Raw genomic sequence first — 55,769 nt, 5'->3', positions numbered from 1 at the left:
CCGCCGCTCACCCTGGTCAACGTCCCCAACGTCGTCACCGCCGTCCGGACGGTCGGCTCGGTCGGGCTGGCCCTGGCCGCGCTGAGCCACCGCAGTGTGCACCTGCTCGTCGCGGCGTACCTGATCTATTGGGTCGGCGACATGCTCGACGGGGTCGCCGCCCGAGCCCTGGGGCAAGAGACGCGTACGGGCGCGGTCTTCGACATCGTGGCCGACCGGGCCTGCACGTCGGCCTGCGCTGCCGCCCTGATCGTCCTGCGGCCCGGGACCGCGCTGCCGATGGCCGTGTTCCTGATCCAGTTCATGGTGATCGACCAGCTGCTGAGCCTGATGTTCCTGCGCTGGCCGCTGCTCAGCCCGAACTATTTCGACCGCGTCGACCGGCTCGTTCACCGGTGGAACTGGTCGCCGCCGGCCAAGGCGCTGAACACGGCGGCGGTTGTCATCCTGGCCATCGCCGCGCCGGTCGCCGTGGCGGTCACGTTCGCGGCCGGGGTCGCCGTGGTGAAGGTCGTCTCGTTGGTCCGCGCGGCCCGATTGCCGGCCCGGCCGTGATCGCCGTCCTGGCGGCCGCGGCCGTCGGGCTGCTGTCGGCCTTCCTGCCGTTCACCCCGGCCGAGCCGTACGTGATCGCCGCCGTGGCCACGACCGGGACGCCGCCGGTGGCGCTCGGCGTGGCCGCCGCCATCGGTCAGACCGCCGGCAAGACCCTCATCTTCCTGACGGCCCGCGGCGCGCTCCGCACACCTTGGCTGCGGCGCCGGCTGGGCCAGGCCGGCCCGTCCCGGCCGCGCGGCCGGCTGAGGGCGGCCGGCGCGAAACTCGTCGAGGTCATGGACCGTCCCGGCCCGGCCCTGGGCGTGCTGCTGGCCAGCGGTGTCACCGGGTTCCCGCCGCTGCTGGCGGTCAGCGTCTACCTCGGCCGCACGCCCATGGGGCCGGTCACCTTCGCCGCGACGTGCCTGGTGGGTCGTACGGTCCGGTTCGTGACGCTCGCCCTGGCCCCGCACCTGATCGGTTTCTGAGCACCGCCCGCGCTCGCCGGTGTTCGACCGGTCCGTGCGGGGTACCTGCAACCTCGGCATATCGTGAAGCTGAGGGGGAGACGCTGTGACTGAGCGTCGAGTAGCCGTGGTCACCGGGGGTACGGCCGGAGTGGGCCGCGCGGTCGTGCGGGAACTGGCCGGGCACGGCTGGGATGTGGCGGTGCTGGCCCGCGGCAAGGCCGGCCTGGAGGGCGCGACCGAGGACGCCTCGCAGCTCGGGGCGCGGGCGCTGGGCATCGAGACCGACGTGGCCGACTCGGGCCAGGTGCGGGCGGCCGCGGCCCGGGTCGAGCAGGAGCTGGGGCCGATCGAGCTCTGGGTGAACGACGCGTTCTCGGGCGACCTGCGGTACTTCTGGGACATCCCGGAGGAGGAATATCGCAAGATCACCGACGTCACGTACCTGGGCCAGGTGCACGGCACGCGGGTGGCCCTCGAATACATGCGGCCCCGCGACCGCGGGGTCATCGTGCAGATCGGCAGCGCGCTCGCCTTCCGCGGCATCCCGCTGCAGTCGGCGTACTGCGGGGCCAAGCACGCGATCAAGGGCTTCACCGACAGCGTGATCGCCGAGCTCAAGCACGTCGGCAGCGCCGTCCGGGTGGCCCAGGTGCAGCTGCCGGGCGTGAACACCGTGCAGTTCGACTGGAACGCCAGCGAGTTCGACCAGCACCCGCAGCCGGTCGAGCCGATCTTCCAGCCCGAGGTGGCCGCCCGGGCCGTCCGCTTCCTGGCCGAGAACCCGCGCCGCACCATGTGGGTCGGCTTCTCGACGGCGTACACGATCCTCGGCAGCCGCCTGGCCCCCTCGTTCATGGACTGGTACCTGGCCCGCAACGTCGTCGACGGCCAGCTCAGCGACGACGGCGGCCCCCGCTACGGCAGCAACGTCTTCGAGCCCAAGGACGACGACGCCGACCACGGCGCCCACGGCATGTTCGACGACAAGGCCAAGTCGCGCGACGTGTGGTCGTGGGCCTCGATGCACCGGGTGGCCCTGGCCGGCGCGGCCGGTGCGGCCGTGCTGGGCGCCACTCTGCTGGGGCGCCGCCGCCGCTGATTCTCCCCTTATGGTGGATCGATGCCGCTCATCACGCTCGGCGTTCTGGGGCCGGTGGTGGCGCGCCGGGCCGAGGCCGAGCCCGACCTCGGCCGCCAGCTGCGGCACGTGCTGGGCCTGCTGCTGGTGCGGGCCGGCCGCCCGGTCACGCCGGACGAGTTCGACCTGCTGCTGTGGGGCGACGATCCACCGGCCCGGGCGGCCGACATCGTGCACCGGCACATCAGCAACCTGCGGCGGCTGCTCGAGCCGGACCTGCCGTACCGGGCCCAGGGGAGCTGGGTGCGGCGGACGGCGAACGGCTACCGGCTGGTGGGCGGCCCCGAGTCGGCGGATCTGCTGCGCTTCCGCGAGCTCGCCGAGCAGCCAGAGCTGGAGCACCGGCTCGCGGCGTTGCGGCTCTGGCGCGGGCGGTGCGGGGCCGGCTTGGAACTGCCGCCGGAGCTCCTGCCCGAGTTCGAGGCGGTGGACCGCGAGCGGATCACCCTGCTGTGCGCGGTGGCCGACGACGCGCTGGCGTCGGGCGAGGTTGCGAAGGTGCTGCCGCTGGTCGAGCCGCTGGCCGGGGAGTACGGGCTGGACGAGGCGCTGCAGACGCGGCTGGTCCTGCTGCTCACGGCGGCGGGCCGGCAGGCCGAGGCCATGGCCGCCTATCACGCTGTGCGCACGCGGCTGGCCGACGAGCTCGGGGTCGACCCGGGGCTGGAACTGCGGTCCGCGTACGACCGGGTGCTGCACCAGGACGTCGGGCCGGCCGCCGCGCGGCCACCGGCGCCGTCCCGGCTTCCACCGCGCAACCGCTTCTTCACCGGGCGCGCGGCCGAACTGGCCCAGCTGTCCCGGATCGCCGAGGCGGTCGGCCCGGACGCCTCGGCCACGGTGATCTGTGCCCTGGACGGCCTGCCCGGCGTCGGCAAGACCAGCCTGGTGCTGCACTGGGCGTACGAGGCGGCCGCCGCGTTCCCGGACGGCCGCCTGTTCGTCGACCTGCGCGGCTTCGACCTCGTCGATCAGCCCTTGAGCAGCGACCAGGCTTTGGTCCAGCTTCTGTCCGGGCTGGGTGTGCCCGCGCGCGAGATGCCGGACGGCACGGCCGCCCTGTCGGAGCTGTTCCGGGCCACGGTGAGCGATCGCCGGCTGCTCGTCGTGCTCGACAACGCGCGCGACGAGGAGCAGGTGCGGCCGCTGCTGCCGGCCGCACCCGGCAGCCTCGTGCTGGTGACGAGCCGCAACCGGCTCACCGGCTTGGTGGTCAGCGACGGCGCGGTGCCGTTCAGCCTGACCGTGCCGTCGTGGGCGGAGTCCCGGACGGGCATGCGGGACAGGCTGGGCGCGGACAGGGTGGCCGGCGAGGAGGCCGCGCTCGACGAGATCATCGAGCGCTGCGGCCGCCTGCCGCTGGCGATGGCCGTGGCGAGCGCCCGGGCGCTGACCAACCCGGGCTGGGCGCTGACGGAAGTGGCCGGGGAGCTGCGGGAATCGTCCTTCCTCGACGACGCCGAACCCCGCAGCGACGTACGCAATGTGTTCTCGTGGTCCTACCGCATGCTCGCCGAGGGTTCGGCCCGTCTGTTCCGGCTGCTGGCCTGGCACCCGGGCCCGGACTTCGGATGGGTCACCGCCGCGACGCTGGCCGGCCTCTCGCCGAACCGGATCCGGCCGCTGCTGCGCGAGCTGGTCCGGGCCTCGTTGCTGACCGAGATCCGGCCCGGGCGGTACGCGTTCCACGACCTGATCAAGGCCTACGCGGCCGAGCTGAGCGCGAGCACCGACACCGAGGCCGAGCGGACGGCCGCGGTGGACGCGCTGCTCGACCATCTGATGCGGGTCGGCGACCAGGCAAACCGCGTGCTCAAGCCTGCCTTCCGGGCGGGTGACGCGCCGTCGGCGACGGGCGGCGAACCGTTTCCGGACGCCCGGGCGGCGATGGCCTGGTTCGCCGGCGAGCTGGCGGTGCTCGAATCGGCGGTCGGCGTCGCCGGTCCCCGTTCGTGGCGGCTGGCCGAACTGCTCATCCCGTACTACCAGCGCCGCGGTCTGTACCAGCGGTGGCAGGCGGCGGCCGAGCGCGCGCTGAGCCAGGCGGTCATCGCCGGCGACATCGAGGGTCAGGCCGTCATGCACCGGATGCTGGCCGGCGCCGACGCGCTCGCCGGGCGCGGCCAGGACGTGATCGAGCAGGACGTCGAGCGTCTGCGCCGGGCGTCCGGCCACCTGCGGCGCAGCCTCGAGCTGTTCGAGTCGCTGAGCAGGACCGAGGCCCTGGCCGAGGTCTACCGCAACTTCGGCATGGTGGCGACGGAACTCGGCGAGCACGAGGAGGCGATCGCCCACTTCGAACGGTCGCTGGCCCTGTTCGAGGCGGCCGGCGACCGCAACGCCGTGCCGTACGTGCTGCACGGGCTCGGCTGGGTACGGGCGGAGGTCGGCGACACCGGGGCCGCGCTGGCCGACTACGCCCGCGCCGAGAGCCTCGCCCTGGAGACCGGCGCCCTGCACATGGCGGCCGGCTCGGTCGCGGCTCGCGCGGACATCGCGGGCCGCCGGGGCCGGGTCGACGAGGCGATGGACCTGTTCGCCCGGGCCGAGGAGCTGTTCCGGCGGGACGAGAACCAGGAAGGGGCGGCCTGGATCGAGGTCCACCGCGGCGACCTGCTGGCCCGGGCGGGACGCCGCGGCGAGGCGGCGGCCCACTGGGGGCGCGCCCGCGACCACCTGACCGAGCTGGGCCGGACAGCGGCCGCCGAAGCGCTCACCGAACGGCTGGGCGAGGTCACGCCCAGGGCAGCGCGGCCCGGGTAGCCCAGTAGGCCTCGGGCGTCTCGGCCTCGACCGGGTGAATGGTCGCGGGGTCGAGCCCGGCCGCGCGCAGGTTCGAGGTGAGCTGGGCCTCCGTGGCCGCGCCGGACAGGACGACGGTGGCCCAGGGCTGGTCGAGGGCGGCGGCCAGCGCCTCGGCGTCGCGGCCGGCCAGGCGACCGTTGGCCATGGCCTCCTTGACGATGACGGCCCGGCCGGACGCGTGCGCCTCGGCCAGGGCGGGGCCGGCGCTCGGTTCGAGCAGGTTCCAGGTGGCCTGGACGCTGCGGAACAGGGGCTCGCCGTCCACCTCGACCGCCAGCGCGGCCCGGATGGCCTCGGCCTGGCGAGGGCCGCTGGTGGACAGGCCGACGACCGCGCCCTGCCCGGCCAGGCGGCGGTGCAGGGTCTGGTCGGTCAGCGCGGGGCTGTCCGGCGTGACCGAGTGGATCTGGTAGAGCCCGAGGCGGTCGCCGAGCAGGGCCCGGGTCTCGGCGATCTGCCGGTCGAAGGTGGCCACGCTGTGGTCCTTGACCTCGTGCGCCTCGGCCTCGAGCTGCCAGTTCGCGGTGTACGTGTAGCCCCACTTGCTGCCGACCAGGGCGTCGTCGTGGCCCGGCAGCCAGGAGGCCAGGAACTCTTCCGAGCGGCCGTACGAGCGGGCCACGTCGAAGTAGCGCACCCCGGCCGCGTAGGCCCGGTCGAGCAGTTCGTGCGCCCGCTCCCGCATCGCCTCGACGCTGCGGTCGGCCGGCAGATCCGCCTCGCGGCCCAGATTGATGTACGCCGGCCGCCCGACCGCCGCCAGCCCCAACCCGACGCGCGCGACCCCGGTCAGCTTGTCGAAGAGTTCCATGTGACCATCCAACACCGCTCAGCCGAGCAGCCCCCGGCGGTATCCCTCGGCCACCGCCGACGCTCGGTCGCGCGCGCCGAGCCGGTCGTAGATGCGCAGCAAATACGCCTTCACGGTGGCCTCGCTGACGAACAGGGCGGCCGCCGCTTCCTTGTTGGTGGCGCCGCCCGCGACCAGTCGCAGCAGTTCGTGCTCGCGCGGCTTGAGCAATTCGGGCTCGCGCACGTGGCCGACGAGCCGCCCGGCCGCGCTGCGCGACAGCACCGTCTCGCCGCGGGCGGCCGCCCGGATGCCGTCGCGCAGCTCCTCGCGGGAGACGTCCTTGAGCAGGTAGCCGGTGGCCCCGGCGGTCATCGCGGGCACGACGTCGGCGTCGGTGTCGTACGTGCTCAGCACCAGCACCCGAGTGTGCGGCGCCGACGTCCGTAGATGCTCGATGGTGGTCACGCCGTCCATCCGCGGCATGTGCAGGTCCATGACCACCACGTCGGCCGGCCGCGACTCGAGCACGGCCAGCGCTTCGTGGCCGTCGGCGGCCTCGCCCACCACCTGGAACTCGTCGTCGCCTTCGAGCAGTTGCCGCAGGCCGTCGCGGAACATCGGATGGTCGTCGACCACCAGCACCCGGATCATCGGAGCGGCACCGCCGCCCGCACGGCCGTGCCCGCCCCTGGCCCGGTCTCGATCTCCAAGCCGCCGCCCAGAGCCCCGAGCCGTTCCCGCATGCCGGCCAGCCCAAAGCCGCGGCCCACGCCCGGCGCAGCCGCGAAGCCCACGCCCTTGCCCGTTGCCGTGAGGTCGACGCCCTCGGCCGGTGCAGCCGTGAGGCCTACCCCTTCGCCCGGTGCATCGGTGAGGCCCGCGCCTTCGCGCGGTGCATCGGTGAGGCCCGCGCCCTTGCCCGGCGCCGTGAGGTCGACGCCTTCGCCCGGTGCATCGGTGAGGCCCGCGCCTTCGCGCGGTGCAGCCGTGAAGTTCACGCCCGGTGCGGCGGTGAAGCCCGCGCCCGCGCCTGGTGCGGCGGTGAAGCCCACGCCGTCGTCGCGGATGTCCAGCACTACTTCGTCGTCCAGGTAGGACAACGTCACGTCGACGCGGGTGGCCGACGCGTGCTCGGCCACGTTGGCCAGCGCCGACTGCCCGACCCGGAACAGCGCGGCCTCGGTGTCGTCGTCGAGCGGGCGCGCCTCCGGGTCGGACGCGAACGAGCCGCGGACGCCCGTGCGGGCCGACCACGAGGTGACCAAGCCGCGCAGCGCGCCGGCCAGGCCGCTGCCGTCGAGCGAGCCCGGGCCGAGCGCCAGCACCGAGCGCCGCGCCTCGGCCAGTCCCGAGCGGGCCAGGTCGCGGGCCTGCGCGACGCGGGGATCGCTGACGCCGTCGGTCACCGCGCCTTCGAGCAGGGCGGCCGAAGCGCTCAGGTCTTGCGCGATGGTGTCGTGTATTTCGCGCGCCATCCTGGTCCTTTCTGCGCGTACACCGTCGCTTGTTGCACGTTCGATCAGTTTTTCGCGCAGTGACAGGTTCTCTTTGAGCGCGGCGCTCAAATACCACCCAGCGGCGACGAGCGGCGCGAGCAAACTGATCGAGGACGACACATCGAGCGTCCCGGACTGCGCGAAGGTGATCGAAACGGCCGACACGACCGACCAGGCGAACGCCGCGCGCGGCCCGAACAGCACGAAAGCGTGCAGCGCCAGCACCCACGAGGCGAACATCGCGTACGGCGTGAACGTCACCGCCGCCGTCATCAGCACCAGCAGGACCGGGTAGTAGATCGTCGCCCGCAACGGCCACCGCCAAGCGGTCAGCAGCAGCCAAGAAGCGGCGGCCAACGGCCAGGGCGACATAGCGACAACCGCCACCCCCAGCAGCACCACCGCGGCCAGGACGGCGGCGGGACGACCCGCTTGCGGCGGCGGCCAGCGATCCATGGTTTCCTCCCCGGCAGTCAATAGCCGATCGGTTACTTACCCATCGCCGCCGCCCACTGCCCGGCCTCGCGCGAAAAACCGAGGCTGGAGTCATGAAGAAGATCGCCTCACTCCTGCTGACCGCGGCCCTCACCGTGCCCGCCTGCGCGTCCGTGTCCGACCTGCTGATCGCCGACACCAAAGCCGGCGCCGTCGAAGGTGTGCGCGACGACGCCGTCACGCGCTACCGCGGCATCCCGTACGCCGCCCCGCCCGTCGGCGACCGGCGGTTCAGCCCACCCCAGCCGCCGGCCGCCTGGGACGGCGTCCGCTCCGCCAAGAAGTCCGGCCCGGCCTGCGCTCAGGGCCCGGCCCGCAAGGACGCCGCCGAGGACTGCCTCTACCTCGACGTCACCGCACCGCCGAAGGCCAAGGACCGCCCGGTCATGGTCTGGCTGCACGGCGGCGGCTTCTCCGAGGGCGCCGGCTTCGACTACGACCCGGCCCGCCTGGTCGCCCAGGGCGACGTCGTCGTGGTCACGGTCGAGTTCCGCCTGGGCCTGTACGGCTTCCTGACCGGCGACAACAACGGCTTCCAGGACCAGCAGGCCGCGCTGCGCTGGGTGCGCGACAACATCCGCGAGTTCGGCGGCGACCCCGGCAACGTGACCCTGTTCGGCGAGTCGGGCGGCGCGATCGGCGCCTGCGCCCAGCTCGGCGCGCCCGGCGCCCGCGGCCTGTTCCACCGGGCCATCCTGCAGAGCGGCAACTGTGACGCCGCGCTGCCCAAGAACTACACCCCGACCGGCAGCGCGCCCTTCCGCTTCTTCCGGCCGGCCGCCGAGACCGCGAAGGTGCGCGAGGCCGCGATGAAGGCCGTCGGCTGCGACGACCTCGACTGCCTGCGCCGCCAGCCGGTGGACAAGCTGCGGAAGCAGTACGACAAGTTCGGCGCGGCCACGTATGGCACACCCGCGCTGCCCGAGGACCCGGCGGTGGCCGTCGAGAAGAACCACATTCCGCTTCTGTACGGGTGGAACCAGCACGAGAGCCGGCTGGTGTCCGGCATCTTCGCGGTGGCCGGCTGGCGCATGACCGCCCAGGAGTACCCGGGCCTGATCGCCGACGCATTCGGCGCGGACGAGGCGGCCGCGATCGTGCGCGAATACCCGCCCTCCCGCTACGGCGGCGACGCGGCCGTGGCTTGGGGCGACGTGTTCACCGACACCGCGTCGTGCGGGCAGCGGCCGCTGCCGGGCTACCGCTACGAGTTCGCCGACGAGAACGCCCAGCCCTTCGTCGACCTGCCGCCCGACTTCGAGGCCGGCGCCTCGCACGCCTCCGAGCTGCCCAACCTGTTCGAGGTGGCCGGCCGCAAGCCGATCACCTCGGACCGCTACACCGACGCCCAGCGCGCCCTGGCCGACCGGATGATCGGCTACTGGACCGCCTTCGCCCGCACCGGCGACCCCAACCACGAGGGCGCCCCGGTCTGGCCCGAGGAGGGAGCGCTGCAGCTCAAGCCGAACGCCATCGAACCCGTCGACGTCGCGAAGCTGCACCGATGCGACTTCTGGAACACGCTTTAGGCGCCGGAGAGGCCTCGATGGCGGTCCAGGTCTCTCCGGCAGGAAGAACCCGCGCCCCTGCCCACCGAACCGGTGGGCGGGACGCGGGCACTGTGGGGAGGGTTCGTTCCCGTGATCGATGGTGCTCGCGGCCGATGGCGGTAGCACTCCGGGCATATGACGGTTGCGTGACGAAACCGGGGATTCGCCCCACAGCCGTGTCGAAGCGTGTCCGGCGCGGCATCATGCGGTTATGAGCGCCGTGCTGTTGATCGAGGACGACGACCGTATCCGCCTGTCGCTGGCCATGGCCCTGGAGGACGAGGGCTACCAGACCCACGCCGTGGCCACCGCCGAGGAGGGGCTGGAGATGCAGCGCCGGCAGCCGGCCGACACCGTGCTGGTCGACCTGATGCTGCCGGGCATGGACGGCTTCGAGTGCATCCGGCAGCTGCGCCGCACCGACGACGTGCCGATCGTGGTGGTCAGCGCCCGGGACGACACCCACGACATCGTGGCCGGGCTCGAGGCCGGGGCCGACGACTACGTGGTCAAGCCGGTCGCCGTCAAAGAGCTGGCGGCCCGGCTGCGGGCTCTGCGGCGGCGGGGCCGGGCGGCGGCGTCGGCCACCCCGGCCGTGACCGTGCTGACCTTCGGCGACCTCGAGATCCGGCCCGAGGCGGGCGAGGTTCGCCTGCACGGCGAGGCAGTGGCGGTCACGCGTACGGAATTCCGGTTGCTCTGCGAATTGGCCGAGCACCCGGGCCAGGTGCTCTCGCGCCAGCAGCTGCTGAGCCGGGTCTGGGAGTACGAGATCGGCGACGAGCGCCTGGTCGATGTGCACGTGGGCCGGCTCCGCCACAAGATCGAGGACAGCGCGGGCAAGCCGAAGCACCTGGTGACCGTGCGCGGTCTGGGCTACAAGCTGCAGCCGTGAGGCGAGCCGGGCTGCGGACCCGGGTCAGCGCCGCGTTCGCCGTGGGCGCTCTGGCCCTGTCGGCCGGCGTCACTTTCGTCTCGTACGAATTGATCAGCAACACCCTGTTCCGGGAGCGCGAGCGGGCGGCCGTCCGGGCCACCTACTTCGACGCCGCCGCCATCAACGGCGGCCTGGGCGGCAGCAGCCCCGACGTGGGGGAGCTGCTGCAGTCGCTCGACATCGGCGCCGACCGGTACGTGCTGTTGCAGCGCCAGGGCCAGTGGTACTCCCGCAGCGCCGGCCCGGCCGCGAGCAACGCCGTGCCCCAGCCCCTGCAAGAGATGGCCGCGAGCGGCGAGGCGGGCGCGCAGCGGATCCGCCGCGACGGGGAGGCCGCGCTGGTCGTGGCCGTGCCGGTGCAGGGCGCGGGCGTGTTCTACGAGATCGTGTCGCTGGGCGAGCTGGAACGCACGCTGCAACTGCTCGCGCTCGTGCTGACCGCCGTGGCGATCATGGTGTCGGCCGGGGGAGCGGCCGTCGGCTGGTACGTGACCCGCCATGCCCTGCGACCGCTGGCGGCGGTGGCCGAGGCGGCCAGCGGCATCGCCGAGGGCGACTTCGACACCCGGCTCGACCCCGACGCCGAACCCGACCTGGCCCGGCTGACCTCGTCGTTCAACCACATGGCGGACGAGCTCTCGCGCCGCCTGCAGCGCGACCGCCGATTCGCGGCCGACGTCAGTCACGAGCTGCGTTCCCCGCTGCAGACCCTGGCCGCCGCGGTCAGCGTGCTCAACCGGCGCCGGGACAGCCTCGACGAGCGCTCGGCGGCCGCCGTCGGGCTGATCGCCGACGAGGTCGCCCGGTTCCAGGCCCTCGTCGACGACCTGCTCGAACTGGCCCGCAGCGACCAGCCGGCCCACCTCGAGCAGGCCGACATCGGGCTGCTGGTGGGGCGGGTGCTGAGCTCGCGGAACCTGCCGGCCGACCTGATGCGGACCGAGCCCGGCACCCCGGTCGACTGGCACGTCGACCGGAGGCGGGTCGAGCAGGCGCTGGGCAACCTGCTCGACAATGCGGTCCGCTACGGCGGGGGGCCGGTGGCCGTACGGGTGGGACCCGGTTTTCTGGAAGTGGACGACGCGGGACCGGGAGTGCCGGACGAGGCCCGGGCCACCATCTTCGACCGGTTCGTCCGTGGCCCGGCGGCCAACGCGCGCGGCGGCGGCGACGGAACCGGCCTGGGACTGTCGATCGTCGCCGAGCACGCGGCGGCCCATGGCGGCAAAGCTTCCCTGACCGACCGGCCCGGTGGCGGCGCGAGGTTCCGGATAGACCTGCCTATGCGCTGAGCGCCGCGTCGACGTCCTCGTACAGGGGAAAGACCTGGTGCAGCTTCATGGTGTGCAGCACGGTCACCACATACCGCGAGGGAGCGGCCAGCGCGAGCGTGCCGCCGTGGCTCTTGGCGTCGTTGAAGGCGCGCACGAGCATGCTCAGCCCGGCCGAGTCGATGGTCGGCGCCGCGTGCAGATCGACGATGACGTGGCGATGGTCGCGGACCGCCTCGGCCAGCGACTCGCGCAGCAGCTCGACGGCGTCGGCGTCGAGGTCGCTCAGCGGCGTGACCACCGCGGTGTCGGTGGCGTCGCGTACGTCGGTCATCGAATGCCCTCCTTCTCGGGCGTACGGCGGTCGGCGGTGGTGACCACGGCGGCGACCCCGGCCCCGCCGAACAGCACCTGCAGGGCCAGTTCGGTGAGGCTGACGCCGGCGGGCAGGTCGGCGGCGATCCGTACGACGGTCGTGGCGAACACGGCCATGCCGACGCCCACCGTCGGGGGAAGCCAGAACGGCACGCGGCGGCCCGCCCTCGTGAGCAGGTGCCCGGCGACGCCCAGGGCGCCGCCGACGAGGACGGCGGTGACCAGACTGGTGACCGTCATGACTCCACAGTGACGCCCGAGGTTTGCGGAACTTTCCCGGCGATATGACAGTTCCGTGACGGAGCGGGGACGTGGGCCGGGTCCGAGGCATCATTCGGATATGCGGCGGGCCTGGATGACCATGACGGCGGCCGTCGTGCTGCTCGGCGGGTGCGGGGTCCGCGCCCAGGACGAGCCGCACGGCGTCGACCTGCCGCGGCACCCGCTGACCACGCCGGGCGCGGGCCCGGCGGTGGCGGTGGGCGAGGTGGCGCAGGTGCTCTGCCTGGTGCGCGGCGACGGGCTGGTGCAGACCGTGCGGCGTACGGCGTCCTACCCCAGCGTGCAGACGCAGCTGGACAGCCTGGTGGCCGGGCCGACGGCTCAGGAGAGGTCGGCCGGGCTGGGCACGGCGCTGACCGGGCTCGCCCTGTCCGGCCGGGTGGTGGCCGGGGCCGAGGTGACCGTCGAGTTCCCCGAGCTCGACGAGGGCAACGCCCGCAACGACGAGATCCTGGCCTACGGGCAGGTCGTGTGCACGATGACGGCGCGCGCCGACGTCGGCTCGGTGCTGTTCACCCGCGACGGGCAGGCGCTGCAGGTGCCCCGGGCCGACGGCACGCTCACCGACGGCCCGCTGCACAGCAGCGACTACGCGTCGATGCTGCAGCCCGGTTGAGCCCTCAGCGGGCCGAGGCTGTCCGGGCGCCGATCATCTGCGCCGCGGTCAGGCGGTCGACCCGGGTGCGACGCCCGGTGGGCTGGGGCAGGCGGGCGGCGGCCAGTTCGGCCGCGTCCACGGCGGGCGCCTCCTCGGCGGCCAGCGCCGGCTGGGCCAGGGCCGGGTGCCGGGCCTCCCACTCCGAGCGCACCTTGGCCGGCAGGTGCAGATGACGCCAGATGCGGCGCAGCACCCCCGGGTTGAGCAGGTCGTTGATCTCGCAGCAGTCGGCCGCCTGGCACAGCACGGTCTGGTAGGCCTGGCGCTGCTGGGCCGGGTCCTCCAGGTCGAGGATGCGGCGGCTGCGGTGCCCGGAGGCCATGTGTTTCGGCAGCTCCAGCAGGCCCACGCTGTGGCCGTGCAGATCGTCGAGGCGGTCGGGGACGCTGGGGGCCCGGTTGGTCGGACCGCGCTGCTGGCGGCCGTCCCGGGCGGCGACGTACGGCATGCAGTCAGGCTAGGCTCGCCCGGGTGCCCCGGCCGCCGGGTCGGCCGGACAGGTTGTCAGGGTGCCGACTGAGTTGAGAGTGATGCGTGGCATGTCGAATTACCCACTGAGCGATTCCTCGCTGCTGCGGCGCTTGCGTGAGGGGTCGATCGGCACGGGGGCGGTGCTCACCGGGCCGTTCGGGCCGCGCCGGGTCACGTACGCCGATCAGACCGCGTCCGGGCAGGCGCTGGACTTCGTCGAGAGCTACATCCGGGACACGGTGCTGACCGGGTACGCCAACACCCACACCGAGGCGTCGTCGACCGGCGCGGGCACGGGCGCGCTGCGCGAACAGGCCCGCGAGCTGATCCACCGCTCGGTCGGCGCGGGGCCCGGCGACGTGGTGCTGTTCTGCGGGTCGGGGTCGACCACGGCGGTCAACAAGCTGGTCGCGCTGCTCGGCCTGCGCGTGCCGGAGAACCTTGACGACACGTACGGCTGGAGTGCCCACATTCCGGCGGCCGACCGCCCGGTCGTGTTCGTCGGCCCGTACGAGCATCACTCCAACGTCCTGCCCTGGCGCGAGTCGATCGCCGATGTGATCGAAATCGGCAGCGATGGGCGGGGGAACCCTGACCTCGACGACCTCCGGCAGGCCCTGACGACGTACGCGGAAAGGCCTTTGCGGATCGGCAGCTTCAGCGCCGCCTCGAACGTGACCGGGCTGCTGACCGACGTGGCCGCGATCTCGGCCGTGCTGCGCGAGCACGGCGCGCTGTCGATCTGGGACTACGCGGCCGGCGGCCCCTACCTGCCGATCACGATGGACGACAAGGACGCGATCTTCCTGTCGCCGCACAAGTTCCCCGGCGGCCCGCAGACCCCGGGCGTCCTCGTCGTCGGCAAGCATCTGCTGGTCAACAAGGTGCCGACCGTTCCCGGCGGCGGCACGGTGGCCTTCGTGGACCCGGAAGGCCACCGCTACTTGGACGACCCGATCGCCCGCGAGGAGGGCGGCACCCCGGCCATCGTCGAGTCGATCCGCGCCGGCCTGGTCTTCGGCGTCAAAGAGGCGGTCGGCACCGAGTTGATCGCATCGCAGGAGCACGCTCTGTGGCACCGGGCGCGCGAACGCTGGGCCGGCGACGACCGCATCGAGATCCTGGGCGACCTGGAATCCACCCGGCTGCCGATCGTGTCGTTCCAGATCCGGGCGGGGGAGCGCTACCTGCACCACAACTACGTGGTGCGGCTGCTTAACGACCTGTTCGGCATCCAGGCCCGCGGCGGCTGTTCGTGCGCGGGCCCGTACGGCCACCGGCTGCTGGGCATCGGGCCCGAGCTGTCCCGCCGGTTCGAGCACGAGATCGAGGACGGCTGGGAGGGCATCAAGCCCGGCTGGTCCCGCCTGAACTTCGCCTACTTCCTCTCCGAGACGGTCGCCGACTACCTGATCGAATCGGTCGCGCTGATCGCCTCGTACGGTGATCGTCTGCTGCCCGACTACCGCTTCAGCCCGGTCACCGGCCAGTGGCGCCACCGGGACTTCTCGCCTTCGCTGCCGAACCTGTCGGATCTCGCGCTGCATCCCGACGGCGCGGTCACACAGCCTGCCGCCCCGGCTCAGCTGGGCGAGGACGTCCTGCCCGCCCAGCTGGCCGAGGCGCGCGCCCGGCTGACCGCCCGTTCCAGCCCGGTGGACGGGGCCGGCGCCAAGCTGCCGGGTCCGTTCGAGAAGCTCCGGTGGTTCCTGCTGCCGGACGAGTGCCTGGACGGCTGGGTGGGCGCCTACGGCGACGGAACTCCGCTTTAGACGGCGACGGGGACCGGCTTCCACTGCTCGGAGCCGAAGACCTCGTAGCGGATGCTGGCGTCGGGGACGCCGCGGCGGTGCAGGCCGGCCCGGATGTGCTGCATGAACGGCACCGGGCCGCACAGGTAGACCTCGGCGCCCTCGTCGAGCGGGATGAGGTCGACGTCGACCCGGCCGGTCGTCTCCTCGTACCAGGTCAGGTTGGTGAACGTGCGCAGCCGGGAGCCGTGGATGGCCGTGTCGGCGCGCAGCGGGTGCCGGTCGGGGCTGCGGTCGGCGTGGACGGCGGTGACCGGGCGGCCGGGCTGGGTGCGGGCCACGTGGTCGAGGATGGCGGCGATCGGGGTGATGCCCACGCCTGCGCTGACCAGCAACAGCGGGGCTCCGCCGTCTTTCAAGGTCAGGTTCCCGTACGGCTGACTGAGGCGCAGTGTGTCGTCGGCCTTCACGTGGCCGTGCAGCCAGCCGGAGACCACGCCGTCGGGCGAGCCGTTCGTGCCGCGGACCCGGCGGACGGTGATGCGCAGAGGGCCGCCGGTGGCCGACTGCGACAGCGAGTACTGCCGCAGCTGGCGGGTGCCGTCGGGCAGGTCGGCCGCCACCGTCACGTACTGGCCCGGCTGGAAGTGCGGGGCCGGGCCGCCGTCGGCCGGGGCGAGCAGGAACGACACCGCGTCGTGGGCCTCGTCGATCCGGTTGACCACCGTGTAGTCGCGCCACGGGTTCGTGCCGTCGACTCCGGCCTCGCCGTACAGCCGGGCCTCGCGCCCGATCAGCCGGGCCGCGAACAGCCAGTACACCTCGTCCCAGGCGGCCGCGATCGCGGGGCTGACCGCCTCGCCCAGCACCGTGCCGACCGCGCCCATCAGGTAGCGGCCGACCATCGTGTACTGCTCGGGGCGGATGCCGAGCGCGCAGTGCCGTTGCGCGATGCGCTCGACGACGTGGTCGAAGACGTGCGCCTCGGGCCCCTGACCGACGAGGTGGGCGGCGAAGGCGGCGACCGCGCCGGCGAGAGCCGACTTCTGTTCGCCGGTGGCCTGGGCGCTGCGGCTGAACAGGTTCAGCAGCTCCGGATTGTCACCGAGCATCGTGTCGTAGAAGACGCCCGAGATCGCGTCGAGGTGCTGCGCGACGACGGGAAGGGTCGCTTCGACGACTGGGACGCTTTGGTTTGAGAGCACTTCGTTCTCCTTTAGTGCCGGCCCAGACTCAGCAGGACCTGGCGGACCGGCGGCGCGGTGAGGTCGCCGATCGTGATGGGGTCCAGCGAGGCGTAGAACGCCTCCTGGGCGCGCTTGAGCGCTCCGCGCAGGCGGCAGCCCTGGCTCAGCGGGCAGCCGGGGTCGCCGCTGCAGTCGACGACCTCCGTCTCGCCCTCGAGCTCGCGGATCAGGCCGCCGACCGACGAGTCGCGGGCCACGGCGGCCAGCCGGACGCCGCCGCTGCGGCCGCGGACCGTCTCGAGCAGGCCCAGATGCTGCAGCTTCTGCACCACCTTGGCCAGGTGGTGCCGGGGGACCGCGAGCGAGGCGGCCAGCTCGTCGATGGTGAGCAGGTCGTCGCGGGCGGCCCCGAGCATGAGGACCCGGAGCCCGATGTCGGTGGAGCGGTTCAGGCGCACGAGACGACCCTAGTAAAAGAAGACTCTCGAAGTCCTCTTTTATGGGAGTGATCACAGTGGGGGTTGACAGGCGTCGATGTTAACGTTCACCATGGCTAGCCATGAAGACCTGTCTCCGCGCGGTCCTCGCTCTGCTCCTGGTGACGGCGGTCGTCGTCGTGCGGGCGCCCAGCAGCCAGGCCGCCATCTCGTTCACCAATCCGCTGGCGGCCGCGCCGTACGGGGCCGACCCGTGGATGGGCTACGACAACGGCTACTACTACCTGGCCGCCACGACCTGGAACTCGCAGATCGTCGTCAAGCGGGCCCGATCGGTTGCCGCACTGCCGGGGGCCACCGAGTCGGTGGTCTACACCGGAAGCGGCTCGACCAACTGCTGCAACGTGTGGGCGCCTTCCCTGCACAAGCTGAACGGGCCCAACGGCACCCGGTGGTATCTGTACTACAGCGCGGGGACGCCGGCCTGTTGTGACGGGCAGCGCTCGTACGTGCTCGAAAGCTCGGGCGCCGACCCGATGGGCCCGTTCACCTACAAAGGTCAGCTCAACGTGCAGGCGAACAACGGCTGGGCGATCGACGGCAGCGTGGCCACCATCGGGGGAGTGAACTACTTCTTCTACTCGTCGTGGGTCGGTGACCTGCAGAGCCTGTTCGTGACGCGCCTGACCAACCCGTGGACGGCGGCCGCGTACGGGACGAGAATTTCCTATCCCTCGTACGACTGGGAGAAGCAGGGTGGCAACACGGAGGAAGCGCCGTATGTGGTGCAGCACAACGGCATCACGTATCTGACCTTCTCGGCCAGCTCCTGCAACACGCCCGACTACAAGCTGGGCATGCTGACCCTCACCGGCAGCAACCCGCTGGCCGCCGCCTCGTGGACCAAGAAGAGCACGCCGATCTTCCAGCGCAGCGACGCCAACGGGGTGTACGGGCCGGGCGGTCAGGGCTTCTTCAACTCGCCCGACGGCGCCGAGACGTGGCTGGTCTACCACGCCAACGAAAGCACCGCCCAAGGGTGCGGCGGGACGCGCACGACCCGGATCAAGAAGGTCAGCTGGAACTCCGACGGCAGCCCGAACCTGGGCACGCCCGACCGGGTGTCGGCCTCGCTGACCGGACCGTCGGGCGACCCGGGCGGCACAGTGTCGTTCCCGGTGGCCGGCACGCGCTACCGGGTGGTCAACCAGAACAGCAACAAGGTGCTCGACGCCGCCAACTGCGGAACGGCCGACGGCACGGCCATCCGGCAGTGGTCGTCGCTGGGCAACGCGTGCCAGCAGTGGACGTTCACGAAGACGACGAGCAACTACTACCGCATCACGAACGCGAACAGCGGCAAGGTGCTCGACTCGGTCAACTGCGGTGCCACCAACGGCACGGCGGTGAACCTGTGGAGTTCGCTCGGCAACGTCTGCCAGGAGTGGAGCCTCACCCCGATCGACGGCCGCTACCTGATCGCCAACCGCGGCAACGGCCTGGTGCTCGACGCCGAGAACTGCGGCACAGCCGACGGCGTCGTCGTGCGGCAGTGGGGCGCCCTCGGCAACGCCTGCCAGCAGTGGTCCATCACCCCCTGACCGTTCGTTCACACTCGCGCAGTTCGAACTGCGCGGGTGTGAGCGTTTGCCGGCGCTGGCCGGCGGCGCCGCGACGCTAGTCCGCCCGGAGTTGTTCGTTCGTGCTCGTTGGCCGGCGTTTGTCGGCCGTGCTCGGTATTGGCTCGCTCGTGGTTGTTCGTTGCCGCTCGTTTGGCGGCGTTTGTTGGCCGCGCTCGTCTTAGCTCGCTCGCGGTTGTTCGTTCTTGCTCATCTGGCGGCGTTCGTCGGCCGCGCTCGTTCGGTGGTGTCCGTGCCGTTCCACCGCGGCACGGGCGCCGCCCCGATCGAAGGACAAGTCATGTTTCGTCAGCTCGCGGTGGCCGGAGTCCTCACGGTCACCACCGTCACGGCCACGGCCGTGACCCTCAACGCCCACGCCGCGGTGAACGCCGCGCCGGTCGTGGCCGCGGCCACCCCGACCACGCCGCCCGGCCAGTACCCGGGCCCGGGCGTGGTCACCGGCGCCACCCGCACGCACGACCCGTCTGTCGTCAAGACGCCGAGCGGCGGCTACATCGTGGCCCAGACCGGCGACAACCTGCCGCTCTCGACGTCGACCGACCGCACGGCGTTCCGCGCGGCCGGCAGCGTCTTCCCGAACGGCGCCTCGTGGACCACCGCGTACACCGGCGGCAGCCGCAGCCTGTGGGCGCCCGACATCTCGTACCGTAATGGCCGTTACTACCTCTACTACTCGGCCTCGACGTTCGGCTCCAACCGCTCGGCGATCTTCCTGGCCACCAGCACCACCGGCGCCTCCGGCAGCTGGACCAACCAGGGCCTGGTCATCGAGTCGTTCAGCTCGGACAACTACAACGCCATCGACCCCAACCTGACCGTCGACACGGCCGGCAAGTGGTGGCTGAACTTCGGCTCGTTCTGGTCCGGCATCAAGCAGATCCCGCTCGACGCCTCGAGCGGCAAGCGCTCGGGCACGACGATCCGCAGCCTGGCCGGCCGCAACGGCGGCGCGATCGAGGCCCCCACCCTGGTGCGGCACGGCTCCTACTACTACCTGTGGGTGTCGTTCGACCTGTGCTGCCGGGGCGCGTCCAGCACCTACCGCGTGATGGTCGGGCGCTCGACCAGCCCCAACGGCCCCTTCACCGACCGCAACGGCGTGGCCATGACCTCCGGCGGCGGCACCCAGGTGCTGGCCGGCCACGGCAGCATCCACGGCCCCGGCCACCAGGCAGTCATCACCGACACCGACGCCGACGTGCTCTTCTATCACTACTACGCCGACAGCGGCACGTCGTACCTCGGCATCAACCTCATCGGCTACGACAACGCGGGCTGGCCCTTCGTCTACTGATCCCGCCCAGCCGCTTCCTCGCGACGCTCGGCCCGGACCCGTCGAACTCGGTGGTCCGGGCCGAGCGTTTCCCGGTTCACGCACAGCCGATGCCGCCGGGGTAACCGGTGGCCTCGGCAACAAGTGTTTGACGAATCAAGTTTCCGGCGTATCGTTTGATGGAGCTTGTAGCTTCAACTAAAAGCCGGGAGTACGCATGTCCAGCACCACCGCCTTGGCCGACGCCCGCATCCCGGCCAATCACCCGTTCGCCAAGCACGTCCGCAAGGCCGCCGGGGCCGAGCTGGCCGACCCGCACCGCAGCTGGACGCCCGAGGACGGGCCGCTGCCCAGCCTGTACGTGAGTCACGGCGGCGGCCCGATGCCGTTCGAGAACTTCGAATGGCTCAACCCGCTGCGCAAGTGGGCTCGCTCCCTGCCCAAGCCGAAGGCGATCCTGGTCGTCAGCGCCCATTGGGAGTCGGCGCCGCTGTCGCTGAGCGCCGCCCAGCCCAGCGAACTGGTCTACGACTTCGGCGGCTTCGACCCGCTGTACTACACGTTCCGCTACGACACCCCCGACGCCGCCCCGCTGGTCCAGCAGGTCGCCGCGATGATGCCGGACGGCGAGCAGGCCCACGAGCACAACCGCCGCGGCCTCGACCACGGCGCCTGGGTGCCCCTGAAGATCATGTACCCGGCCGCCGACGTGCCGGTGCTGCAGCTCAGCCTGCCCACCGACGACCCCGACAAGCTGCTGAAGCTGGGCGAACGGCTGCGCCCGCTGCGCGAACAGGGCGTGCTGGTAGTCGGCTCCGGCCACATGACCCACGGCCTGCCTTTCCTGACCCGCGACCAGTTCGTGGCCAACAAGGTCCCCGGCTGGTCGGCCGACTTCGACGCCTGGGCCGCCGAGGCCCTGGACCGCGGCGACGTGGCCGAACTGGCCCGCTTCCGCACCGCCGCCCCCGGCATGCCCTTCTCGCACCCCACGGTCGAACACTTCACGCCGTTGTTCGTCACCCTGGGCGCCGCCACCAACCCGACCGCCCCCGTGCTGACCAAGCTCGAGGGCTACTCGGTCGGCCTCTCCCGCCGCTCCTTCCAGGCCGCCTGACCCCACTCCGCCACCGCCGACCGGCCGGAACCCCGCGAGTTCCGGCCGGCCGAGCGCGGCTGACCGAGCGCGGTCGCCCGGTGGCGGCTGCCCGAACGCGACTGGCCGAAAGCGGCCGCCCGACCCTGCGCGCCGATTGAGCGAGCTTGAGCGTGGTGCCAGCCCAAATTGCACGTTGATGGACGAAGCTGCTCGTTTGCGGGTTTGGTTGCTCGTTCCAGCCAGGCCGAAGTGCTCGTTTGTGGGTGGCGGCCTGAGCGCAGAAGACGAAACGCGGCCGGCTGAGGGCGGACGGTTGAGCGCGGCTGGCTGAGCGCAGCTGGCGGAACGGGCCGGTTGAGCGCGGATGGCGGGAGCGCGGCCAGTTGAGGGCGGCGAGCTGAGGGCAGCTGTCTGAGCGCGGCTGGCGGAACGGGCCGGTTGAGCGCGGATGGCGGGAGCGCGGCCGGTTGAGGGCGGCGAGCTGAGGGCGGCTAGCTGAGCGCGGTCGGCGGAATGCGGCTGGCGAAACGGGCCGGTTGAGCGCAGATGACGGAACACGGCCGATTGAGGACGGTTGGCTGAGCGCAGCCGGTTGAGCAGAGGCGGCTGAAGCTCCGCGCCGATTGAGCGGGGGCGGCTGAAGCTGCATGCCGATTGAGTGAGCGTGAGCGTGAGCGTTGTGTCGGCTGACGCTGCACGTTTATGGCCGAAGCTGCTCGTTTGTTGGTTGTGGTGCACGTTTTGGGTGGCGGACGTTGTCGCTTGTGGGTGGCGGCCTGAACGAACGGCGTATCTGGCGCTTACGTGACGCTTACATGTGGCGCTTAGCGTCGCGGCATGAGCGATCGACTTCTGGTGATGCATCTGCTGCGGCGGCTCACCTTCGGGCCTACGTCGGCTGAGGTTGATGCGGGTGTTCGGGCTGGCTATGACGCCACGCTTGAGCGGTTGTTGCGGCCGGCTGCGGTGCCGGAACCGCCTGACCTCGGTGCGGCGCCGGCAGTTGGGGGCAGCAAGGAGGAACGGCAAGCCGCTCGTAAGAAGCAGCGTGAGCAGGTCAGCGTGTTGACGAGGTGGTGGGTGGCCAGGATGGTCGCCGACGAGACGGCGGCTGAGAAGCTCACGTTCTTCTGGCACGGGCACTGGGCGACCAGCGTGCAGAAGGTGCGCTCGGCCCACCTCATGCTCGGCCAGCAGCAGACATTCCGCCGGTACGGAGCGGGGCCAACTGGGCCGCTGGTGCGGGCGATGCTGCGCGACCCCGCGCTCATCGTCTGGCTGGACGGGCAGAAGAACACGCGCAAGGCGCCCAACGAGAACCTGTCCCGTGAGGTCATGGAGCTGTTCACGCTCGGCGTGGGGGAGTACACCGAAGCCGACGTGAAGGCCGGCGCCCGGGTGCTGACCGGCTGGCAGGTCGATCGGGCCACCGGCCAGGCGCGGCTGGTGCCCCGGCGGCACGACGATCAGGCGGTCGCCCTGCTCGGCGGCAAGGTGGACGACGTCGACTCGTACGCCGATCTGATCGTCGGACAATCAGCTCACCTGCCGTTCATCCTCGGCCGGTTGTGGGCGCGCTACGGCGGTCCCGGGCAGGCGCCGGCTGTCAGCGGACGGGACACGACAACCCTGCTCAAGGGAATCTGTACGGCGCCCGCCTTCGCTGCCACCGCCGGCACTCTCGTCAAGCAGCCGGTCGAGTGGGTAGTCGGCGCCGTACGCCAGTTGGGTCTCAAGCCCGACGGCACCGAGCCGTTCCTGAAGGCCCTCGGGCAGGTGCCACTGCGACCGCCGTCGGTCGGTGGCTGGCCCGAGGGGGCGGCCTGGCTCACCACCTCGTCGACGCTGACCCGGCTGCGGGCCGGGCAGAAGCTGGCGGCCAAGGCCGACGTCAACGGCCTCGCCGGCGCCGACCGGGTCGAAGCTCTGGCCGACCTGCTTGCCGTCGACGGCTGGAGCGACCGCACCAATGCCGTGCTCACCGCCACCAAAGACCCGCGCCGACTGCTCGCGCTCGGCCTGGCCAGCCCGGAGTACGCCGTCCACTGACGTGGGACATGGCGGCTGCTCAGCCTCGACCCGGCCGTGGCCGAGCCGGCAGTCCGGTGAATCACCGCCGGCCCGACCAGCCGCCGGCTCTGGCTGCCCGAAGCGGACGCCGATGGTCCGAATCGCTACCGATCGAGAGGACAGACATGGACACCATCACCAGGCGGCGGTTTCTGATCGCCAGCGGTGTGACGGCGGCTGCGGCGGCGAGCGCGGTGGGCGTACGGGAAATTCTGGCGACCGCCGGCGACCGTGACCCGCAGGCCAAGACGCTGGTGCTGGTCACGTTGTACGGGGGCAACGACGGGTTGAACACCGTCATCCCGTACGCGGATCCGGCCTATGCCGCTGCCCGGCCCGACTTCGCCTACTCGGCGGACGAACTGCTCGACCTCGGCGAAGGGGAAGCGCTCAACCCGGGTCTGCCCGGGCTGCACAAGCTGTTCGGCGAGAAACGGCTGGCCATTGTGCGCGGTGTCGGCTATCCGAAGCCGAACCGCAGCCACTTCCAGTCGATGGACATCTGGCAGACCGCCCAGCCCGACCGGCCCGGCACCACCGGCTGGCTGGGACGCTGGCTCGACACGGCCGGCGGCGATCCGCGGCTGGCGATCTCGTTCGAGCCGGTGCTGCCGCCGCTGCTGGCCGGGGCCAGGAGCGCGGGCGCGACCGTCCCGGGCGGCGAACTGAAGCTGCCGGCCGGAGTGACGCCGGAACTCCTGACCAGGATGGGCGCACCGGTCGCGGGCGAGCCGGCCGCGCTGGCCCGGGCGGCCGCCTGCTTCGGGGACCTGTCACGCGTACGGGACCTGGTTTCGAACGCCCCGATCGCCGAGGACGACGACGCCGACGCGCCGGCCACCGCGACCGGGGGCGCCGCGCCGCCGTTGGATCAGCAACTCGCGCTGGTCGCGCGCTGCATCGAGGCGAACGTGGCGACCCGCGTCTATTCGGTGTCGCTGGGCGGCTTCGACCTGCACGCCGACGGCAAGGACGCGCAGAAGTCGCTGCTGGCCAAGCTGGACAAGGCCCTCGCCGCGTTCGCCGAGCGCATGGCGGGCAAGGGCGTGGTCGTCGCCGTCTACTCCGAGTTCGGACGCCGGGTGCGGGCCAACGCCTCCGACGGCACCGACCATGGCACCGCGTCCAACGTGTTTCTCATAAGCGACAGCATCGAGGGCGGCCTGCACGGGGAGCCCCCGAGCCTGACCGACCTCGACGACGGCGACCTCAAGTTCACGACCGACTTCCGCGACGTCTACGCGATGCTGCTGGCCGACGTCCTGGAAGCCGACCCGGGCCAGATCCTGGACGGCTGGCGCGGCCGCCTCGATCTGGCCGGGTGACCTCTACTTCGTGGCGCGGCCGGTCAGCTTGTCGCGCAGGCGGTCGACCAGCCCGACGCCCGGCCCGACGAGCTTGTGGAACAGCTCGTTGTTGGGAGCGCCCGGGTGCGGTCGGGTCGGCGCCAGCTTCTTGGCCGTCTCGACCTTGCCGGCCAGCTCGACCAGTTCCTCGGCCGGCACCAGGCGGCGCAGTTCGGGGAACTGGTCGGACTCCTCGTCCTGCACGTGGTCGGCCAGGATGGCTTCGAGCTTGCGCAACGACTCGTCGAATTCGGGGCTGCTCACGTCGAGGTCCTCGAGGCTTTTCATCGCCTCTTCGAGCTCTTTGTGCTCCTCGACGTCGTGCTCGACCGACTTCTCGCCGTTCGGCAGGTACTTCTTCATCGCCGGGTAGACGTACATCTCCTCGGCGACCGCGTGCCGCACGAGCTCACTGATCGCCGTGTCGGTCAAGTCGCGGCGCATTTCCGGGTCGCGGATCGTCCAGATCTCGCCGATCAGGGCGGTGACGTCCCGGTGGTCGCTGGTCAGAATGTCGACGACGTCGCTGGTCATTTTCTTCTCCTAGGTAGGCGAGCGGCGGCCGCTTACCCAGGAAGGCGACGGGCACACCTCACTGCACGTTGATCACCGGGGTCACGCAGGACTTGCTGCCGTTCAGATAGAACCGGGCGAAGATGCCCACATAGGCGGACGTCGAATAGCGTTTCGTGCCCCACGGTGCTCCCGTGTCACCGGTGGCTCCGACGTCGCGCAGACTGGTCGCGGCGCCGCCCCAGATCCGTACGACCTCGCCCTTGCCGTTCGACTTCTTGACGCTGATCACCACGCGCGACGGCTTGAACGACGGCTGGGTGCTCCAGGCGACTCGGTGGACGGTGAAGCTCTTGTAATCGGACGTCGGGTAATAGGCGTACGTCCAGAACAGCACGAGTTTGCCGTTCACCCGGCAGGTGCTGCGCAGCGGGCCGACCACCTCGGCCGCCAGCGCCGGTGGGGCGAAGGCCAGCACCGACGCCAGAACCAACAAAGGGATGAGCAACAGTTTTCTCATGCCTGTCGACTATCGACCCGCGTCGACGGGTTGTCGTGCCGCACCGGTATGAAACACCTACACCTCTGGGTTGACGACCTGACCCGCGTACGCCGCTATGGTGCGCGGATGTGGTGGCGTTCCCGGTGGTGGCCGCCGGTCGTGGACGCCGTGCTCGCGGTCGCCCTGGCGGCGGTCTGCATCCTGCAGGGCCTGGACGACGAGACGGGTCGCTGGCGTCCGTTCGACCTGCCCGCGGCTGTGCTGTCGGCGCTGGCCACGCTGCCGGTGGTGTTCCGCCGCCGGGCGCCGGTGACCGTGCTGCTCGCCTGCTACGGCTTCTGGACGTGGCAGATCCTGCTCGGCTACAACCCGGTCGTCAGCACGTACGGCGTCCTCCTGGCGATGTACACGGTGGCGGCCACCCAGCCGCGCTGGATCACCGCCGTGTTCCTGACCGGATGCCCCCTGATCTGGATCATCACCGGCCTGCGGACCGGTTTCGCCTCGCCGGCCGGGGTGCTGCTGACCGGGCTGGCCGTCCCCGCCGTCATCGCCAAGGCCGGCGACAGCGCCCGCCAGCTCGCCGCCGCCCACGAGGCGCGGGCGCGGCAGGCGGTCACCGAAGAGCGGCTGCGCATCGCCCGCGAACTGCACGACGTGGTCGCCCACCACATGTCGGTGGTTGCCGTGCAGGCCGGCTTGGCCCGGTACGTGTTGCGGGCCGACCCGGTGACGGCCGAGGGCGCGATGGACACGGTGCTGGCGACCAGCGGGGAGGCGCTGGGCGAGATGCGGCGGGTGCTGTCGCTGCTGCGCGCGGACGAGGAACCGGCGGACGCGCCCGCGCCGGGGATGCCGGGGATCTTGGCTCTGGCCGACCGCGTACGCGCCGCCGGGGTGCCGGTCGACGTCGAGGTCATCGGCGAGCCGCGCCCGCTGCCGTCCGGGCTTGACCTGTGCGTCTACCGCATCGTGCAGGAGAGCTTGACCAATGTGCTCAAACACGCGGCGCCGGCGACGGCCACGGTCACCGTGCGCTACGCCGACGACGAGATCGAAGTGACCGTACGCGACTACGGGATCCGGGCCCCGGACAATCGCGAGCACGGCGGGCAGGGATTGATCGGCATGAGGGAAAGGGCCTTGCTGTACGGCGGTACGCTCGCGGCTGCGCCCCGGCCGGGCGGGGGATTCGAAGTCCGGCTGACCCTGCCGCTTCCCGCAGGGGAAAGGGGAGGGGAGGGAGAAGTCCGGGCCCGATGACCAGCGTGCTCGTCGCCGACGACCAGATCCTCGTGCGGGCCGGACTGGCCGCCCTGATCAGGGCGGCGCCGGGCTTCGAGGTGGTCGGCGAAGCGGCCGACGGCCGGCAGGCCGTCGAGCTGGCGGTCCGGCTGCGCCCCCAGGTCGTCCTGATGGACATCCGCATGCCGGGCGCCGACGGCATCGCGGCCACGGCCCGCATCGTCGCCGCCGCCCGGCCCGCGCCGCGCGTGCTGGTGCTGACCACTTTCGATCTCGACGAGTACGTCTACGCCGCGCTGCGGGCCGGCGCCAGCGGTTTCCTGCTCAAAGAGACGCCGCCCGACCGTCTGCTGGCAGCCATCCGAACGGTCGCCGACGGTGACACTCTGCTGGCACCCAGCGTGACGCGCCGGCTCGTCGAGGCTTTCGTGCCGCCCGCGCGGGCCGGCGATGCGACGCCGGCGCTGACCCCGCTCACCGCCCGCGAGACCGAGATCCTGCGGCTGGTCGGCACCGGGCGCACGAACGCGGCGATCGCCCAGTCGCTGGTGGTGAGCGAGGCGACGGTGAAGACGCACCTGGCCCGGCTCATGTCCAAGCTCGATCTTTCCAGCCGGGCCCAGGTGGTCGTGACCGCGTACGAGACCGGCTTGATCGTCCCGGGCCGTCGAGAGGTCTGATGTTTCGTCGCGCGAAGGAAACGTCTCCGAAACATTGACTCAATGCAGAATGCATTCTAGGTTGTGGCCTACGTCACGACCTGGTCACCACTGGTGACGGAGACCGCTCGAGCTCTCTCCACAGCGCGCATCACAGCCCGGCGCCCGCCGCCGGCGTCCCCTCGATCCGCCAGGAGTCCGCCCATGTCCGTGCCCACTCAGGAGACAGCCACCGAAACACGAAACGTGCCCCCGACGGTCGACGCCGTCATCGTCGGCGCCGGATTCTCCGGCATGTACCTGCTCCACAAAATGCGCGAGCAAGGCCTCACCGCCGTCGTCTTCGAAGCCGGCACCGGCGTCGGCGGCACCTGGTACTGGAACCGCTATCCGGGCGCCCGCGTCGACGTGGAAAGCCTCGCCTACTCGTACTCCTTCTCCGAAGACCTCGAGCAGGAATACCCGTGGCAGGAGCGCTACCCGACCCAACCGGAAATCCTGAAGTACGCGAACCACGTCGCCGACCGCTTCGACCTTCGCAAAGACATCGTTTTCCGTACGAGGGTCACGAGCGCCGCCTGGTCCGAAGAAGACAAAGCCTGGCTGATCCGCACCGAACACGAGGACGCCGTTTCGGCTCGATTCTTCGTGATGGCGACCGGCTGCCTGTCCGCCCCGAAACTGCCCGAGATCCCCGGCATCGAGACGTTCAAAGGCACCTCGTACCAGACGTCGCGCTGGCCGCACGAGAAAATCGACTTCACCGGCCAACGCGTCGGCATCATCGGTACGGGTTCCTCCGGTGTGCAGTCCATTCCGGTCATCGCGGAGACGGCTGACGACCTGACCGTCTTCCAGCGCACACCCTCGTACTCGCTGCCCGCCCGCAACCGCCCCCTGCGGCCGGACGAGATCGCGCAGATGCGGGAGAACTACCGCGCGTTCCGCCAGGAACAAAGGAAAGCGGCGCCGGCGTGCCGGTCCCGCTGCCGACCAAATCGGCCCTCGAAGTGCCGGACGACGAACGCGACGCCGCGTACGAGGCCGCGTGGGAAAGCGGCAGCCTGGTGAACCTGCTGTCGACGTACACGGACCTGGCCACCAGCCAGGAGGCCAACGACACCTGCAAACAGTGGATTCACCGAAAAATCCACGACATCGTCAAAGACCCGCAGGTGGCCGACGACCTCTGCCCCGAATACCCGTTCGGCACCAAGCGCCCGTGCCTCGACACGAACTACTTCGAGACGTACAACCTGCCGAACGTCCACCTGGTGAATCTGCAGCGCACGCCGCTGGTCGAAGTCACCGAGAAGGGCATCCGAACCAGCGACCGCGAGTACGAATTCGACGTCATCGTCTACGCGACCGGCTTCGACGCGATGACCGGCGCCCTGACCAACGTCGACATCCGCGGCCGCGACGGACTCTCGCTGAAAGAGACGTGGAGCGCCGGCCCGCGCACCTACCTCGGCATCGGCTCGGCCGGCTTCCCCAATCTGTTCATGATCACCGGCCCCGGCAGCCCGTCCGTCCTGTCCAACATGATCGTGTCGATCGAACAGCACGTGGATTGGGTCGCCGACGCCATCGCCCACCTCGACCGTGAGGGCCTGCGCACCATCGAGCCAAAGCCGGAAGCGCAAGAGGAATGGGTCGACCACGTCAACTTGCTCGCCAGCTACACGCTCTATCCGCGAGCCAATTCCTGGTACATGGGCGCGAACGTGCCCGGCAAGACACGCGTCTTCATGCCGTACTGCGGAGGCGTGGGCGAGTACCGCAAGAAATGCGACGACGTAGCCGCCAAAGGCTACGAGGGATTCTCACTAGCCGCCTGATCCGTCCGGAGGAGTTTGCATGTCACGTCGTGAACTGATCGACCCCGAAGTGCGGGTGCCCCTCGACCAGCTGCTCGAAGCGATGCAGGGAGGGTTCAATTCGGTCCCGGACATCGTGCAGCGCCGGGCCACCGTCGAAGCGATGCTCAGCGGCATCGAAGTGCCGGAAAACCCGAACGTCAGCAAAGAAGACCGTACGGTTCCCGGCCCCGAAGGCGAGCCGGACATCACGGTCCGCATCTACCGGCCGGTGAACGCGACCGGCACCCTGCCGGGAATCTTCTACATCCACGGCGGAGGAATGATCCTGGGCAGCGTCGAAGGCGAGGATGTGCCGGCGACGCTCATCTGCGACCAGACCAACTCGTTGGTCGTGTCGGTCGAGTACCGGCTGTCGCCGGAGCACCCGCACCCGGCGCCGGTCGAGGACTGCTACGCGGGGCTCGTGTGGATGGCCAAGAACGCGGCTGAACTGGGCTTCGATCCGGAAAGGCTGGCCATTTACGGGGCGAGCGCCGGCGGTGGACTGACGATCGCCACGGCGTTGCTGGCCCGGGACAGGGGAGGGCCGGCGCTGAAGTTCATGATGCCGATCTATCCGATGATCGACGACACGAACACTACGGCGTCGAGCGATGAGATCGTGGATATCGGGATCTGGGATCGGGCGGGGAACATCGAAGCTTGGGCCTGGTATCTGGGTGGGAAGCCGGCGGATCAGTACGCGGCGCCGACCCGGGCTTCCGACCTGGCGGGGTTGCCGCCGGCGTTCATTGACGTGGGGACGGTGGATCTGTTCCGGGACGAGGACATCGCGTTTGCTCAGAGGTTGATGGCGGCTGGGGTGCCTACCGAATTGCACGTGCACCCGGGGAGTTATCACGCTGCTGAGACGTTTGCTGCTGATGCTGCGTTGTCTCAGCGGATTTGGGCTATGCGGTTGGATGCTCTCAAGCGGGCGTTGGCCTAGTGGTTGTTGGCCCGGGAACGTTGTGTTTCCGGGCCTTATTAAACCGCGGATTTCTTGCGCTTTGACGGCCGGGGACGAGGGCGCCCACGCAAGCTGGAAAACCGTCTCTATGCTTTGCGTGAGCGCCCTCGTCCCCGGCCTTGCCGGGGATTCCCTTGTTCTAGCGTTGTGGTCGGTGCTTCTCTGGGTGCATGGCTGGGCTGGGTGGACCCGTGCGGGTTTGTGGTCTGGCTTCCGCGCTGTGGCTGAAGCTGGGCGGTTCTGTCACCCGGGCGGGCCTTCGTGGTGGGTTTCGCGTTCGTACCGTGCCGGTTGCGGTCGCCTTCGGCTCCGTCTTGGTCATTCGTGTGCTGAGCATTCGGTTCAAGGCTCGGCCGAACCGCAACGGGCTTGGGACTTCCTAGTGAGCGTCGAATCCGCGCCGTTGCTCGGTGACGTCGGCAGCGGCGTCAGGGGAGGGGTGGTGGCCCTCCTTGTGGGGGAACTGAGCCTCGCGGGGTGGCAGGATTTTGTCGGGTCCGACCGCGGTAGTGGGGATTGAGGTTCGCAGTTCTCTTAAAAGGTTGCCTCAGGCTTGGGGGCTCTCCGGGCGACGGCAGTCGCCGCTCATCGTGAGGGCGAGAAGGACGCAAGCCGCTCTTTGCTTGCGTCCTTCTCGGCCTTGCGATTTGCTCTCGGCTGTCGTTGAACGGAGAGCCCCCAAGCCCACCTGGCGTCGCCATCGCCAGAGTGCTCTCCAGCGATGGCCGGGGTTCGGGGCGGAGCCCCGAGGTCTTCAAACAGCAGGATTACTGTCGCTGGGGATGCGGGCGTGCAGGTGCATGTCGTGGCGGCCGTCGGCGTGGGGGGCCTCGTTGCGTTTGGTGCCCTCCAGGGGGAAGCCGGCCTTCGTGGCTGCGCGGCAGGACGGGGTGTTGCGGGTGGAGTGGCTCAGGTGCAGGCGCTCGAAGCCGGAGGCGAAAGCCCACGTGCTGACACCGGAAAGGGCGCTCGGGGCTACGCCTGTGCCGCGGGCGACGGGGAGCACCCAGTAGGCGAAGCCGGCGATTCCGGCGTGGAGGTCGAAGTTGCCCAGGGCGATGCGGCCGACAACCTCGCCGGTGCGGGTGATTGCCCAGCTGGCGCCGCGTTCGTGGGTCCAGTTGGTGCGGTAGAGGGCGAACCACTCGAGCACCTGCGCCTCGGAGGCGGGGTGCCGGGGATGCCACTGCTGGATGGCGGGATCGTCGTAGGCGCTGAGGAACGCGGGGGCGTCGGCCGCTTCCCAGGGGCGCAACGTGAGGCCGGTTGGGGTGGTGAGCTCCGGCTGTGGGTAAGCGGCGAGTGTGCCGGGGAGGATGGACGGGGGCAGGCTCACGCGAGCACGGTAGCGGGTGGGGCTAAGGGCGGTGGGCTCGGATGATGGCGGCGTGCATGCCGTCGGCGTAGGGGCTCGTGAACTCGACCGTGGCGTTGGTGAAACCGGCGGTAATCAGGCCCCGCAGGTACTCGGAGCGGGAGAGCGCGCCGGCGATGCACGAGGACCAGTCGCCGACCACCGAGCGCTGGTCGGGGGTCAGGTGGTCTTCGGCGACCACGTCGGAGATGCCGAGGCGGCCGCCGGGGCGCAGGACGCGGTGCATCTCGGCGAAGACGGCGGGCTTGTCGGCCGACAGGTTGATGACACAGTTCGAGATGACCACGTCGACCGAGGCGTCCGGCAGCGGGATGGCCTCGATGTGGCCACGGTGGAACTCGACGTTGGTGGCGCCGGCCTCCGCGGCGTTGCGGCGGGCCAGTTCGAGCATTTCGTCGGTCATGTCCAGGCCGTGGGCCTTGCCGGTCGGGCCGACCCGGCGGGCCGACAACAGCACGTCGATGCCGCCGCCGGAGCCCAGGTCGAGCACCGTCTCGCCGGGGTTGAGGTCGGCCACCCGCAGCGGGTTCCCGCAGCCCAGGCTGGCCCGGACGGCGGCCTCGGGCAGTTCGCCGCGCTCGTGACTTGCATGCGGTTTCGATGCATGTCAACCTCGGCGCATGTCGAAATCAGGGGTCGCGGATCAGGACGCCGCCTGCTGCCCGCCGATGACGCAGCAACGGCTCGATCCGGGCGCGGCGGCCGATCTGTCGGTCGCGTTCAAGGCGCTCGGCGACCCGGTGCGGCTGCAGCTGATGTCAATGATTGCGTCGGCGCCGGACGGCGAGATCTGCGTCTGCGACCTGACCCCGGCCTTCGCGGTCTCCGGCCCCACCATCTCGCACCACCTCAAGACCCTGCGCGAGGCCGGCCTGGTCGACGCCGAGCGCCGGGCCAGCTGGGTCTACTACCGCCCTCGCCCCGGTGTGCTGCGACAGCTCTCCGCGCTGCTCAACCCGGACGAGTCATGAGCGGGACGAAACCGGCCGTGGTCCGGCGGATTCGCGACGAGATTCGCGTACGGGTTGCGGGTCTGATTTCTGTTGTCGCGGCGGGCGGGCGGCATCTACGGCAGTGAGGCGGCTCCGGCTTTCCCCGGGCGGAGGCGCGATCCCCCGCTGTCGAAAGGAAAGTCATGTCCAAACGTGTGATCCTCGCGGTCACCGCCGTCGCGATCGTCGTACCGGCTGGAATTGCTGTCAGTTCGTTGTTGCCTGCCTCGGCGGCTGCGGTCACGCCCGTGGGCGACGGGGTGTACACGCTCGCGTCCGGGTCTAGTGGCAAGTGTGTCGATGTGGCCGGGGCTTCGGTCGAGAACTCGGCGCTGCTGGTTCAGGTGGCGTGCGGGTCGGCCACTAGCCAGCGGTGGAAGGCCGTGGCGCGCGGGTCGGGGCAGTTCAACCTGGCCAACGGCAACAGCACCCGCTGCATCGACGTGCCGAGCGCTTCGACGACGTCGGGGACGCAACTGCAGCAGTACGGCTGTGGTGACGGCACCAAGACGAATCAGCTGTGGACGTTCGCGGCCTCCGGCGCGGCGTCGGGCAAGTTCATCGTGAAGAGCGTCGCCACGGGGCTGTGCCTGAGCAACAAGGACGGTTCGACGGCGGGCAACAACCCGATCGTCGAGGAGACGTGCTCCGACATCGCGCGGATGCAATGGTCGTTCAACTACGTCTCGGGGCCGACCTCGCCGACCACGCCGCCGCCGAGCGGCACCACCGGGCGTCAGATGGAGGATCTGGACCGCGGCCTGGTCAGCGTGCGGTCGGGCAGCGGCAACCTCGTGTCGTGGCGGCTGCTGGGCACCGAGGCGCAGAACACCGGCTTCAACGTGTACCGGGCGGGCACGAAGCTCAACAGCACGCCCATCACGGCGTCGACCAATTACCTCGACGCAGGCGCGGCGGCCAATGCCTCGTACACGGTCAGGGCTGTTGTCAACGGCGCCGAGCAGGCCGATTCGAACGCCTCGCTGAGCTTCGCCAACGGCTACCTCGACGTGAAGATGCAGGTGCCGGCCGGTGGCACCACGCCGGACGGGGTCGCCTACACGTACTCGGCCAACGACGCCTCGGTGGGCGACGTCGACGGGGACGGCGTGTACGAGATCTTCGTGAAGTGGGATCCGTCGAACTCCAAGGACAACTCGCAGTCGGGCTACACCGGCAACGTGTTCGTGGACGCGTACAAGCTCAACGGGACGCGGCTGTGGCGCATCGACCTCGGGCGGAACATCCGGGCCGGGGCGCATTACACCCAGTTCCAGGTGTACGACTACGACGGCGACGGCAAGGCCGAGATCGCGATGAAGACGGCCGACGGCACCCGCTCGGGCACCGGTGTCGTGATCGGCTCGTCGAGTGCCGACCACCGCAACTCGTCGGGTTACGTGCTGTCGGGGCCGGAGTTCCTGACCATGTTCAGCGGGCAGACCGGCGCGGCGCTGTCCACGGTCAACTACACGCCGGCCCGCGGCACGGTCAGCTCGTGGGGCGACTCGTACGGCAACCGGGTCGACCGCTTCCTGGCCGGCACCGCCTATCTCGACGGGCAGCGGCCCAGCCTCATCATGGCGCGCGGCTACTACACGCGGGCTGTGATCGCCGCCTGGGACTTCCGCAACGGCACGCTCACCAGCCGGTGGACCTACGACTCGGGCAACAGCAACACCGGCGCGTACGGCCAGGGCAACCACCAGCTGTCGATCGCCGACGCGGACGGCGACGGCAAGGACGAGATCATGTACGGCGCGGCCGCGATCGACGACAACGGCAGCCTGCTGTGGCGGTCCGGGCTCGGCCACGGCGACTCGCTGCACGTGGGCGACCTGATCCCGTCGCGGGCCGGCCTCGAGGTGTACCGGCCGTCCGAGAGCACGTCGCAGCCGACCGACGCGATGCTCGATGCGCGCACAGGTGCGCGCATATGGACACATGCATCGTGCGGTTGCGACAACGGACGCGCAGTAGCGGGCGACATTTACGCAGGAAGCGCCGGCGCCGAGGCGTGGTCATCGTCCGTTGATGGCCTTTCGAACACGAACGGCCAGAACATCGGCCGCAAACCGTCGTCCACGAACTTCCTGATCTGGTGGGACGGCGACCCGGTGCGCGAACTGCTCGACCAGACCCGCATCGACAAGTACGGCACGAGCGGCGACACCCGGCTGCTCACCGCCTCCGGCGTCGCCTCGAACAACAGCACCAAGGCGACCCCGAACCTGTCGGGCGACCTGTTCGGCGACTGGCGGGAAGAGGTGATCTGGCGGCTGAGCGATTCGTCGGCGCTGCGCATCTACGCGACGCCGACCGTCACCGACCGGCGCATCCACACGCTGATGCACGATTCGCAGTACAGGGTGGCCGTGGCGTGGCAGAACACCGCCTACAACCAGCCGCCGCACCCCAGCTTCTTCCTGGGCAACGGCATGGCCACCCCGGCGCAGCCGACCATCTACGTCCGCTGATCGCCTAGCAGTGCGGCAAGCTCGGTGCGCGACGTGGCGCCGAGCTTGCCGAACACCTTGCCCAGGTGCCATTCGACGGTGCGGGCGCTCAGGAACAGCTGGGCGCCGATCTCGGGGTTGCTCAGGCCGTCGGCGGCCAGCCAGGCGATCAGCGACTCGCGGTCGGTCAGGGCGGCCGGGGCGACGGTCTTGCGGCGGCGGACGGCCCGCTCGCCGGTGGCCATCAGCTCCCGGCGGGCGCGGTCGGCGTACGCCGCCATGCCCATGTCCTCGAACATCTCGCGAGCCTCCCGCAATGAAGCGCGGGCCTCGTCGAGGCGGCCTTCGGCGCGCAGCCACTCGCCGAGCAGCAGGCGGGCGCGCGCCTGCTCGGTACGGATGCCGGCCCGCCCGAACAGCTCGATCGCCTCGACGTACAAGGAAAAGTCGCCGGCGAGAAGGGCGCGGCCCAGCGCCTCCTGGCCGCGCCCGAAGTCCGTGCCGTCGTGGGTGGTCGCCGTGAGCTGGTCCAGCGCGCGGGCGGCCTCGTCGTGCGCGCCGACCTTCACCGCGGCCTCTATCAGCTGCGGCAGCGCCCACAACGAGACGAACACGTGGTTGTCGTCGACGGCGAGCCTGGCCTCGGCGTACGCGTCGGCATGCCGCCCGTGGCCGCTCGCGAGCACGGCCGAGACCCAATGGGCGTACGTGGCTTGGGATTGCTGCCCGAAGCCGGCCACCGCATGCAGCGCCTCGACGTGCGGGGCCAGCCGGACCGGATCGCCGCGCAAGGCAGCCAGAAAGGCCGTGGTGGACGGCGGCATCTGGCTGCCGGTGATCTCGCAGATGGCCGCCGTCTCGGCCATGTGGGCCTCGGCCGACGCGAAGTCGCCCCGCCACGCCTCGGACAGCGCCAGCGCCACCAGGTCGAGCGGCAGCTGGTCGAGCGCGCCGGTCGCGCGGGACGCCGCCACCTGACGGGCATTGATCTCGTACGCCGCGTCGTCGTCCCAGATGACGGCGGTGGCCAGCCAGCCGAAGGCCAGGCCGTCCTCGCGGGTCAGGCCGCTCCCGGCGAACTCGCGGGCCACCCGGCGCAGGGCCGGCGCGGCGGCGGCCGGACCGTCGATGAAGATCGTGGCCAGCGCGTCGAGCAGCCGGTCGGTCGGGCCCGGATCGGCCGGCGCGGGCAGGGCCCGGGCCGCGTACGCGATCTCGGTCATCGACCCCGGCCCGGTCATCCGCCCGGCGAACGAGGCGGCCCGGATCGCCTCCAGATAGCTCACCCGGGCCAGGCCGGGATCGAGCGGCGTGAGCCGTTCGGCCGACCGGATCAGCACGGCCAGCGCGTCCTCGCCGACCCCGGCCACGAACGTGATGCGGGCTCGCAGCTGATCGGCCTGCGCGGCGGCGAACGGCGGCAGGGGACCGGCGGCGGCCGCGTCGAGCAGTTCGAGGGCGCGGCCGAAAGCGCCCGAGGCCATGGTGATCCCGGCCGCAGCCAGCGCTCGTTCGGCGTGCCGGGCCGGATCGGGGGTCAGGCGCACCAACTGCTCGCGGAACGCGGCCGCGGCGGCCAGCCCGCCCCGGGACTGCGCGCGCTCGGCTGAGCGCTCGAGCTCGGCTGCCACCTGTTCATCCGTACCGGAAACGCTCTGGGCCCGATGCCAGGCGCGGCGGTCGGGATCGGACGCCGGGTCGGTCACCTCGGCCAGCGCGGCGTGCATCTCGCGCCGGGCCGGTTCGGACGCCGACCGGTAGGCCACCGAGCGCACCAGCGGATGCCGGAAGTGGACGCGCTCGGTGAACTCGAGCAGGTGGGCCTCGGCGGCCGGCATCGCGGCCTGCGGCGGGATGCCCAGCCGGCGCGCCGCGCGATGCACGAGAACCGGATCGCCCGACGGGTCGGCCGCGGCCAGCTGCAGCAGCCGCCGCGAGGGAGCGGGCAGCGCTTCCATCCGGCGCAGGAAGCCCTCCTCCAGACGGAGCGAGATCGACGGCACCGCCGGCAGCCCGAAACCGCCCGCGAAGTCGGCCGTGGTCATGCTGCGCGGCAGTTCGAGCAGCGCCAGCGGGTTGCCCTGAGCCTCGGTGACGATCCGGTCGCGCACCTGGTCGTCGAGCGGACCGGACAGGTTCGCGTCGAGCAGTTCGCGCGCGTGCGACGGGTCGAGACCGCCGAGATCGAGCACCGGCAGCCCGGTCAGGTGAGCGCTCGGTTCGCGGGCCCCGAAGACCAGCCCGACCGGGTCGGCCGCGAGCCGCCGGGCCACGAAGCCGAGGGCCTGCGCGGAGGCCTGATCGAGCCACTGCTCGTCGTCGACGACGCAGATCAGCGGACGGTCGCCGGCGGCGTCGGACAGCAGGGTGAGCAGAGCCAGCCCGACGAGGAAGCGATCCGGAGCCGGGCCGGGGCTGAGGCCCAGAGCCGTCCGCAGAGCGGTGCGCTGCGGGGCCGGCATCTCGTCGAGGCGGTGCAGGATCGGCTCGACCAGCAGATGCAGGGCTGCGTAGGCCAGCTCCATCTGGGACTGCACGCCTGAGACCGGCAGCACCCGGAACTCGCTCGCGCGCCCGGTGAGGTAGTCCAGCAGCGCGGTCTTGCCGACGCCGGGGTCGCCCCGGACGATCAGGGCCTGGCTGCGGGCGGATCGGACGGTGTCGAGGAGCCGGTCGAGCGACTCCCGTTCGGTCTCGCGATTCATCAGCGCCGCCATGACAAGCCCCCCTCGGCGGTTCGGCACGATGGTCGTAACCAGCCCGGCAAGCCTGTGATCGGGAGCACATCGAGCCGGCCGTATCCGGAGTTACGATCCCCTGACGCGGCGACCGCGGGAGGTGACCATGGGCGGATTGCTGGGTCGCCAAACGGAGTGCGCTGCCCTCGACCAGCTCCTCGACGACGTCACCGACGGCTCCGGCCGCGTGCTGCTGATCCGCGGCGAGGAGGGGACAGGCAAAAGCGCACTGCTGGCGTACGCCGTCGAGCGCGCCGGAAAATGTCAGGTGCTCCCGGTGGCCGGGGTCGAGTCCGAACAAGAGCTGCCGTACGGCGGTCTGCACCAGCTGTGTGCGTCGTTGCTCATCCATCTCGAGCGCCTGCCCGCCCCGCAACGTGAAGCGATGTCCGTCGTCTTCGGGCTGGACGCCGGCCCACCGCCCGACCGGCTCCTGGTCGGGCTGGCCACCCTCAACCTGCTGGCCGAGGCGGCGGCCGTCCAGCCGGTGCTGTGCCTGGTCGACGACGCCCAATGGCTCGACAGCGCCTCGGCGTACGTGTTGTCGTTCGTGGCTCGTCGTCTGGAGGCCGACGCCGTCGGCTGCGTGCTCGCCACCCGCGAGGACGGCGACGACGTCCACGCCGGGCTGCCGACGGTGTGGATCAGCGGCCTCGGCAACGCCGACGCCCGTGCCCTGCTGCTGCGCACGGTTCCCGGCCTGCTCGACGGGGCCGTCCTCGACCAGATCGTCGCCGAGAGCCACGGCAACCCGCTGGCCCTGCTCGAACTGCCGCTCACCTGGAACGCCGTCGACCTGGCGGGCGGCTTCGGCCTGCCCGGCAGCCGGTCGGTGGCGGGCCGGATCGAGCAGAGTTACGGCCGGCGCCTGAGCCGGCTGCCACCGCCGACACGTCTGCTCGTGCTGGCCGCCGCGGCCGACCCGCTGGGCGACCCGGCCCTGCTCGACCGGGCGGCCCGCCGGCTCGGCGTCGACCCGGCCGCGCTGGCCCCGGCCGTCGACGACGGACTGCTCGAGGTGCATCGGCGGGTGGTTTTCGCGCGTCCGCTGGTGCGGTCCGCGGCTTACAGGTACGCGGATCTGGCCGACCGCTACCGCGTGCACCGGGCGCTGGCCGAGGCCACCGACGCCGCGGCCGATCCCGATCGCCGGGCCTGGCACCAGGCCCGGGCCACGGCCGAACCGGACGAGCGGGTGGCGGCCGACCTGGAACGCTCGGCCGAGCGGGCCCAGTCCCGGGGCGGGCTGGCCGCGGCGGCCGCGTTCCTGAGCCGGGCCGCCGAGCTCACGCCCGACCCGGCCGGACAGGCTCGGCGCAGTCTTGATGCCGCCTTCGCCGGGGTGCACGCGGGCGCCTTCGACGAGGCTCGGCGGTTGCTCCAGCTGGCTCTGGCCGGCCCGGCCGACGCTCTGCAACGGGCGCGGGCCGAGCTGCTGCGGGCGCACCTGGCCTTTGTGTCGCACGCCCCGGACGCGGTGCCCCGGCTGCTCGCGGCGGCCGAGCGCCTCGGGCCGCTGGACGCGAGGCTGTCCCGGCAGGCCTATCTGGACGCTTTGGTGGCGGCTCAGACGCCGATGGGCCGGCGGCACGGTCCAGGCCTGGCTGCCGTTGCGCGGTCCGCGCGTACGGTCGTCGAGCCACCGGACGGCGAGGCGAGCACGGCCGGCCGGTTGTTGAAAGCCTTCGGGGCGGCCGTGGGGGACGACCATGGCGCCGCGGCGTCCTTCACCCGCGAGGCGCTGACCGCGTTGTGCGACGGGGAGCCGCCGGTCCGCGAGCTCGCCCAGGGCGCCAAGCTGGCCATCGGGTTGTGGAGCGACCAGGACGCGTACGACCTCTCCGACCGCAGCCTGCGCACGGCCCGCACCACCGGCGCGCTCAGCAACCTGCCGCCGGCGCTCGACACCCGGGCCGCGATTCTCGTGCTGTGCGGCGAACCCGCGGCGGCGGCCTCCCTGATCGAAGAGGCGCGGGCGGTGCGAGCCGCCACCGGTGTGGGCGATACGCCGTACGCCGCAATGGTTTTGGCGGCCTGGCAGGGGCGTGACGGCGGGACGATCGAGGGCGCCGACGCGGCCGCCGACTACGCGCGAAGTGTGCTCAGCAACGGTCTGGGCCGCCACGAGGACGCCCTCGAAGCGGCCGCGCGCGCTCATGCCGTGGCTGGTGAGACGGTGGCCGGCAACCACGCGCTGCCCGAACTGGTCGAGGCGGCCGTCCGTTGCGGAGACACCGAGACGGCCGAGCGGGCGCTGCACGAGCTGACCCGCCGGGCCGAGGCCAGCGGGACGGACTGGGCGCTGGGCCTGGTCGCCTCGGCGAAGGCTCAGGTCACCGGGGAAGTGTCGGGCTTCCGGCGAGCCGTCACGCTGCTGAGCCGCACCCGGGCCCGGCCCGCGCTGGCCCGCGTCCATCTGCTGCACGGCGAACGGCTGAGGCAGGCCGGGCGGCGCACCGACGCGGGAACCGAGCTGGCTCTGGCGTACGAGGTGTTCACGGCGATGGGACTGGCTGGGTTTGCCGAACGGGCCCGCCGCGAACTGCTGACCGCCGGCGCGACGGCACCCCAACGCCAGACCGGCGCCCGTGAGGAGCTGACCACGCAGGAGGCGCAGATCGCGCAGATGGCTCGCGAAGGCCTGTCCAATCCGGAGATCGGCGCCAAGCTGTTCCTGAGCGCCCGGACCGTCGAATGGCACATGCGCAAGGTGTTCACCAAGCTCGGCATCAGCTCCCGGCGGCAGCTGCGCTCCCGCTAGCCGGCGTTCAGGGTTTGGCGCAGGCGGCGGCGGTTGCCGACGCCCAGCTTCGAATAGATGCGGCGCAGGTGCCACTCGACCGTGCGGGGGCTGATGTAGAGCGCGGCGCCGATCTCCGGGTTGGTCAGGCCCTCGGCGGCCAGGCGCGCGATGTGGGCCTCCTGCGCGGTGAGTTTGCCGGGGGCCTCGACCGTGCGGCGGCGGATCGTCTCGCCGGTGGCTTGCAGTTCCCGGCCCGTACGACCGGCGAACGCATCCGCCCCCATTCGGACGAACGCCTCGTGGGCCTCCCGCAGCTGGGTGCGGGCGTCCACCCGGCGGCCCTCGCGGCGCAGCCACTCGCCGTACAGCAGCCGGGCCCGCGCAGCCTCGAAGCCGACCAGCGTACGGTCGAGCCGTTCGATCGCCTCGCGGTGCAGCGCGTCCGCGTCCTTGTGCAGTAAGGCCCGGCGGCTCGCTTCGACGCCGAGCGCCCAATCGGTGCCACTCGCCCGGGCCATGGGGGACAGCTGTTCGAGAGCTGTTGCCGCAGTGGATTGGTCGCCGCTGTGCACCGCCGCCTCGATCAGCTCGGCCAGCGCCCACTGCGGCAGACCCAGCTCGAGCGGGTCGGCGGCGGCCTCGCGGGCGGCGGCGACGGCCTCGGGATAGCGGCCGAGCCCGTTGCACAGCACGGCGCGCGCCCACTGCGTCATGTTGACGCCGACGCCCTCGCCGCGGGCGGTGACGTCCTCCAGGCAGGCCCGGATCATCGGCTCGGCCCGGTCGGCTCGGCCCCGCACCGCCCAAAGACCAATTTCGCCGTACGGGGCCAGCCCGCTCCTGGTCGCCTCGGCGACCGACCTTCGCTCCTCGACCAGGGCGGCCGCCGTCGTCAGGTCACCGGTGAAAAGCTGCACCACGATGCGGGTGTCGAGGGCCAGCGGGAGTGCGCTGAGGGCACCGGACGAGCGCGCAAAGTTCAGATGGCGCCGGGTGATGGCGTCCCAGTCGGCGTCGTTCCACAGCGCTGAGGCGGTGGCGATCGACAGCCAGGCCGACCGTAAGGCCTCCTCCATGGTGAGCTCTTCGGTGGCGAAGGCGTGGACCGCTTTGTGCAGAGCCGTGGCGGCGGGCGGGTAGCCGTCGGTGAACAGGGTGGCCAGGCCGTCCAGCAGCGCGTCGTTCTTGCGGGAGCCGTGGCTCTGCCCAGCTCGGATCGTCTCGGCGGCCCGTTGTGCCTCGGCGATCTGGCGGTTGATGGTGCTTTCGCGCGTCGGGGTGGCTTGGTGGGTCGGGGTGTTGGCGGGTTGGGCCGCCTCGGTGGTGTGGTGAATGTGGGTGCCGGCGACCCCTTGTGCCTCGGCGACCTGTCGGTTGCCGGTGGCCTCGCGCACGTCGGTGTCGATGGTTCGTGGTGTGTCGGCGGGCCGGTGGATGTGGGCATCGGCGGCCCGTTGTGCCGCAGCGATCTGTTGGTTGCTGGCGGCGGCGCGTGCATGGGTGTCGGTGATTCGTCGTGCGTCGGCGGCCGTTTGTGCCGCGACGATCTGTTGGTTGGGCGTGCTCTCGCGTGCGTGCGAGGCGGTGGTTCGGTCCGGGTCGGCGGTGTGGTGGAGTTGGGTGTTGGCGGCCTGGACTGCCTCGGCGACCTGGCGGGCGCGGGTGCCGGCGGCGAAACGGCCGGCGAACAGGGCGGCCGACATCGCGTCGAGGTAGGTGTCGCGGGCCAGCCTCGGGTCGAGCGGTTCGAGGCGCCGCGCGGCCGCCAGCAGCAAGGGGAGCGCGACGTTGCCCCGGCCGCTGGTGAACGAGATCTGCGCGCGCAGCAGCTCGACGCGGGCCTGATCCTCCGGACTCAACCGCCCCGACTCGGCCATGGCCAGCACCGCCAGCGCGTCGGGGAAGGCGCCGGCGTGGGCCTTGGCCTGGGCGGCGTCCAGTGAACGCCGCACGCGCCGGGCCGGGTCGGGGGTGAGCGCGGCGGCCTGGTCGAGGAAGGCGGCCGCGGCGGCTATCCCGCCGTGGGTGGCCGCGCGGTCGGCACAACGTTCCAGCTCGGCGGCGACATCCTCGTCGGGACCGACGGCGGCGCGGGCCCGGTGCCAGGCCCGGCGGTCGGCGTCGCCGCGGGGGTCGGTGCTCTCGGCCAGGGCTCGATGGGCTTCGCGCCGCTCGGCGAGCCCGGCCGATCGGTAGACCGCCGACCGTACGAGCGGATGCCGGAACCGGACCCGGTCGCGGAAGGAGACAAGCCCGGTCTGCTCGGCGTCGGCCGCCGCCTCGGCGCCGATGCCCAGCCGAGCCGCGGCCAGCCACAGCAGCTCGGCGTCCCCGACCGGCTCGGCCGCGGCGATCAGGAGCAACCGACGCGTACGGGAAGGGAAGGTCCGGATCTGGCGCACGAACTCACGTTCCAGGCGGTGCACCAGCGGGGTGGCCTCGGTGTCGGTAGCGCCGCCGAAGGCCAGCTCGGCCCGGGACAGCCCGCGCGGCAACTCGAGCAGGGCGAGCGGGTTGCCGCGGCACTCGGCCAGGATCCGCTCCCGGACCCGCGGGTCGAGCCCGCCCGGCGCCGCCGAGTCGAGCAGCGCCGCCGCGTCGTCATCGCTCAAGCCCCGGACGCCGAGTCCCGGCAGCCCGTCGAACAGAAGTTCGTCGCGGACGGCGAGAACGAGCCCGACCGGTTCGGCCGCCAGCCGCCGGGCCACGAACTCGAGGGCCTGCGCCGAGGCCTGGTCGAGCCACTGGGCGTCGTCGATCACGCAGATCAGTGGCTGCTCGTCGGCGACCTGGCTCAGCAGCGTGAGCGTGGCCAGGCCGACCACGAACGGATCGGGCGGGCTGCCCGACCGCAGCCGGAACGCGGTGCCCAGCGCCGCCTGCTGCCGCTGGGGCAACGCGTCGAGCCGGTCCAGATGCGGCCCGCACAGCTGATGCAGGGCCGCGAACGGCAGTTCCATCTCGGACTCGACTCCCGAGGCCCGAGCTACCCGGAACCCGGAGGCAACGGCAGTCAAATGATCGAGCAGCGCCGTCTTGCCGATGCCGGCCTCGCCGCGAAGAACCAGCACCTGGCTGTCCCCGCCGCGAACCGTGTTGACCAGGCTGACCAGCGTCTTGCTCTCGTGCCGCCGCCCCAGAAGCCCGTTGCCGTCCATCGATGATCCCCCCACCGCGCCCGCCTGCCCCGCACCACAGCCTCACCCACCGGAGAGATCTCTCGCGCCAGGGGAAAGCCCGGGTCAGCTCGGCGCAAGGGCACGGGACGCTCCCACCCTAGGCCCGCACAGCCGCCGATGTCAGCACCGCGCCTCCGCCGCTGGCCGGCTGCACGTTCGCCGATTGCACGTTCAGCGTCGCTTGGTGCGCGTTCGCGCATTCGACAGCTGCACGTTGGACGTCTTACACGTTTAGCGTCGCCCAGTGCGCACTCGCGCATTGAGGGCTGCGCGTTGGACGTTTGCGCGTTGAGCGTCGCCTGGTGTGCGTTCGCGCATCGACGGCTGCGCGTTGAACGTTCGCGCGTTCAGTGTCGCCTGGTGTGCGTTCGCGCATCGACGGCTGCGCGTTGAACGTTCGCGCGTTCAGTGTCGCCTGGTGTGCGTTCGCGCATCGACGTTTGCGCGTTGACGTTCTGTTGCGCGTTGATCGCTCAGCGGTCGGCAGTTGCGCGATTGGTGAGCGTTTGGTTCGCCCCCTGCGCGGTCGGTGGCTGCGCGTTCGCTGGGCGTCGTTCGGGGGAGCGCGAGGGCGAGTGCGGCAGTCGCGGCGGCGAAGGCGAAGCCCATGAACGGCTGGGCGGCCTGCGCCAGGTGGCCGGTGAGAACGAAGAGCGGGATCAGGGCCGCGTAGGCGATCCCGTACCACCGCAGGCGCCGGTCGGATCGGGCGATGGCGGTGCCGAACACGATCGCGGCCACCATGAGCAGGAACGATGCGGACAGGGCGGTGACGAAGAAGGCCGGGCCGTACGCAGTGTCGGCGTTGATCGCGGCCATGCCGGGGACGCCGGCGAGGTGGGCGCGGCCGATGCCGGGCTGGACGAAGGCGGCGGCCCCGAAAGCAGCGGCCATGAACACGTTGGCGATTGTCGTGAGTGCCAGCCCGATGACTGCACCGCGCCCGCCCAACAGATGCGAGGCCTCGGCCGCGGTGCCGCTCTCGCCCGGCAGATGCGCGGCCCCATCTTTTCGAGGGAGGTGAGCGGCGACGGCGGTGGCGCCGACTATGGCCAGGGCGGCGCCGAAGACGCTGGCGCCCAGATGGCTCAGCAGGAAAGTGTCGGAGGTGACGTAGCGCGCGTAGGCGTCGAAGTCGTCTACCGAGGGTTGGTGGGTGAGCGTGCTCAGGCCGAGGAGCGCGCCGTAGGTGGGGAGGGCCCACAGGCCGATTCTCATTTGTCTTCTCCTTGCAGGAAGAGTTTCGCCACGTCGCGGGCCTCGGCGTGGGCGGCGCGGCGGCCGGTTTCGGCGTCGGCGGTGGCCAGGTTCGGGCGGAAGTGGATGCTGCGGATGTCGTGGACGCCGGCCCAGCGCAGCCAGTCCTCGACGTACGGGGCCTGGAAGTCGGCGCCGAAGGCGGGGCCGCGCTCGGGGCCGTAGACGGCGCTGGTGTAAATCACGGCGGCGCGCTTGCCCTGCAGCAGGCCGCGGTAGCCGGCGGCCGGGTCGAAGCCGAAGACCAGGCCGGGCTGGCTCACCACGTCGATGAACTGCTTCAGAATGTACGGAACTCCGGCGTTCCACATCGGCACGCTGAACACGTATCGGTCGGCGGTATCGAAGCGGCGGAAGGTGTCGATCGCCGCCTGCCAGGCCTCGGCGGCCGCGCCCTGCGGTTCCTCACCGGCGAAGACGGACATCTTGGCCGCCGCCGCGTCGGGTCCGAAGGCGGGAAGCGTGCCGTCCCACAGGTCGTACTCCTCGATCGGCGTCTCGGGGGAGACCTCGCGAAGCGTGTCGAGGAACGTGGTCGCGATCGCGCGGGACTCGGAGCGCGGGCCGCGGGGAGAGGCGGAGATGTGCAGGACCTTGTTCATGGCTGGATGTCCTTCGAGTCGTTGGAAAATGCGTGCGCACGCACATTCTTACTCTGATGCGTGCGCACGCACAAGAGTTGGATAGGGTGGGGTGATGGGCGACACCAACGACACCGCGGCGTGGGCGGCTCTGCTGCGCGTACATGCGGCCCTGGTCCCGCGGATGGACAAGGAGCTGCAGGTCAAGTGCGGCCTGCCGCTGACCTGGTACGACGTGCTGCTCGAGCTGAACGCCGCGCCCGGCCGCCGGCTCAGCATGGGCGAGCTGGGTGATGTGGCCGTGGTCAGCCGCACCCGGGCCAGCCGGGTCGTCGACCAGCTGGTGGCGGCCGGCCTGGTCACCCGCGAGTCCAACCCCGACGACAAGCGGTCGGCGTACGCTCTCATCACCGACGCCGGCCGCAAACGCCTCCGAGCCGCCGCACCGATCTACCTGGGCGCGATCGAGCAGTACTTCACCTCACGCATGTCGCCCGACGAAGCGGCGACCGTGGCGCGCGCACTGGAGAAGGTGCTGGCCGGTGATGGGGCGGCTGGGGTTCATGTTGACTGAATCAATATTGACGTCAATATGTAGCCATCTAGTCGAGCAACATGACGTGGTTATCCACAACTGAGTTGATGGGCGTTGGACAAGGTGCTGACTAGCGGGTGACGGGGCGCAGCACTGCCAGGTATTCGTACTCGTCGCGCAGGTTGGTGGGGTCGATCTTGTCCAGGCGCAGGCCGGTGCCTTCCAGCAGCAGCGTCAGGTCGGCGGGGGTGTAGCAGCGCAGTTTCTGGCTGATCGCCTCGTGGGGGCGGTCGGCGGGCCACCAGGTGTCGGTCGCGGTGCAGGTCACCGGGTCGAAGGTGGTTCGTTCGTGCAGCTCGTACGCGTAGCCCTGCGACGGGTCGGGGTGGCGGTGTTCCTCGTCGCCGTGCCAGGAGTTCCAGGTGAAGGGGTTGTAGACGTCGATCAGCGCGACTCCGCCGGGGCGTAGCCACTCGGCGGCGATCCGGGTCAGGAGGCGTCGCTGGTCAGGGTCGCTACCTATGCCGAAACCGTTGAAGTAGCAGACGATGTCGAACTCCTGACGCAGGCGGACGGTGTAGAAGTCCTCGTTGAGCACCGTCAAACGCTCGGCCGGGGTTTGGAAACGCACGCGATCGCTCAGTTCGACGGCTGTGACCGTGTGCCCGGCCGTCGCCAGCGCCGCGGCCGTCGTGCCGTAGCCGGAGCCCAGCTCGAGGATCCGCCACGGACCGTCACCCGCTTGGGCGTGCACCTTGGCCACGCGCTGATGGTCGCGCTCGCTCGTTTTCGACTCGGCCGGGCCCCACCAGGTCCCGGTTTGCGAATAGAAGTCCTTCACCCAATCCATTCCGGCACCCCAACACGCCCCGCGCCGGCGCGGCAACCGGATTCGCGAAGGCGGCGACCACGGCCACACAGGTCGCGGGTACGCGTATCGGCACTCTGCATGCCCCGCGCCGGCGCGGTTCGCGGGCCGTGTCGCTGTCTCGTCGCCGGGCGTTCGGCACGTCTGCATGATTCGTGTCGGCGTGGCGGCCGGCTTTGTGGGCGGTGTCGCCGCTTTCGTCGCGGCGCGTTTGGCGCTTCCACATGATCCGTGCTGGCGTGGCGAGCGGTTTCGTGAGTCGCGCTGCTGTCGTCGTTGCGGGGCGTTCGGATCTCCTGCGTGATCCGCGCGCCGGCGCAAGGAGCGGTTTCGCGGGCCGTGTCGCCGTCTTTTGTCGCGGGGCGTTAAGTGGTTCGCGGAGGCGGGGTGACCGGTTTCGTGAGTCGCGCTACTGCCGTCGTTGCGGGCGTTCGGCACCTATGCGTGATCCGCGGCGACGCGGGGATCGGTTCGCGAGCCGGGTTGCGGCCGTCGTCGCCGGGCGGTCGGCGCTTTCTGGATGCTCCGCGGCGGCGTGGCGGCCGAGTGTCGCCAAAAGCGTCGCCGCCCTCGTCGCCGTGTGGGCGGCGATGAGGGCGGCGACTGTTACGGCCGTGCAGGACGCGTGATGGGCACGCGTCTCGGCCGGGTCAGGAGGCGTACGTCTCGAACTCGGCGATGCGCGGGGCGGAACTGGCGCCGGTGATTTCGAAGGTGACCTTCTTCAGTGAGGTTGCGGCGAAGCTGATCGCGCCCGAGCCGCTGCCTGTCTTCAGCACCGCGCCGGTGTCGGCGTTCAGCACGCGGTACGCGGTGATCGAGCCGCCGCCCGAGGCTTCGCGGATGGTGATGCGCGAGACGGTGGTGGCGGCGCTCCACTTGATCGAGATCGAACCGGTGGCGCTGCTCGGGGACCAGTACGTGCTGAGGTTGCCGTCCTTGACGTTGCCGTAGCTCGTGCCGCTGGCCTTGCTCGAGCCGTCCGCGCCGCCGGTCAGGCTCAGGTTCGTGCCGCTGGGCTGGGTGGGGGGCGGGGTGGTCGGGTTCGGCGTCGTCGGGTTGGGCGTCGTGGGGTTGGGGGTGGTCGGCTGGGGGCCGGTTGTCGAGCAGCTGCCGTTCGACGTACGGATGCCGGTGTTGGCGCCGGCCGTCTGCCGCACGACGCCGGGCACGCAGGAACCGCCGTCCAGCCGGTACGAGTAGGGGACGCTCACGCTGGTGGTCGAGGTCAGGTTGGGACCGGCCGGCTTGTTGTCGGTGCCGGGGCTCGACCAGGTCACGTTGTCGAGCACGTTGCCCGCCACCTGCCAGTAGCCGGCCGCGTCGGTGTAGAACGTGCCGAGCACGTCCTTCGAGTCCTCGAAGTAGTTGTTCTCGACCTTGGCCCGCGCGCCGGCCCGCGAGTTGATGCCGGATTCGTGCAGTTGGTAGTAGTAGTTGTTGTAGATGTGCGCGATGCCGCCGCGCAGCAACGGCGTACGGGAATCGATGTTCTCGTAGCGGTTGTGGTGGAACGTGATGAAGCTGTTGCCGGTGTCGCTCTCGCTGGAACCGATGAGCCCGCCCCGGCCCGAGTTCCGCAGGATGCTGTACGACAAGGTGACGTACTGGGTGTCGTCCTTCATGTCGAACAGGCCGTCGAAGCCCTCCGACTCGCCGCCGCTCGCCTCGAGCGTGACGTGGTCGACCCAGACGTTGCGGACGGTGCTCTCCATGCCGATGGCGTCGCCGCCGTTGGAGGTGGGCGAGCCCGACTTCTTGACGTTCCGCACGGTCACGTTCTGGATGATGATGTTGCGCGAGTCCCGGATGTGGATGCCGAGCTGGTCGAAGACCGCGCCGCCGCCGACCCCGATGATCGTGACGTTGCTGATCTCCTTGAGCTCGATCTTGTCGGCCGCCGTGTTGCAGCTGTCGCCCGAGACCTTCGTCGTGTTGCCGTGGTTGATCGTGCCGGACACCTCGATGGTGATCGGGGTGCTGCTGCTGGCCCGGCTGCACAGCGCCTGGTGGATCTGGGTGCCGGTGGTCGCTCGTACGGTGGTGCCGCCGTTGCCCCCGGTCGTGCCGCCGTTGCTGCTCGCGTAGCCGTCGGCCGTGCCGACCGCCGCCGCGCTGGCCTGGGGGAGGGGCAGCGCGATGACGATCGCCGCACCCGCGGCTCCCGTCGCCAGCGCGGCCCAGGCGCGTTTGGCTGTCCGTTTCATGGTTCGCTCCTTGTCGCATACCGGGGCTGCCAGGACGAACCGTTGTCTCGGATCCACGACCGTCCGGGCCGTGGATCGGCCACCCACGCCGACTCGGCGATTCGTCTGCAGGAAAGCGCTTACCTGCGCCGAGGATAGAAGGGTGTGAATGTGAACAGCAAGCGTTTGCAGTGTTTGCATTCGCATGACTGGTCAGAATTCGGGTATCACGACAGACCGACGAAGGAGGCTGAGATGAGTTCCCGCCAATCGAACGACCAGCCCGATTTCGAACGCCCGATCGACCTCACCGACCTGCCCGACCGCGGCGAGAAGCCCCAGCCGGGCCGCATCCCGGAACACCACCCGGACGACTCCGGCCTGCCCGGCGACGTCCCCGGCCCCAGCGGCCCCGACACCCCGCGCCGCGAGTAACGCCTACGTCCAGTACAAGATCCGGCAGGCCGGCAGCTGCGCGGCGATCTCTTGCTCGAACCAGCCGCGCAGCTCGGCCATCACATCGGCCGGGTAGACGTACTTCACCGCGCCGAACTTCCCGTGCTTGCGGGTGCGCGATTCCTCGTCCATCTCGAGCCGGGTGCGCGGATACCAGCCGAGCAGCACCTCTTTGCTGCCCGGCGTGAAGCGGTGCGTGATCAGCTCGGCCGTCAGATCCAGGTCCGGTACGCCGTCGACCGCGTCAGCCACGGCCGCCAGCAGTTCTCCGTAATGCTCACGCCAGTTCTCGACCGTCATGATCGGCGCGATCGTCAGCCCGACCGGGTAGCCGTCCAGGGCCAGCTTGCGCAGCGCGGCCAGGCGGTCGGCCAGCGGGCTTGTCCCGCCTTCCATCCGCGTCGTCACGGGCAGGCAGTTCACGCTGAACCGGACCCGCGTCCGGCCATTGTGTGACAGTCCGACAAAGCTGCCGACGTCGCCGAACTTGGTCGTCCAGCGAAGCTGAACCGGGGCGTCCCAGGCGCCGAAGTGCTCCACCGCGCGCTGCCAGCTGCCGGTCAGGTGGTCCAAGGCGAGCGGATCCGTGTAGCAGGACGCCTCGAACGTCGTCCCCTCGTCCCGCCGGGCTGCGCGCCGAGACGTGATGGTGCCCTTTCCGACGTACGCGGGAAGGTTGTCGAGAATTTCGTCGAGGTCGGCGTAGACGCGGGTGACCGGCGGGCCCGAGAGCGACCCGGCCAGATAGCAGTACTGGCAGTGCGCGGGGCAGCCCTCGGCCAGGTCGAAACGCCAGTCCGCGCTGGGTGCAATCGGTTGCAGCTTCCGGCGCGAGGGCGGGCTGACCACGATCGCCATCGTCGACTTGGCCCGCGCGTACGTCTGACGGTCGTTCTCGCCCCGGATGTCGGTGAGGCGCGCCGACTTGAGTCTTTCGACCTCGATCCCGTACGCCTCCACGCGCGCGATGATGCGGAGCCCATGGGGATGGTCGTACGCGGGCGGGGTGGCCACCACCCGCTTCGGCATCCAGCGCCGGCCGGGACGGGCGGGCGGGGCGACCTCGCTGAGATCATGCGTGGGCACCTTCTCGCCGCTGGCGCTGTGCGGCGCGGCCGGATCGTCGAGAGCCAGGGGCACGTCCAAGTCGGTCACCCCCGGCCAGTACCCCGGCCAGGGCGGATGTACCGTCCGCGCCGCATTGTTCGGGACGGGCCGGCGACTGGCCCCGGCCGTGTCGGGGTGCCGCATTGTTCGGGACGGCCGGCGACTGGCCCCGGCCGTGTCGGGGTGCCGCATTGTTCGGGACGGCCCGCGACTGGGCCCGGCCGTGGTGGAGCGCCCCATTGTTCGGGCCGGCCGGCGACTGGGTCCGGCCGTGGTGGGGCAAGATGAACACGGCCACGATCTAGAGGAGCGGCAGAGCGATGACGGCGATCCAGGACATTCCGCTGACCACCATCTCGGGCGGCACCAGCTCGCTCGGCGACTACGCCGGCCAGGTGCTGCTGGTGGTGAACGTGGCCTCGAAGTGCGGGCTCACCCCGCAGTACGACGGGCTCGAGAAGCTGCACGAGCAGTACCGCGACCAGGGCTTCGCCGTGCTCGGCTTCCCGGCCAACGACTTCGCCGGGCAGGAGCCGGGCTCCGACGACGAGATCGCCGAGTTCTGCCGCAGCACGTATGGCGTCGAGTTCCCGATGTTCTCGAAGATCACCGTCCTCGGCGCCGACCGGCACCCGCTGTACGCCGCCCTCGCCGGCGACCAGGACGTGCAGTGGAATTTCGAGAAGTTCCTCATTTCCCGTACGGGCGAGCCGGCGGCCCGCTTCGCGCCGGGCGTCACCCCCGACGACCCCGAACTGGTGGGCGCGATCGAGCGCGAGCTGGGCGCCCCGCGCCCCTGACATGAACCGCGGCCCTGCGCGGCGACATCCCGGAACCGGGCGCCGGGCCGGGTCGCCGGGCGTGCCGTAACGTCAGGTCACGTGATCTCGGCGCTGTCCGGCTTCGCCGTCATCGGCGTGATCGTGCTGGTGGGGTGGGTGGCCGGGCGCTGGGGCCGGCTGCCGGCCGAGACGCAGGCGGTCGGCGGGCGCCTCGCGTACTTGATCCTGACGCCCTGCCTGATCTTTCAGGGGGCCGCCGCCTCCGACCCGGGCGCGCTGTTCACCCAGCCGCTGATCGTGTCGACCGCGGCGGCCCTGCTCTGTTTCGGGCTGCACGCGCTGACCACCCGGGGCCGCGACCCGGGCACGCGGATCGTCGGGGCACTGGCCGCCGGCTACACCAATGCGACGTACATCGGGGTGCCGGTCGCGACCTACGTCCTGCGCGACACCGCGCTGGTCGTGCCGATCGTCATGCTGCAGCTGCTGATCATTACGCCGGTCGCGCTGACCGTGCTGCAGTTCGTCACGACCGGTCACACCTCCTGGCGTACGTCACTCACCGCGCCCTTCCGCGTGCCACTCACCGTGGCGGTCGCTCTGGGTGTCGCGGTCGCCGTGACCGGCATCCGATTGCCCAGCGTGCTGGCCGAACCGATCACGGCGATCGGCCAGGCCGCCGTACCTGTCGTCCTGCTGGTTTTCGGCATGTCGCTCTCGGGCCGCCGCGTCCTCGAGCCCGGCCCCGACCGCCTGCCGATCGTGGCCGCCGTCGTGCTGAAGACCGCCGTCATGCCGCTGATCGCTTTCCTGCTGGCACTCGGCCTGCGGCTGACGCCGACCCAGACGTACGCGGTAACGGTCTTGGCCGCCCTGCCGACCGCGCAAAACATTTTCCTGTACGCCCAGAGTTTCGGCACAGCCCTGCTGCTGGCCCGCGATGCCATCTTCCTGTCGACGCTCGCCTGCGCGCCCGCCCTGCTGACCATCGCCCTGCTGCACAACTTGACTTGAAGTCAGGTTCACGTTTTACGGTCGCTGCGTGCACGAGCAGTTCAAAGCGGCGTTCCGCCGATACCCCACCGGCGTCGCCATCATCACCGCGGCCGGCCCGGTCGGCCTGACCGCCTCCAGCGTCGCCTCGGTCTCGGCCGATCCGCCCGCGCTGTCGTTCTCGGTGATGGCGTCCTCGTCGGCCCGCGCGATCCTCGAAGCTCCCAGCTTCGTCGTCAATCTGCTCGGCCCGGGCGCGGTCGCCCTGGCCGAAGCCTTCTCGGCCGGCGGCGGCCCCCGCTTCACCCCCGACCAGGCCTGGGACTATCTGCCCACCGGCGAGCCGATCCTGACCACCGCGCTGGCCTCCCTGCGCGGCGTCCCCCTCGACCGTGTCCCGGTCGGCACGTCAACGCTCGTCATCGCCCAGGTCGACGACGTCCTGCTGGGCCCGTCCACCGGCCACCTCGTCTATCACAACCGCGCCTACATCGAGACCGTGTGACTGATACCGTCCGACGGCATGGCCTTCACCGATGAAGAAATCGCCTACCTGACCTCCCAGCCGCTGGCCCGCCTGGCCACTGTGGGCGCCGAGAACCAGCCGGATGTCGTCCCGGTCGCGTACGAGTTCGACGGGTCGGTCTTCTGGGTCGGGGGATCCGGCGAAACCGTCCTCAGGACCCGCAAGTTCACGAATGTCAGCGCCGGCCGTGGCCGCGTGGCGCTCGTCGTCGACGACATGGTCTCGTTCGACCCGTTCATCGCGCGGGGAATTCGCGTGTACGGCCGGGCCGGCTCGCCCGTCGAGCGGATCGGCCGCGTCGGTCCGGGGTTCTACGTCCGCATCGTGCCGACGGTCTCGTGGAGCTGGAACATGGCGGGCGAACCGGTCGGCGACGTCTGGTACGAGTCGCGAAAAGCCGAGCACTGATGCCGCTCACTCCCTCGCAGTTCCATTCCGCCGACGGGGTCGACGACTGGCGCGTCCTCTACTACCTCGTCTCGGCCCATTTCCGTACGGAATCATTGGCGCAGGGTGTCCCGCTGGCCGCAGCCGTCGCCGCCCTGGACACTGATCCGGCTCCACGCGTCGACCTGCGGCAGAACGGCGTGACAGTGACCTTGACCAGCCGGGACGTCGCCCTGGCCCGGCGCATCTCGGCCGCGGCAGCCGAGCTGGGACTCACCTCCGACCCGTCCGCCGTCCAGGTGATCAACGTGATGACCGACGCGCTGGCCATCCCCGAGGTGCTGCCGTTCTGGTGCGCGGTGCTGGGTTACCGGCAGATCGGCGACGACTTCGCGGGTGACCCGCACGGCCGGGGCCCCGGCTTCGACTTCCAGCCGATGGACGTACCGCGCCCGCAGCGCAACCGCATCCACATCGACATCGCCGTCCCGCACGAGCAGGCCGAAGCCCGCGTCGCCGCGGCCTTGGCCGCCGGCGGCCACCTGGTCTCGGACGCCCACGCGCCCAAATGGTGGACGCTGGCCGACCCCGAGGGCAACGAGGCCTGCATAGCTACGTGGCGCGGCCGTGAGTGACCCACCGGCGCGACAACAGCACGGCCAGCCCGGCACCCGCTGCGTTGAGCAGCACGTCATCCACAGAGGACACCCGGCCGAGCCGCAGGACGTACTGCGCGACCTCCACCAGAACTGACAGCCCGGCCGCCAGCGCCAGCATCCGCAGCACCGAGCCCAGCGCGGCGAACCGGATCGGCCCGAAGAACCCGAGCGCCGCGAACACCAACAGGTTCCCCACGATCTGCACGGTCGCCGTCCATACTCCGCCGGACAGGACGTCGGCCAGATCGCGCAACGGCACCACATTGACGCGTACGTCGTCGCCCGGACCAGGCGTGAGAATCATCCAGATCCAAGGCGCCGTACCGTAAACGACGCCCACCTCGGCCAGCGACTGCCGCCACGCCGGCCCGGAGCCCCCACGACGACGGGCCAGCGCCCAGACCACCAGCACGGCCACCGGCAACGCGGCCACCGTGACGACCACAACGTCGCTGATCATGACACCATGGTGCGCATATGACGCCAACCTTGGACGCGCTTCGCGCTCGGCTGCGCGTGGTGGCGCCCGCGCTGGCCGACGGGACGATCGTGCCGCGCGGCCTCGAGCCGAGCGACGACCCGGAGTGGTGCGCGGCCAGCGCCGTCGTCGACGACCGTTTCGTCGTCAAGTTCGCGTGGTCGGCCCCGGCCGCCGAGCGCATTCACTACCAGGCACGGGTCCTCGAGGCGTTGCACGCGGCCGCGCCCCACCTGCCGCTGCCCGAGCTGGTCGCCGCCTCCCATGAGCCGCCGATGGTGATCCTGCGCTACGTCCCGGCCGACACTTTCTTTGCCATGCGCCGCCACATCGGCCCTTCCGACCGCTCCACGGTCGCCCATGATCTCGCTTCGGTTCTCGCCCAACTTCACCACCCCTCATTGCTCCGTACGGTTTCCCGGACGATCAGCCCTCTGCCGGCCCGAGCCGTGGACGCACCGGACGCTCGACACCTCGGCCAAGCGCAGACGTGGTGCGAGTGGGCAGACGAAGTGCTGGCCACGCCGGGCCGGAAAGCGCTGGTGCACGGCGACTTCCACGGCGACAACCACCTGTGGAACGGCGGCCGGCTGCGCCTGATCGTCGACCTCGAAACAGTCGGCACCGGCGAGCCGGAGTTCGACCTGCGCTGCCTGCCGGGCGACTGCGGTGTCGAGCTGTTCCTCGACGTGGTGGCCCAGTACGAGCAGCTGACCGCCTCGCGGTTGGACATCGCCCGAGTGATGGCCTGGCACGTGCGTACGGTGCTGGACGACCTCATCTGGCGCACCCGAGCCGGCGTTCCCCTGCCGGACGGCCGCTCACAGTCCGAGTGGATCGACGACCTGGCGCGACGGCTGGCCGCGCTGAACCTGTGCTAGCTTCGCGCCCTTGTCTACTTCAGCGCGGGGGCACGATGAAGCTACTTCTGACCGACTCCGGTGTGCGAAACCCGAGCATCCGAGCGGCCCTGATCGAGCTGCTGGGCAAGCCCATCGAGGAGTCCGACGCCCTCTGCATCCCCACCGCCGGCTACGGCGGGCCGTACGGCGAGCCGGGCGGCCCATGGCGTTTCGCCAGCGGCCAGGCGGACGGCCCCATGGTCGGCCTGGGCTGGAAGTCGATGGGGACCTTGGAACTCACCGCCTTGCCCAGCATCGATCGCGACCGGTGGGTTTCCTGGGTGCGTGAGGCCGACGTTCTGCTGGTCAACGGCGGGGATACGGCCTATCTGGCCCGCTGGATGCGGGAGTCGGGCTTGGCGGAGGTTCTGCCGTCCCTCCACGAGACGGTTTACGTGGGGTTGAGCGCCGGAAGCGTGGTGCTGACCCCCGAAGCCGACGGCGGCCTCGGCGTCGTCGACTTCGGCATCTTCCCCCACCTCAACGACACCGACTATCCCGAGTACCGCTCCCTGGCCGCAGCCGAGCAATGGGCCGCCGGCATTGAGCACCCGGGGTACGCCTTGGATGCTCAGTCGGCGCTCCAGGTCGTCGACGGGGTGGTGTCGGTTGTCTCCGAAGGCACTTGGAAGCTGTTCGACGGCGCTGCCTTTCGGGGCTAAGACCCTGGGGCTTCGCCCCAGACCCCAACCGCCTGGGGAGATGGAAAGGCGTAACTGCTTGAGCTTGGCTGG

50 protein-coding genes and 1 pseudogene (1 of these 51 running past the window's edge) are annotated in these 55,769 nt (G+C 70.9%); 31 read left to right on the top strand and 20 right to left on the bottom strand.

The genetic code is table 11. The annotated features are described in order from the left end of the window. The 4 genes from OWR29_RS47310 to OWR29_RS47295 form a co-directional block, all read left to right on the top strand. Positions 1–555, top strand: partial view of a CDP-alcohol phosphatidyltransferase family protein gene (locus OWR29_RS47310; RefSeq protein WP_267570276.1) — the 3' portion only. It extends 21 nt beyond the left edge of the window; the window shows 555 of its 576 coding nt (coding positions 22–576); its start codon lies beyond the left edge, outside the window; its stop codon occupies positions 553–555. Next, complete coding sequence (locus tag OWR29_RS47305) at positions 552–1,025, top strand: hypothetical protein (protein ID WP_267570275.1); 474 nt, start codon at positions 552–554, stop codon at positions 1,023–1,025. The genes OWR29_RS47310 and OWR29_RS47305 overlap by 4 nt, the downstream gene beginning before the upstream one ends. A gap of 85 nt (positions 1,026–1,110) precedes the next feature. Then, positions 1,111–2,106, top strand: a complete 996-nt coding sequence (locus OWR29_RS47300) for an SDR family oxidoreductase (RefSeq protein ID WP_267570274.1) — start codon at positions 1,111–1,113, stop codon at positions 2,104–2,106. A 21-nt stretch (positions 2,107–2,127) separates the two neighbouring features. Next, a complete protein-coding gene (locus tag OWR29_RS47295; protein ID WP_267570273.1) occupies positions 2,128–4,908 on the top strand; it encodes an AfsR/SARP family transcriptional regulator in 2,781 nt (926 codons plus the stop codon). On the opposite strand, the gene OWR29_RS47290 is transcribed toward OWR29_RS47295, so the two are convergent. From OWR29_RS47290 to OWR29_RS47280, 3 genes are read right to left on the bottom strand one after another with little or no spacing between them, the layout of a single operon-like run. Further along, complete coding sequence (locus OWR29_RS47290; RefSeq protein WP_267570272.1) at positions 4,880–5,761, bottom strand: aldo/keto reductase; 882 nt, start codon at positions 5,759–5,761, stop codon at positions 4,880–4,882. The two genes, OWR29_RS47295 and OWR29_RS47290, sit on opposite strands and share 29 nt — an antisense overlap. Before the next feature lie 18 nt (positions 5,762–5,779). Further along, positions 5,780–6,394: a response regulator gene (locus OWR29_RS47285; RefSeq protein ID WP_267570271.1), complete on the bottom strand. Its 615-nt coding sequence runs from the start codon at positions 6,392–6,394 to the stop codon at positions 5,780–5,782. Further along, positions 6,391–7,695: a sensor histidine kinase gene (locus OWR29_RS47280; RefSeq protein WP_267570270.1), complete on the bottom strand. Its 1,305-nt coding sequence runs from the start codon at positions 7,693–7,695 to the stop codon at positions 6,391–6,393. Before OWR29_RS47280 ends, OWR29_RS47285 begins: the two co-directional genes overlap by 4 nt. A gap of 92 nt (positions 7,696–7,787) precedes the next feature. On the opposite strand from OWR29_RS47280, the gene OWR29_RS47275 reads away from it, so the two are divergent. From OWR29_RS47275 to OWR29_RS47265, 3 genes are all read left to right on the top strand, one after another. Then, positions 7,788–9,263: a carboxylesterase/lipase family protein gene (locus OWR29_RS47275; protein ID WP_267570269.1), complete on the top strand. Its 1,476-nt coding sequence runs from the start codon at positions 7,788–7,790 to the stop codon at positions 9,261–9,263. A gap of 232 nt (positions 9,264–9,495) precedes the next feature. Further along, complete coding sequence (locus OWR29_RS47270) at positions 9,496–10,179, top strand: response regulator transcription factor (RefSeq protein WP_267570268.1); 684 nt, start codon at positions 9,496–9,498, stop codon at positions 10,177–10,179. Then, a complete protein-coding gene (locus OWR29_RS47265) occupies positions 10,176–11,513 on the top strand; it encodes a sensor histidine kinase (protein ID WP_267570267.1) in 1,338 nt (445 codons plus the stop codon). The genes OWR29_RS47270 and OWR29_RS47265 overlap by 4 nt, the downstream gene beginning before the upstream one ends. Here OWR29_RS47265 and OWR29_RS47260 read toward each other — a convergent pair. Together OWR29_RS47260 and OWR29_RS47255 are read right to left on the bottom strand one after the other, a co-directional pair. Next, positions 11,503–11,826, bottom strand: coding sequence for an STAS domain-containing protein (locus OWR29_RS47260; protein WP_267570266.1), 324 nt, complete (start codon positions 11,824–11,826; stop codon positions 11,503–11,505). The genes OWR29_RS47265 and OWR29_RS47260 overlap by 11 nt on opposite strands. Next, complete coding sequence (locus OWR29_RS47255) at positions 11,823–12,107, bottom strand: hypothetical protein (protein WP_267570265.1); 285 nt, start codon at positions 12,105–12,107, stop codon at positions 11,823–11,825. The genes OWR29_RS47260 and OWR29_RS47255 overlap by 4 nt, the downstream gene beginning before the upstream one ends. 100 nt (positions 12,108–12,207) lie before the next feature. On the opposite strand from OWR29_RS47255, the gene OWR29_RS47250 reads away from it, so the two are divergent. Beyond that, positions 12,208–12,765, top strand: a complete 558-nt coding sequence (locus OWR29_RS47250; protein WP_267570264.1) for a GerMN domain-containing protein — start codon at positions 12,208–12,210, stop codon at positions 12,763–12,765. A 4-nt stretch (positions 12,766–12,769) separates the two neighbouring features. Here the strand turns inward: OWR29_RS47250 and OWR29_RS47245 are convergent, their stop codons facing one another. Next, the gene (locus OWR29_RS47245; RefSeq protein WP_267570263.1) at positions 12,770–13,255 is read right to left on the bottom strand and encodes a hypothetical protein; all 486 of its coding nucleotides are present in this window, start codon (positions 13,253–13,255) and stop codon (positions 12,770–12,772) included. 91 nt (positions 13,256–13,346) lie between these two features. On the opposite strand from OWR29_RS47245, the gene OWR29_RS47240 reads away from it, so the two are divergent. After that, a complete protein-coding gene (locus tag OWR29_RS47240) occupies positions 13,347–15,050 on the top strand; it encodes an aminotransferase class V-fold PLP-dependent enzyme (protein ID WP_267570262.1) in 1,704 nt (567 codons plus the stop codon). Here the strand turns inward: OWR29_RS47240 and OWR29_RS47235 are convergent. Beyond that, positions 15,047–16,234 (bottom strand): globin domain-containing protein, encoded by a 1,188-nt coding sequence (locus OWR29_RS47235; protein ID WP_267570261.1) that lies wholly within the window; start codon positions 16,232–16,234, stop codon positions 15,047–15,049. The two genes, OWR29_RS47240 and OWR29_RS47235, sit on opposite strands and share 4 nt — an antisense overlap. 11 nt (positions 16,235–16,245) lie before the next feature. Further along, complete coding sequence (locus tag OWR29_RS47230) at positions 16,246–16,674, bottom strand: RrF2 family transcriptional regulator (RefSeq protein WP_267570260.1); 429 nt, start codon at positions 16,672–16,674, stop codon at positions 16,246–16,248. Between the two features lie 101 nt (positions 16,675–16,775). Between OWR29_RS47230 and OWR29_RS47225 the strand changes: the two genes are divergently transcribed. The 5 genes from OWR29_RS47225 (at position 16,776) to OWR29_RS47205 (ending at position 24,063) form a co-directional block, all read left to right on the top strand. Further along, positions 16,776–18,254, top strand: a complete 1,479-nt coding sequence (locus tag OWR29_RS47225) for a family 43 glycosylhydrolase (protein ID WP_267570259.1) — start codon at positions 16,776–16,778, stop codon at positions 18,252–18,254. Positions 18,255–18,573: 319 nt separating this feature from the next. Next, on the top strand, positions 18,574–19,590 hold the full coding sequence (locus tag OWR29_RS47220; protein ID WP_267570258.1) for an arabinan endo-1,5-alpha-L-arabinosidase: 1,017 nt from the start codon (positions 18,574–18,576) through the stop codon (positions 19,588–19,590). 196 nt (positions 19,591–19,786) lie between these two features. Continuing rightward, the gene (locus OWR29_RS47215; RefSeq protein ID WP_267570257.1) at positions 19,787–20,686 is read left to right on the top strand and encodes a DODA-type extradiol aromatic ring-opening family dioxygenase; all 900 of its coding nucleotides are present in this window, start codon (positions 19,787–19,789) and stop codon (positions 20,684–20,686) included. 819 nt (positions 20,687–21,505) lie between these two features. After that, positions 21,506–22,717 (top strand): DUF1800 domain-containing protein, encoded by a 1,212-nt coding sequence (locus tag OWR29_RS47210; protein ID WP_267570256.1) that lies wholly within the window; start codon positions 21,506–21,508, stop codon positions 22,715–22,717. 146 nt (positions 22,718–22,863) lie between these two features. Next, positions 22,864–24,063 carry a DUF1501 domain-containing protein gene (locus OWR29_RS47205; RefSeq protein WP_267570255.1) on the top strand — a complete coding sequence of 400 codons (1,200 nt, stop codon included), beginning with the start codon at positions 22,864–22,866 and terminating at the stop codon, positions 24,061–24,063. A 3-nt stretch (positions 24,064–24,066) separates the two neighbouring features. On the opposite strand, the gene OWR29_RS47200 is transcribed toward OWR29_RS47205, so the two are convergent. Together OWR29_RS47200 and OWR29_RS47195 are read right to left on the bottom strand one after the other, a co-directional pair. Further along, positions 24,067–24,618: a hemerythrin domain-containing protein gene (locus OWR29_RS47200; protein ID WP_267570254.1), complete on the bottom strand. Its 552-nt coding sequence runs from the start codon at positions 24,616–24,618 to the stop codon at positions 24,067–24,069. Between the two features lie 58 nt (positions 24,619–24,676). After that, positions 24,677–25,117: a hypothetical protein gene (locus OWR29_RS47195; protein WP_267570253.1), complete on the bottom strand. Its 441-nt coding sequence runs from the start codon at positions 25,115–25,117 to the stop codon at positions 24,677–24,679. Between the two features lie 108 nt (positions 25,118–25,225). Here OWR29_RS47195 and OWR29_RS47190 point away from each other — a divergent pair, with 108 nt between their 5' ends. The 5 genes from OWR29_RS47190 (at position 25,226) to OWR29_RS47170 (ending at position 29,814) form a co-directional block, all read left to right on the top strand. After that, positions 25,226–26,362, top strand: a complete 1,137-nt coding sequence (locus OWR29_RS47190; protein WP_267570252.1) for a sensor histidine kinase — start codon at positions 25,226–25,228, stop codon at positions 26,360–26,362. Continuing rightward, on the top strand, positions 26,359–27,024 hold the full coding sequence (locus tag OWR29_RS47185) for a response regulator (RefSeq protein WP_267570251.1): 666 nt from the start codon (positions 26,359–26,361) through the stop codon (positions 27,022–27,024). Before OWR29_RS47190 ends, OWR29_RS47185 begins: the two co-directional genes overlap by 4 nt. A gap of 225 nt (positions 27,025–27,249) precedes the next feature. Further along, positions 27,250–28,074, top strand: a complete 825-nt coding sequence (locus OWR29_RS47180) for a flavin-containing monooxygenase (protein WP_267570250.1) — start codon at positions 27,250–27,252, stop codon at positions 28,072–28,074. After that, complete coding sequence (locus tag OWR29_RS47175; protein ID WP_267570249.1) at positions 28,014–28,844, top strand: flavin-containing monooxygenase; 831 nt, start codon at positions 28,014–28,016, stop codon at positions 28,842–28,844. Before OWR29_RS47180 ends, OWR29_RS47175 begins: the two co-directional genes overlap by 61 nt. 19 nt (positions 28,845–28,863) lie before the next feature. Further along, the gene (locus OWR29_RS47170; RefSeq protein ID WP_267570248.1) at positions 28,864–29,814 is read left to right on the top strand and encodes an alpha/beta hydrolase; all 951 of its coding nucleotides are present in this window, start codon (positions 28,864–28,866) and stop codon (positions 29,812–29,814) included. A gap of 775 nt (positions 29,815–30,589) precedes the next feature. Here the strand turns inward: OWR29_RS47170 and OWR29_RS47165 are convergent. Together OWR29_RS47165 and arsM are read right to left on the bottom strand one after the other, a co-directional pair. Continuing rightward, the gene (locus OWR29_RS47165) at positions 30,590–31,171 is read right to left on the bottom strand and encodes a GNAT family N-acetyltransferase (RefSeq protein ID WP_267570247.1); all 582 of its coding nucleotides are present in this window, start codon (positions 31,169–31,171) and stop codon (positions 30,590–30,592) included. A 22-nt stretch (positions 31,172–31,193) separates the two neighbouring features. Then, positions 31,194–31,781, bottom strand: a pseudogene (gene arsM, locus OWR29_RS47160) (arsenite methyltransferase); the annotation flags it as partial. 49 nt (positions 31,782–31,830) lie between these two features. On the opposite strand from arsM, the gene OWR29_RS47155 reads away from it, so the two are divergent. Together OWR29_RS47155 and OWR29_RS47145 are read left to right on the top strand one after the other, a co-directional pair. Next, a complete protein-coding gene (locus OWR29_RS47155) occupies positions 31,831–32,181 on the top strand; it encodes an ArsR/SmtB family transcription factor (protein ID WP_267570246.1) in 351 nt (116 codons plus the stop codon). Positions 32,182–32,345: 164 nt separating this feature from the next. Further along, positions 32,346–34,679 carry a rhamnogalacturonan lyase family protein gene (locus OWR29_RS47145; RefSeq protein ID WP_324291319.1) on the top strand — a complete coding sequence of 778 codons (2,334 nt, stop codon included), beginning with the start codon at positions 32,346–32,348 and terminating at the stop codon, positions 34,677–34,679. Here OWR29_RS47145 and OWR29_RS47140 read toward each other — a convergent pair. Further along, positions 34,667–37,375: an AAA family ATPase gene (locus OWR29_RS47140; protein ID WP_267570245.1), complete on the bottom strand. Its 2,709-nt coding sequence runs from the start codon at positions 37,373–37,375 to the stop codon at positions 34,667–34,669. The genes OWR29_RS47145 and OWR29_RS47140 overlap by 13 nt on opposite strands. A gap of 127 nt (positions 37,376–37,502) precedes the next feature. Between OWR29_RS47140 and OWR29_RS47135 the strand changes: the two genes are divergently transcribed. After that, on the top strand, positions 37,503–40,157 hold the full coding sequence (locus OWR29_RS47135) for a helix-turn-helix transcriptional regulator (RefSeq protein ID WP_267570244.1): 2,655 nt from the start codon (positions 37,503–37,505) through the stop codon (positions 40,155–40,157). Here the strand turns inward: OWR29_RS47135 and OWR29_RS47130 are convergent. The 3 genes from OWR29_RS47130 to OWR29_RS47120 form a co-directional block, all read right to left on the bottom strand. Beyond that, positions 40,154–43,297, bottom strand: coding sequence for a helix-turn-helix transcriptional regulator (locus OWR29_RS47130; protein ID WP_267570243.1), 3,144 nt, complete (start codon positions 43,295–43,297; stop codon positions 40,154–40,156). The two genes, OWR29_RS47135 and OWR29_RS47130, sit on opposite strands and share 4 nt — an antisense overlap. A gap of 426 nt (positions 43,298–43,723) precedes the next feature. After that, complete coding sequence (locus OWR29_RS47125) at positions 43,724–44,536, bottom strand: hypothetical protein (RefSeq protein WP_267570242.1); 813 nt, start codon at positions 44,534–44,536, stop codon at positions 43,724–43,726. Beyond that, on the bottom strand, positions 44,533–45,177 hold the full coding sequence (locus OWR29_RS47120) for an FMN-dependent NADH-azoreductase (protein WP_267570241.1): 645 nt from the start codon (positions 45,175–45,177) through the stop codon (positions 44,533–44,535). Before OWR29_RS47120 ends, OWR29_RS47125 begins: the two co-directional genes overlap by 4 nt. 94 nt (positions 45,178–45,271) lie before the next feature. On the opposite strand from OWR29_RS47120, the gene OWR29_RS47115 reads away from it, so the two are divergent. Further along, entirely contained in the window at positions 45,272–45,730 is a 459-nt protein-coding gene (locus OWR29_RS47115; protein WP_267570240.1) for a MarR family winged helix-turn-helix transcriptional regulator, read from the top strand. A gap of 91 nt (positions 45,731–45,821) precedes the next feature. Here the strand turns inward: OWR29_RS47115 and OWR29_RS47110 are convergent, their stop codons facing one another. Continuing rightward, positions 45,822–46,541: a class I SAM-dependent methyltransferase gene (locus OWR29_RS47110; RefSeq protein ID WP_267570239.1), complete on the bottom strand. Its 720-nt coding sequence runs from the start codon at positions 46,539–46,541 to the stop codon at positions 45,822–45,824. A gap of 668 nt (positions 46,542–47,209) precedes the next feature. Further along, the gene (locus tag OWR29_RS47105; protein ID WP_267570238.1) at positions 47,210–48,766 is read right to left on the bottom strand and encodes a pectate lyase family protein; all 1,557 of its coding nucleotides are present in this window, start codon (positions 48,764–48,766) and stop codon (positions 47,210–47,212) included. 234 nt (positions 48,767–49,000) lie between these two features. On the opposite strand from OWR29_RS47105, the gene OWR29_RS47100 reads away from it, so the two are divergent. Beyond that, on the top strand, positions 49,001–49,180 hold the full coding sequence (locus tag OWR29_RS47100; RefSeq protein ID WP_267570237.1) for a hypothetical protein: 180 nt from the start codon (positions 49,001–49,003) through the stop codon (positions 49,178–49,180). A 3-nt stretch (positions 49,181–49,183) separates the two neighbouring features. On the opposite strand, the gene OWR29_RS47095 is transcribed toward OWR29_RS47100, so the two are convergent. Next, positions 49,184–50,356, bottom strand: a complete 1,173-nt coding sequence (locus OWR29_RS47095; RefSeq protein WP_267570236.1) for a spore photoproduct lyase family protein — start codon at positions 50,354–50,356, stop codon at positions 49,184–49,186. Positions 50,357–50,628: 272 nt separating this feature from the next. Between OWR29_RS47095 and OWR29_RS47090 the strand changes: the two genes are divergently transcribed. The 5 genes from OWR29_RS47090 to OWR29_RS47070 all read left to right on the top strand — a co-directional run bounded on the left by OWR29_RS47090 (position 50,629) and on the right by OWR29_RS47070 (position 53,631). Then, positions 50,629–51,108, top strand: a complete 480-nt coding sequence (locus tag OWR29_RS47090; RefSeq protein ID WP_267570235.1) for a glutathione peroxidase — start codon at positions 50,629–50,631, stop codon at positions 51,106–51,108. Positions 51,109–51,189: 81 nt separating this feature from the next. Next, positions 51,190–52,104, top strand: coding sequence for an AEC family transporter (locus OWR29_RS47085; RefSeq protein ID WP_267570234.1), 915 nt, complete (start codon positions 51,190–51,192; stop codon positions 52,102–52,104). A 28-nt stretch (positions 52,105–52,132) separates the two neighbouring features. Next, the gene (locus tag OWR29_RS47080) at positions 52,133–52,588 is read left to right on the top strand and encodes a flavin reductase family protein (RefSeq protein WP_267570233.1); all 456 of its coding nucleotides are present in this window, start codon (positions 52,133–52,135) and stop codon (positions 52,586–52,588) included. Positions 52,589–52,606: 18 nt separating this feature from the next. Then, the gene (locus tag OWR29_RS47075) at positions 52,607–53,017 is read left to right on the top strand and encodes a PPOX class F420-dependent oxidoreductase (protein WP_267570232.1); all 411 of its coding nucleotides are present in this window, start codon (positions 52,607–52,609) and stop codon (positions 53,015–53,017) included. Beyond that, positions 53,017–53,631: a 4a-hydroxytetrahydrobiopterin dehydratase family protein gene (locus OWR29_RS47070; RefSeq protein ID WP_267570231.1), complete on the top strand. Its 615-nt coding sequence runs from the start codon at positions 53,017–53,019 to the stop codon at positions 53,629–53,631. Before OWR29_RS47075 ends, OWR29_RS47070 begins: the two co-directional genes overlap by 1 nt. Here the strand turns inward: OWR29_RS47070 and OWR29_RS47065 are convergent. Further along, entirely contained in the window at positions 53,609–54,115 is a 507-nt protein-coding gene (locus tag OWR29_RS47065; RefSeq protein WP_267570230.1) for a VanZ family protein, read from the bottom strand. The two genes, OWR29_RS47070 and OWR29_RS47065, sit on opposite strands and share 23 nt — an antisense overlap. Positions 54,116–54,132: 17 nt before the next feature. On the opposite strand from OWR29_RS47065, the gene OWR29_RS47060 reads away from it, so the two are divergent. Both OWR29_RS47060 and OWR29_RS47055 read left to right on the top strand, forming a co-directional pair. Continuing rightward, positions 54,133–55,014, top strand: a complete 882-nt coding sequence (locus OWR29_RS47060; protein WP_267570229.1) for a phosphotransferase family protein — start codon at positions 54,133–54,135, stop codon at positions 55,012–55,014. Between the two features lie 35 nt (positions 55,015–55,049). Then, positions 55,050–55,697, top strand: a complete 648-nt coding sequence (locus OWR29_RS47055; RefSeq protein WP_267570228.1) for a Type 1 glutamine amidotransferase-like domain-containing protein — start codon at positions 55,050–55,052, stop codon at positions 55,695–55,697. Positions 55,698–55,769 lie beyond the last annotated feature (72 nt).

It is taken from the genome of Paractinoplanes pyxinae (assembly GCF_026626335.1).
Taxonomy (GTDB): Bacteria; Actinomycetota; Actinomycetes; order Mycobacteriales; family Micromonosporaceae; genus Actinoplanes; species Actinoplanes pyxinae.
This window is presented reverse-complemented; position numbering and strand designations above follow the sequence as displayed.

Coding starts and splice junctions, on each gene's coding strand:
- OWR29_RS47295 (WP_267570273.1), top strand. CDS start 2,128: ATGCCGCTCATCACGCTCGGCGTTCTGGGGCCGGTGGTGGCGCGCCGG.
- OWR29_RS47290 (WP_267570272.1), bottom strand. CDS start 5,761: ATGGAACTCTTCGACAAGCTGACCGGGGTCGCGCGCGTCGGGTTGGGG.
- OWR29_RS47285 (WP_267570271.1), bottom strand. CDS start 6,394: ATGATCCGGGTGCTGGTGGTCGACGACCATCCGATGTTCCGCGACGGC.
- OWR29_RS47280 (WP_267570270.1), bottom strand. CDS start 7,695: ATGGATCGCTGGCCGCCGCCGCAAGCGGGTCGTCCCGCCGCCGTCCTG.
- OWR29_RS47275 (WP_267570269.1), top strand. CDS start 7,788: ATGAAGAAGATCGCCTCACTCCTGCTGACCGCGGCCCTCACCGTGCCC.
- OWR29_RS47270 (WP_267570268.1), top strand. CDS start 9,496: ATGAGCGCCGTGCTGTTGATCGAGGACGACGACCGTATCCGCCTGTCG.
- OWR29_RS47260 (WP_267570266.1), bottom strand. CDS start 11,826: ATGACCGACGTACGCGACGCCACCGACACCGCGGTGGTCACGCCGCTG.
- OWR29_RS47255 (WP_267570265.1), bottom strand. CDS start 12,107: ATGACGGTCACCAGTCTGGTCACCGCCGTCCTCGTCGGCGGCGCCCTG.
- OWR29_RS47250 (WP_267570264.1), top strand. CDS start 12,208: ATGCGGCGGGCCTGGATGACCATGACGGCGGCCGTCGTGCTGCTCGGC.
- OWR29_RS47245 (WP_267570263.1), bottom strand. CDS start 13,255: ATGCCGTACGTCGCCGCCCGGGACGGCCGCCAGCAGCGCGGTCCGACC.
- OWR29_RS47240 (WP_267570262.1), top strand. CDS start 13,347: ATGTCGAATTACCCACTGAGCGATTCCTCGCTGCTGCGGCGCTTGCGT.
- OWR29_RS47225 (WP_267570259.1), top strand. CDS start 16,776: ATGAAGACCTGTCTCCGCGCGGTCCTCGCTCTGCTCCTGGTGACGGCG.
- OWR29_RS47220 (WP_267570258.1), top strand. CDS start 18,574: ATGTTTCGTCAGCTCGCGGTGGCCGGAGTCCTCACGGTCACCACCGTC.
- OWR29_RS47215 (WP_267570257.1), top strand. CDS start 19,787: ATGTCCAGCACCACCGCCTTGGCCGACGCCCGCATCCCGGCCAATCAC.
- OWR29_RS47210 (WP_267570256.1), top strand. CDS start 21,506: ATGAGCGATCGACTTCTGGTGATGCATCTGCTGCGGCGGCTCACCTTC.
- OWR29_RS47205 (WP_267570255.1), top strand. CDS start 22,864: ATGGACACCATCACCAGGCGGCGGTTTCTGATCGCCAGCGGTGTGACG.
- OWR29_RS47200 (WP_267570254.1), bottom strand. CDS start 24,618: ATGACCAGCGACGTCGTCGACATTCTGACCAGCGACCACCGGGACGTC.
- OWR29_RS47195 (WP_267570253.1), bottom strand. CDS start 25,117: ATGAGAAAACTGTTGCTCATCCCTTTGTTGGTTCTGGCGTCGGTGCTG.
- OWR29_RS47190 (WP_267570252.1), top strand. CDS start 25,226: ATGTGGTGGCGTTCCCGGTGGTGGCCGCCGGTCGTGGACGCCGTGCTC.
- OWR29_RS47185 (WP_267570251.1), top strand. CDS start 26,359: ATGACCAGCGTGCTCGTCGCCGACGACCAGATCCTCGTGCGGGCCGGA.
- OWR29_RS47170 (WP_267570248.1), top strand. CDS start 28,864: ATGTCACGTCGTGAACTGATCGACCCCGAAGTGCGGGTGCCCCTCGAC.
- OWR29_RS47155 (WP_267570246.1), top strand. CDS start 31,831: ATGTCGAAATCAGGGGTCGCGGATCAGGACGCCGCCTGCTGCCCGCCG.
- OWR29_RS47145 (WP_324291319.1), top strand. CDS start 32,346: ATGTCCAAACGTGTGATCCTCGCGGTCACCGCCGTCGCGATCGTCGTA.
- OWR29_RS47140 (WP_267570245.1), bottom strand. CDS start 37,375: ATGGCGGCGCTGATGAATCGCGAGACCGAACGGGAGTCGCTCGACCGG.
- OWR29_RS47135 (WP_267570244.1), top strand. CDS start 37,503: ATGGGCGGATTGCTGGGTCGCCAAACGGAGTGCGCTGCCCTCGACCAG.
- OWR29_RS47130 (WP_267570243.1), bottom strand. CDS start 43,297: ATGGACGGCAACGGGCTTCTGGGGCGGCGGCACGAGAGCAAGACGCTG.
- OWR29_RS47125 (WP_267570242.1), bottom strand. CDS start 44,536: ATGAGAATCGGCCTGTGGGCCCTCCCCACCTACGGCGCGCTCCTCGGC.
- OWR29_RS47120 (WP_267570241.1), bottom strand. CDS start 45,177: ATGAACAAGGTCCTGCACATCTCCGCCTCTCCCCGCGGCCCGCGCTCC.
- OWR29_RS47115 (WP_267570240.1), top strand. CDS start 45,272: ATGGGCGACACCAACGACACCGCGGCGTGGGCGGCTCTGCTGCGCGTA.
- OWR29_RS47110 (WP_267570239.1), bottom strand. CDS start 46,541: ATGGATTGGGTGAAGGACTTCTATTCGCAAACCGGGACCTGGTGGGGC.
- OWR29_RS47105 (WP_267570238.1), bottom strand. CDS start 48,766: ATGAAACGGACAGCCAAACGCGCCTGGGCCGCGCTGGCGACGGGAGCC.
- OWR29_RS47100 (WP_267570237.1), top strand. CDS start 49,001: ATGAGTTCCCGCCAATCGAACGACCAGCCCGATTTCGAACGCCCGATC.
- OWR29_RS47090 (WP_267570235.1), top strand. CDS start 50,629: ATGACGGCGATCCAGGACATTCCGCTGACCACCATCTCGGGCGGCACC.
- OWR29_RS47075 (WP_267570232.1), top strand. CDS start 52,607: ATGGCCTTCACCGATGAAGAAATCGCCTACCTGACCTCCCAGCCGCTG.
- OWR29_RS47070 (WP_267570231.1), top strand. CDS start 53,017: ATGCCGCTCACTCCCTCGCAGTTCCATTCCGCCGACGGGGTCGACGAC.
- OWR29_RS47065 (WP_267570230.1), bottom strand. CDS start 54,115: ATGATCAGCGACGTTGTGGTCGTCACGGTGGCCGCGTTGCCGGTGGCC.
- OWR29_RS47060 (WP_267570229.1), top strand. CDS start 54,133: ATGACGCCAACCTTGGACGCGCTTCGCGCTCGGCTGCGCGTGGTGGCG.
- OWR29_RS47055 (WP_267570228.1), top strand. CDS start 55,050: ATGAAGCTACTTCTGACCGACTCCGGTGTGCGAAACCCGAGCATCCGA.